Annotated in this window: 68 protein-coding genes, 1 tRNA gene and 2 pseudogenes (1 of these 71 running past the window's edge); 31 read left to right on the forward strand and 40 right to left on the reverse strand. The window is 63.0% G+C overall.

Annotation, left to right across the window (positions count from 1 at the left end):
• Window positions 1–99: 99 nt before the first annotated feature.
• Both ACF8C6_RS08675 and ACF8C6_RS08680 read right to left on the reverse strand, forming a co-directional pair.
• Complete coding sequence (locus tag ACF8C6_RS08675) at window positions 100–510, reverse strand: PA2817 family protein (protein ID WP_277691517.1); 411 nt, start codon at window positions 508–510, stop codon at window positions 100–102.
• Window positions 511–571: 61 nt separating this feature from the next.
• Window positions 572–3019: an acyl-CoA dehydrogenase gene (locus ACF8C6_RS08680; protein WP_392498912.1), complete on the reverse strand. Its 2448-nt coding sequence runs from the start codon at window positions 3017–3019 to the stop codon at window positions 572–574.
• A 310-nt stretch (window positions 3020–3329) separates the two neighbouring features.
• Here ACF8C6_RS08680 and ACF8C6_RS08685 point away from each other — a divergent pair, with 310 nt between their 5' ends.
• From ACF8C6_RS08685 to ACF8C6_RS08705, 5 genes are all read left to right on the forward strand, one after another.
• Complete coding sequence (locus ACF8C6_RS08685) at window positions 3330–4265, forward strand: ABC transporter ATP-binding protein (protein WP_392498913.1); 936 nt, start codon at window positions 3330–3332, stop codon at window positions 4263–4265.
• Complete coding sequence (locus ACF8C6_RS08690; protein ID WP_392498914.1) at window positions 4262–5041, forward strand: ABC transporter permease; 780 nt, start codon at window positions 4262–4264, stop codon at window positions 5039–5041. Before ACF8C6_RS08685 ends, ACF8C6_RS08690 begins: the two co-directional genes overlap by 4 nt.
• A gap of 81 nt (window positions 5042–5122) precedes the next feature.
• A complete protein-coding gene (locus ACF8C6_RS08695; RefSeq protein WP_392498915.1) occupies window positions 5123–6151 on the forward strand; it encodes an efflux RND transporter periplasmic adaptor subunit in 1029 nt (342 codons plus the stop codon).
• Window positions 6148–9216: an efflux RND transporter permease subunit gene (locus tag ACF8C6_RS08700; RefSeq protein WP_392498917.1), complete on the forward strand. Its 3069-nt coding sequence runs from the start codon at window positions 6148–6150 to the stop codon at window positions 9214–9216. The genes ACF8C6_RS08695 and ACF8C6_RS08700 overlap by 4 nt, the downstream gene beginning before the upstream one ends.
• An 83-nt stretch (window positions 9217–9299) precedes the next feature.
• Window positions 9300–10214, forward strand: a complete 915-nt coding sequence (locus tag ACF8C6_RS08705; RefSeq protein ID WP_392498918.1) for a hypothetical protein — start codon at window positions 9300–9302, stop codon at window positions 10212–10214.
• 132 nt (window positions 10215–10346) lie between these two features.
• Here the strand turns inward: ACF8C6_RS08705 and ACF8C6_RS08710 are convergent, their stop codons facing one another.
• From ACF8C6_RS08710 to ACF8C6_RS08720, 3 genes are all read right to left on the reverse strand, one after another.
• Window positions 10347–10679 (reverse strand): hypothetical protein, encoded by a 333-nt coding sequence (locus tag ACF8C6_RS08710; RefSeq protein ID WP_392498919.1) that lies wholly within the window; start codon window positions 10677–10679, stop codon window positions 10347–10349.
• 74 nt (window positions 10680–10753) lie between these two features.
• Window positions 10754–12088, reverse strand: coding sequence for a heavy metal sensor histidine kinase (locus ACF8C6_RS08715; protein ID WP_392498920.1), 1335 nt, complete (start codon window positions 12086–12088; stop codon window positions 10754–10756).
• Window positions 12088–12765, reverse strand: a complete 678-nt coding sequence (locus ACF8C6_RS08720; protein ID WP_392498921.1) for a heavy metal response regulator transcription factor — start codon at window positions 12763–12765, stop codon at window positions 12088–12090. Before ACF8C6_RS08720 ends, ACF8C6_RS08715 begins: the two co-directional genes overlap by 1 nt.
• A gap of 144 nt (window positions 12766–12909) precedes the next feature.
• Between ACF8C6_RS08720 and ACF8C6_RS08725 the strand changes: the two genes are divergently transcribed.
• The 4 genes from ACF8C6_RS08725 to queF all read left to right on the forward strand — a co-directional run bounded on the left by ACF8C6_RS08725 (window position 12910) and on the right by queF (window position 16865).
• Window positions 12910–13434 (forward strand): plastocyanin/azurin family copper-binding protein, encoded by a 525-nt coding sequence (locus ACF8C6_RS08725; RefSeq protein ID WP_392498923.1) that lies wholly within the window; start codon window positions 12910–12912, stop codon window positions 13432–13434.
• Window positions 13338–15143 (forward strand): copper resistance system multicopper oxidase, encoded by a 1806-nt coding sequence (locus tag ACF8C6_RS08730; protein ID WP_392499055.1) that lies wholly within the window; start codon window positions 13338–13340, stop codon window positions 15141–15143. The genes ACF8C6_RS08725 and ACF8C6_RS08730 overlap by 97 nt, the downstream gene beginning before the upstream one ends.
• Window positions 15130–15834: a copper resistance protein B gene (locus ACF8C6_RS08735; protein WP_392498924.1), complete on the forward strand. Its 705-nt coding sequence runs from the start codon at window positions 15130–15132 to the stop codon at window positions 15832–15834. The genes ACF8C6_RS08730 and ACF8C6_RS08735 overlap by 14 nt, the downstream gene beginning before the upstream one ends.
• Window positions 15835–16037: 203 nt before the next feature.
• Complete coding sequence (gene queF, locus ACF8C6_RS08740; RefSeq protein ID WP_392498925.1) at window positions 16038–16865, forward strand: NADPH-dependent 7-cyano-7-deazaguanine reductase QueF; 828 nt, start codon at window positions 16038–16040, stop codon at window positions 16863–16865.
• A 42-nt stretch (window positions 16866–16907) separates the two neighbouring features.
• Here queF and ACF8C6_RS08745 read toward each other — a convergent pair whose 3' ends face one another.
• From ACF8C6_RS08745 to ACF8C6_RS08755, 3 genes are all read right to left on the reverse strand, one after another.
• Window positions 16908–17171: a DUF4404 family protein gene (locus tag ACF8C6_RS08745; RefSeq protein ID WP_392498926.1), complete on the reverse strand. Its 264-nt coding sequence runs from the start codon at window positions 17169–17171 to the stop codon at window positions 16908–16910.
• A 121-nt stretch (window positions 17172–17292) separates the two neighbouring features.
• Complete coding sequence (locus tag ACF8C6_RS08750) at window positions 17293–17955, reverse strand: HAD family phosphatase (protein WP_277691535.1); 663 nt, start codon at window positions 17953–17955, stop codon at window positions 17293–17295.
• A 64-nt stretch (window positions 17956–18019) separates the two neighbouring features.
• Window positions 18020–18427, reverse strand: a complete 408-nt coding sequence (locus ACF8C6_RS08755) for an acyl-CoA thioesterase (RefSeq protein ID WP_392498927.1) — start codon at window positions 18425–18427, stop codon at window positions 18020–18022.
• 106 nt (window positions 18428–18533) lie between these two features.
• Between ACF8C6_RS08755 and ACF8C6_RS08760 the strand changes: the two genes are divergently transcribed.
• Window positions 18534–19232 (forward strand): VacJ family lipoprotein, encoded by a 699-nt coding sequence (locus ACF8C6_RS08760; RefSeq protein ID WP_392498928.1) that lies wholly within the window; start codon window positions 18534–18536, stop codon window positions 19230–19232.
• Window positions 19233–19280: 48 nt separating this feature from the next.
• Here the strand turns inward: ACF8C6_RS08760 and ACF8C6_RS08765 are convergent, their stop codons facing one another.
• Complete coding sequence (locus ACF8C6_RS08765; RefSeq protein ID WP_277691539.1) at window positions 19281–19580, reverse strand: PilZ domain-containing protein; 300 nt, start codon at window positions 19578–19580, stop codon at window positions 19281–19283.
• Window positions 19581–19794: 214 nt separating this feature from the next.
• Between ACF8C6_RS08765 and rssB the strand changes: the two genes are divergently transcribed.
• Complete coding sequence (gene rssB / locus ACF8C6_RS08770; RefSeq protein ID WP_392498929.1) at window positions 19795–20979, forward strand: two-component system response regulator RssB; 1185 nt, start codon at window positions 19795–19797, stop codon at window positions 20977–20979.
• Entirely contained in the window at window positions 20976–21470 is a 495-nt protein-coding gene (gene rssC / locus ACF8C6_RS08775) for an anti-sigma factor antagonist RssC (protein ID WP_277691540.1), read from the forward strand. The genes rssB and rssC overlap by 4 nt, the downstream gene beginning before the upstream one ends.
• A 66-nt stretch (window positions 21471–21536) precedes the next feature.
• Here the strand turns inward: rssC and tal are convergent, their stop codons facing one another.
• Together tal and dusA are read right to left on the reverse strand one after the other, a co-directional pair.
• Window positions 21537–22460 (reverse strand): transaldolase, encoded by a 924-nt coding sequence (gene tal / locus ACF8C6_RS08780; protein WP_392498931.1) that lies wholly within the window; start codon window positions 22458–22460, stop codon window positions 21537–21539.
• Between the two features lie 73 nt (window positions 22461–22533).
• Window positions 22534–23514: a tRNA dihydrouridine(20/20a) synthase DusA gene (gene dusA, locus ACF8C6_RS08785; protein WP_392498932.1), complete on the reverse strand. Its 981-nt coding sequence runs from the start codon at window positions 23512–23514 to the stop codon at window positions 22534–22536.
• 138 nt (window positions 23515–23652) lie between these two features.
• On the opposite strand from dusA, the gene ACF8C6_RS08790 reads away from it, so the two are divergent.
• Complete coding sequence (locus ACF8C6_RS08790) at window positions 23653–23958, forward strand: DUF2388 domain-containing protein (RefSeq protein WP_392498933.1); 306 nt, start codon at window positions 23653–23655, stop codon at window positions 23956–23958.
• A 56-nt stretch (window positions 23959–24014) separates the two neighbouring features.
• Here the strand turns inward: ACF8C6_RS08790 and ACF8C6_RS08795 are convergent, their stop codons facing one another.
• On the reverse strand, window positions 24015–25298 hold the full coding sequence (locus tag ACF8C6_RS08795; protein ID WP_392498934.1) for an NAD(P)/FAD-dependent oxidoreductase: 1284 nt from the start codon (window positions 25296–25298) through the stop codon (window positions 24015–24017).
• Between the two features lie 185 nt (window positions 25299–25483).
• Here ACF8C6_RS08795 and ACF8C6_RS08800 point away from each other — a divergent pair.
• Window positions 25484–25560: transfer RNA gene (locus ACF8C6_RS08800), tRNA-Val, on the forward strand.
• Window positions 25561–25663: 103 nt separating this feature from the next.
• On the opposite strand, the gene ACF8C6_RS08805 is transcribed toward ACF8C6_RS08800, so the two are convergent.
• The 28 genes and pseudogenes from ACF8C6_RS08805 to ACF8C6_RS08940 all read right to left on the reverse strand — a co-directional run bounded on the left by ACF8C6_RS08805 (window position 25664) and on the right by ACF8C6_RS08940 (window position 41172).
• Window positions 25664–26806 (reverse strand): tyrosine-type recombinase/integrase, encoded by a 1143-nt coding sequence (locus ACF8C6_RS08805; RefSeq protein WP_392498935.1) that lies wholly within the window; start codon window positions 26804–26806, stop codon window positions 25664–25666.
• Window position 26807: 1 nt separating this feature from the next.
• On the reverse strand, window positions 26808–27041 hold the full coding sequence (locus tag ACF8C6_RS08810; protein ID WP_392498936.1) for a hypothetical protein: 234 nt from the start codon (window positions 27039–27041) through the stop codon (window positions 26808–26810).
• Window positions 27042–27109: 68 nt separating this feature from the next.
• Window positions 27110–27490, reverse strand: a complete 381-nt coding sequence (locus ACF8C6_RS08815; protein WP_392498937.1) for a hypothetical protein — start codon at window positions 27488–27490, stop codon at window positions 27110–27112.
• A gap of 2 nt (window positions 27491–27492) precedes the next feature.
• The gene (locus tag ACF8C6_RS08820; protein ID WP_392498938.1) at window positions 27493–27882 is read right to left on the reverse strand and encodes a hypothetical protein; all 390 of its coding nucleotides are present in this window, start codon (window positions 27880–27882) and stop codon (window positions 27493–27495) included.
• Between the two features lie 54 nt (window positions 27883–27936).
• Entirely contained in the window at window positions 27937–28149 is a 213-nt protein-coding gene (locus ACF8C6_RS08825; RefSeq protein WP_392498939.1) for a hypothetical protein, read from the reverse strand.
• Window positions 28146–28475, reverse strand: a complete 330-nt coding sequence (locus tag ACF8C6_RS08830; RefSeq protein ID WP_392498940.1) for a hypothetical protein — start codon at window positions 28473–28475, stop codon at window positions 28146–28148. Before ACF8C6_RS08830 ends, ACF8C6_RS08825 begins: the two co-directional genes overlap by 4 nt.
• An 11-nt stretch (window positions 28476–28486) precedes the next feature.
• Entirely contained in the window at window positions 28487–28741 is a 255-nt protein-coding gene (locus tag ACF8C6_RS08835; RefSeq protein ID WP_392498941.1) for a hypothetical protein, read from the reverse strand.
• Complete coding sequence (locus ACF8C6_RS08840; RefSeq protein ID WP_392498942.1) at window positions 28738–29442, reverse strand: hypothetical protein; 705 nt, start codon at window positions 29440–29442, stop codon at window positions 28738–28740. Before ACF8C6_RS08840 ends, ACF8C6_RS08835 begins: the two co-directional genes overlap by 4 nt.
• On the reverse strand, window positions 29439–29690 hold the full coding sequence (locus ACF8C6_RS08845; protein ID WP_392498943.1) for a hypothetical protein: 252 nt from the start codon (window positions 29688–29690) through the stop codon (window positions 29439–29441). Before ACF8C6_RS08845 ends, ACF8C6_RS08840 begins: the two co-directional genes overlap by 4 nt.
• A 212-nt stretch (window positions 29691–29902) precedes the next feature.
• Window positions 29903–30880: a DUF551 domain-containing protein gene (locus ACF8C6_RS08850; protein WP_392498944.1), complete on the reverse strand. Its 978-nt coding sequence runs from the start codon at window positions 30878–30880 to the stop codon at window positions 29903–29905.
• Window positions 30881–31028: 148 nt separating this feature from the next.
• On the reverse strand, window positions 31029–31736 hold the full coding sequence (locus ACF8C6_RS08855) for a hypothetical protein (protein ID WP_392498945.1): 708 nt from the start codon (window positions 31734–31736) through the stop codon (window positions 31029–31031).
• Window positions 31736–31876 (reverse strand): hypothetical protein, encoded by a 141-nt coding sequence (locus ACF8C6_RS08860; RefSeq protein WP_392498946.1) that lies wholly within the window; start codon window positions 31874–31876, stop codon window positions 31736–31738. The genes ACF8C6_RS08855 and ACF8C6_RS08860 overlap by 1 nt, the downstream gene beginning before the upstream one ends.
• A gap of 42 nt (window positions 31877–31918) precedes the next feature.
• Entirely contained in the window at window positions 31919–32515 is a 597-nt protein-coding gene (locus ACF8C6_RS08865; protein ID WP_392498948.1) for a hypothetical protein, read from the reverse strand.
• Between the two features lie 97 nt (window positions 32516–32612).
• Window positions 32613–32795, reverse strand: a pseudogene (locus tag ACF8C6_RS08870) (DNA translocase FtsK); the annotation flags it as partial.
• A gap of 66 nt (window positions 32796–32861) precedes the next feature.
• Window positions 32862–33734: pseudogene (gene rdgC, locus ACF8C6_RS08875) on the reverse strand (recombination-associated protein RdgC); the annotation flags it as partial.
• A gap of 8 nt (window positions 33735–33742) precedes the next feature.
• The gene (locus ACF8C6_RS08880; protein ID WP_392498949.1) at window positions 33743–33940 is read right to left on the reverse strand and encodes a hypothetical protein; all 198 of its coding nucleotides are present in this window, start codon (window positions 33938–33940) and stop codon (window positions 33743–33745) included.
• Complete coding sequence (locus tag ACF8C6_RS08885; RefSeq protein WP_392498950.1) at window positions 33937–34131, reverse strand: hypothetical protein; 195 nt, start codon at window positions 34129–34131, stop codon at window positions 33937–33939. Before ACF8C6_RS08885 ends, ACF8C6_RS08880 begins: the two co-directional genes overlap by 4 nt.
• A 51-nt stretch (window positions 34132–34182) precedes the next feature.
• A complete protein-coding gene (gene ssb, locus ACF8C6_RS08890) occupies window positions 34183–34713 on the reverse strand; it encodes a single-stranded DNA-binding protein (RefSeq protein WP_392498951.1) in 531 nt (176 codons plus the stop codon).
• Window positions 34713–35336: a YqaJ viral recombinase family protein gene (locus ACF8C6_RS08895; RefSeq protein WP_392498952.1), complete on the reverse strand. Its 624-nt coding sequence runs from the start codon at window positions 35334–35336 to the stop codon at window positions 34713–34715. The genes ssb and ACF8C6_RS08895 overlap by 1 nt, the downstream gene beginning before the upstream one ends.
• Window positions 35337–35340: 4 nt before the next feature.
• The gene (locus tag ACF8C6_RS08900) at window positions 35341–36342 is read right to left on the reverse strand and encodes a hypothetical protein (protein ID WP_392498953.1); all 1002 of its coding nucleotides are present in this window, start codon (window positions 36340–36342) and stop codon (window positions 35341–35343) included.
• Window positions 36339–37133, reverse strand: a complete 795-nt coding sequence (locus ACF8C6_RS08905; protein WP_392498954.1) for an ERF family protein — start codon at window positions 37131–37133, stop codon at window positions 36339–36341. Before ACF8C6_RS08905 ends, ACF8C6_RS08900 begins: the two co-directional genes overlap by 4 nt.
• Window positions 37134–37186: 53 nt before the next feature.
• Window positions 37187–37483 (reverse strand): hypothetical protein, encoded by a 297-nt coding sequence (locus ACF8C6_RS08910; protein WP_392498955.1) that lies wholly within the window; start codon window positions 37481–37483, stop codon window positions 37187–37189.
• A 193-nt stretch (window positions 37484–37676) separates the two neighbouring features.
• A complete protein-coding gene (locus ACF8C6_RS08915) occupies window positions 37677–37805 on the reverse strand; it encodes a hypothetical protein (protein WP_392498956.1) in 129 nt (42 codons plus the stop codon).
• A 162-nt stretch (window positions 37806–37967) separates the two neighbouring features.
• On the reverse strand, window positions 37968–38276 hold the full coding sequence (locus ACF8C6_RS08920) for a hypothetical protein (RefSeq protein WP_392498958.1): 309 nt from the start codon (window positions 38274–38276) through the stop codon (window positions 37968–37970).
• Window positions 38273–38632, reverse strand: a complete 360-nt coding sequence (locus ACF8C6_RS08925) for a hypothetical protein (protein ID WP_392498959.1) — start codon at window positions 38630–38632, stop codon at window positions 38273–38275. The genes ACF8C6_RS08920 and ACF8C6_RS08925 overlap by 4 nt, the downstream gene beginning before the upstream one ends.
• Window positions 38633–39154: 522 nt before the next feature.
• Window positions 39155–39436, reverse strand: coding sequence for a hypothetical protein (locus ACF8C6_RS08930; RefSeq protein ID WP_392498960.1), 282 nt, complete (start codon window positions 39434–39436; stop codon window positions 39155–39157).
• Between the two features lie 225 nt (window positions 39437–39661).
• The gene (locus ACF8C6_RS08935) at window positions 39662–39868 is read right to left on the reverse strand and encodes a hypothetical protein (protein WP_392498961.1); all 207 of its coding nucleotides are present in this window, start codon (window positions 39866–39868) and stop codon (window positions 39662–39664) included.
• A gap of 596 nt (window positions 39869–40464) precedes the next feature.
• Complete coding sequence (locus ACF8C6_RS08940) at window positions 40465–41172, reverse strand: helix-turn-helix domain-containing protein (RefSeq protein ID WP_392498962.1); 708 nt, start codon at window positions 41170–41172, stop codon at window positions 40465–40467.
• A gap of 87 nt (window positions 41173–41259) precedes the next feature.
• Here ACF8C6_RS08940 and ACF8C6_RS08945 point away from each other — a divergent pair, with 87 nt between their 5' ends.
• From ACF8C6_RS08945 to ACF8C6_RS09025, 17 genes are all read left to right on the forward strand, one after another.
• Window positions 41260–41475, forward strand: coding sequence for a transcriptional regulator (locus ACF8C6_RS08945; RefSeq protein ID WP_392498963.1), 216 nt, complete (start codon window positions 41260–41262; stop codon window positions 41473–41475).
• 11 nt (window positions 41476–41486) lie between these two features.
• Complete coding sequence (locus tag ACF8C6_RS08950; RefSeq protein WP_392498965.1) at window positions 41487–41774, forward strand: CII family transcriptional regulator; 288 nt, start codon at window positions 41487–41489, stop codon at window positions 41772–41774.
• Window positions 41775–41838: 64 nt separating this feature from the next.
• Window positions 41839–42111, forward strand: coding sequence for a helix-turn-helix domain-containing protein (locus tag ACF8C6_RS08955; protein WP_392498966.1), 273 nt, complete (start codon window positions 41839–41841; stop codon window positions 42109–42111).
• Window positions 42108–43016 carry a helix-turn-helix domain-containing protein gene (locus tag ACF8C6_RS08960; RefSeq protein WP_392498967.1) on the forward strand — a complete coding sequence of 303 codons (909 nt, stop codon included), beginning with the start codon at window positions 42108–42110 and terminating at the stop codon, window positions 43014–43016. Before ACF8C6_RS08955 ends, ACF8C6_RS08960 begins: the two co-directional genes overlap by 4 nt.
• Window positions 43009–43785: a hypothetical protein gene (locus tag ACF8C6_RS08965; protein ID WP_392498968.1), complete on the forward strand. Its 777-nt coding sequence runs from the start codon at window positions 43009–43011 to the stop codon at window positions 43783–43785. The genes ACF8C6_RS08960 and ACF8C6_RS08965 overlap by 8 nt, the downstream gene beginning before the upstream one ends.
• Window positions 43782–43916 (forward strand): hypothetical protein, encoded by a 135-nt coding sequence (locus ACF8C6_RS08970; protein ID WP_392498969.1) that lies wholly within the window; start codon window positions 43782–43784, stop codon window positions 43914–43916. The genes ACF8C6_RS08965 and ACF8C6_RS08970 overlap by 4 nt, the downstream gene beginning before the upstream one ends.
• Window positions 43916–44386: a recombination protein NinB gene (locus ACF8C6_RS08975; RefSeq protein WP_392498970.1), complete on the forward strand. Its 471-nt coding sequence runs from the start codon at window positions 43916–43918 to the stop codon at window positions 44384–44386. The genes ACF8C6_RS08970 and ACF8C6_RS08975 overlap by 1 nt, the downstream gene beginning before the upstream one ends.
• On the forward strand, window positions 44383–44616 hold the full coding sequence (locus tag ACF8C6_RS08980) for a hypothetical protein (protein WP_392498971.1): 234 nt from the start codon (window positions 44383–44385) through the stop codon (window positions 44614–44616). Before ACF8C6_RS08975 ends, ACF8C6_RS08980 begins: the two co-directional genes overlap by 4 nt.
• Window positions 44613–44831, forward strand: a complete 219-nt coding sequence (locus ACF8C6_RS08985; RefSeq protein ID WP_392498972.1) for a hypothetical protein — start codon at window positions 44613–44615, stop codon at window positions 44829–44831. The genes ACF8C6_RS08980 and ACF8C6_RS08985 overlap by 4 nt, the downstream gene beginning before the upstream one ends.
• Window positions 44828–45439 carry a recombination protein NinG gene (locus tag ACF8C6_RS08990; RefSeq protein ID WP_392498973.1) on the forward strand — a complete coding sequence of 204 codons (612 nt, stop codon included), beginning with the start codon at window positions 44828–44830 and terminating at the stop codon, window positions 45437–45439. Before ACF8C6_RS08985 ends, ACF8C6_RS08990 begins: the two co-directional genes overlap by 4 nt.
• A gap of 83 nt (window positions 45440–45522) precedes the next feature.
• The gene (locus ACF8C6_RS08995; protein ID WP_392498974.1) at window positions 45523–46023 is read left to right on the forward strand and encodes a hypothetical protein; all 501 of its coding nucleotides are present in this window, start codon (window positions 45523–45525) and stop codon (window positions 46021–46023) included.
• 26 nt (window positions 46024–46049) lie between these two features.
• Window positions 46050–46259 (forward strand): hypothetical protein, encoded by a 210-nt coding sequence (locus ACF8C6_RS09000; RefSeq protein ID WP_392498975.1) that lies wholly within the window; start codon window positions 46050–46052, stop codon window positions 46257–46259.
• A 56-nt stretch (window positions 46260–46315) separates the two neighbouring features.
• The gene (locus tag ACF8C6_RS09005) at window positions 46316–46675 is read left to right on the forward strand and encodes a hypothetical protein (protein WP_392498976.1); all 360 of its coding nucleotides are present in this window, start codon (window positions 46316–46318) and stop codon (window positions 46673–46675) included.
• Window positions 46676–46713: 38 nt separating this feature from the next.
• A complete protein-coding gene (locus tag ACF8C6_RS09010; RefSeq protein ID WP_392498977.1) occupies window positions 46714–47592 on the forward strand; it encodes a terminase small subunit in 879 nt (292 codons plus the stop codon).
• Entirely contained in the window at window positions 47589–49223 is a 1635-nt protein-coding gene (locus tag ACF8C6_RS09015) for a terminase (RefSeq protein ID WP_392498978.1), read from the forward strand. The genes ACF8C6_RS09010 and ACF8C6_RS09015 overlap by 4 nt, the downstream gene beginning before the upstream one ends.
• Window positions 49224–49234: 11 nt before the next feature.
• Window positions 49235–51514 (forward strand): hypothetical protein, encoded by a 2280-nt coding sequence (locus ACF8C6_RS09020; protein ID WP_392498979.1) that lies wholly within the window; start codon window positions 49235–49237, stop codon window positions 51512–51514.
• 230 nt (window positions 51515–51744) lie between these two features.
• Window positions 51745–51776 carry the 5' portion of a hypothetical protein gene (locus tag ACF8C6_RS09025; RefSeq protein WP_392498980.1) on the forward strand. 1003 nt of this gene lie beyond the right edge of the window, so the window shows 32 of its 1035 coding nt (coding positions 1–32); the start codon lies at window positions 51745–51747; its stop codon lies beyond the right edge, outside the window.

A 51776-nucleotide genomic window follows, 5' to 3' on the forward strand; every position in this document is an offset into this window, starting at 1 on the left:
CGAAACGCCACCCACTCGGGTGGCGTTTTCGTTTGTGCGCAACTAGTTCAGAAAAAGGCCCGCTCGGCATTGCCAGCGGGCCTTTTGTGTAGGCGGCGATCAGTGCTTGGCGCTGTCGCTGGGCAGGGTCAGCAGTTGCTTCTCGCGGTTCCAGTCGAAGGGCTCGTCGTTCTCTTCGGCTTCGAAGCGACGTTCGTCAAGGCGCTGGAACAGTTCGATCTCTTCGTCCGGCATAAAGTGCAGGCAATCGCCGCCGAAGAACCACAGCAGGTCACGAGGCACCAGGTGGGCCACTTGCGGGTAACGGTGGAACACCTGGCTGATGATGTCCTGGCCCAGGTACTGGCTACTCTCCGGATCGACTGGCAGTTGCGCCAGCAGCTCGTCGAAACGCTCCAGGAACAGGGCGTGAGTATCGTCTTCCACCAGTTCAGCTTCGCCCAGGGCGACCAGAATGCCGCGCAGGTGGGCGAGCAGGGCGAGGTGGTGGTCGAGGTAGGCAGTGGCCATGGTGGGTGTCCTTTAACGCGAAAACGGGCGCGGAGTATAAGTCCCCGCGCCCGCGCTGTCGTCAGCGCACCTTTGCGCGGCTGAGTTTCAGATCCTCCTTGGCGAAGTCATCAACGTCGATCACCTTGCGGCGGGCGTCCTCTGCCGCTTGCAGTTGCGCAGCGTCTTCGGCGCTGAGCACCTCATGGCGCACGGCTGCGTCTATCAGGCTCTCCCCGGGGGCGGGCTGCAGCTGGCCGTCACGTTCGGCCTTGTCCACCTTGCGACGCAGGGCTTTGCTGCTCTCCAAAAGCTCGATGGCCTGGCTGAGAGCGGCTACCGGATCATCCTGCTGGCTGGGACGGAAACAGCCATCCAGCAGGTTTTCCAGTGCCGTATCGCCGGGATTTCGACCGAGGATGGCCGCAATTTCGGCGTCCAGGGCGTCGTCCGGACCGCGATGCCGGTGGCCAAGGGGGAAGACCAGTACATGTAGCAGGCAGCCCAGCCAGCGGTTGGGGAAGTTCTCCAAGACGCCTTGCAGGGCGTGTTCCGCTTTCTCCAGGTTTTCCTCCAGAGCCCAGCGAACCAGAGGTTGAAGTGCTTCGGGGTTGCCCTGGTCGTGGTAGCGCTTGAGGGCAGCGCTGGCCAGATAGAGGTGGCTGAGTACGTCGCCCAGGCGGGCGGAGAGTCGCTCGCGGCGTTTCAGTTCGCCGCCGAGCAGCATCATGCTGCAGTCGGCGAGCAGGGCGAAGGCCGCGGCCAGGCGATTGAGGCTGCGGAAATAGGGGCGACTGAGGTTGTCACCTGGCACATCGCCAAAGCGGCTGAGCGTCAGACCCAGCAGCAGGGTGCCGGCGGCATTGCTCACGGCAAAACCGACGTGACGCAGCAGCAGATCGTCGAACTCGACCAGCGCCTGCGCCTTGTCCTCGCGGTTTGCCAGGGCCATTTCATCGAGCACGAAGGGGTGGCAGCGAATAGCCCCCTGACCAAAGATCATCAGGTTGCGCGAGAGGATGTTGGCGCCCTCCACGGTGATGGAGATTGGCGCGCCCTGCCAGGAGCGTCCCAGGTAGTTGCTCGGGCCCATGATGATGCCCTTGCCGCCGTGGATATCCATGGCGTGGCCGATGCATTCGCGCCCGCGCTCGGTCAGGTGGTACTTGAGGATGGCCGAGAGCACCGAGGGCTTCTCGCCCAGGTCGACGGCGCTGGCCGTCAGGCGACGAGCGGCGTCCATCATCCAGGCATTGCCGCCAATGCGTGCCAGGGCTTCCTGGATGCCTTCGAAGGCGGCCAGTGGTACGCCGAACTGCTCGCGTACCCGGCTGTACTGGCCACTGACCAGGCTGGAAAACTTGGCGGCTCCAGTACCGCCGGCCGGCAGGGAGATGGAGCGGCCGACCGACAGGCAGTTCATCAGCATCATCCAGCCCTTGCCGAGGTATTGCGGCCCGCCGATCAGGTAGTCCAGCGGCACGAACACGTCTTTGCCGGCGTTGGGGCCGTTCATGAAGGCTGCGCCCAGCGGGAGGTGGCGACGGCCGATTTCCACGCCGGGGGTGTCGGTAGGAATCAGCGCGAGGCTGATGCCCAGGTCTTCCTCCTCACCGAGCAGGTGATCCGGGTCGTACGCTTTGAAAGCCAAGCCCAGCAGGGTGGCGATGGGGCCAAGGGTGATGTAGCGCTTTTCCCAGGTCAGGCGCAGGCCGATGACTTCTTCACCGTTCCACTGGCCCTTGCAGACGATGCCTGTGTCCGGCATGGCACCGGCGTCGGAGCCTGCCAGCGGGCCGGTCAGCGCGAAGCAGGGGATCTCTTCACCGCTCGCCAGGCGCGGCAGGTAGTGCTGGCGCTGCTCATCGGTGCCGTAGTGCAACAGCAGCTCGGCCGGGCCCAGGGAGTTGGGCACCATCACGGTGGAGGCCAGGTCGCCGGAGCGGGTGGCGAGTTTCATCACCACCTGCGAGTGGGCGAACGCGGTGAAACCCTTGCCACCATATTCCTTGGGAATGATCAGGCCGAAGAAGCCATGCTGTTTGATGTGTTTCCAGGCCTTGTCGGGCAGGTCGAGGTGCTGGCCGATATCCCAGTCGCTGACCATGGCGCACAGCTCTTCCACTGGGCCGTCGATAAAGGCCTGCTCCTCCTCCGTGAGTCGGGTGGTGGGGTAATCGAGCAGTACCTGCCAATCCGGTTTGCCACTGAACAACTGGCCATCCCACCACACGGTGCCGGCCTCGATGGCTTCACGCTCGGTATTCGACATCGGCGGCAGGACTTTCTGGAACCAGGTGAACAAGGGGCCGGTGATGGTCTTGCGGCGCAGTTCGGGAAGGAACAGCGGCACGGCGACGCCGAGCCAGAGCAGCCACAGGATCAACAACGCCCAACCCGGCGCATCGCCAGAGAGGGCGAGCAGGCTCAGGAAAACGGCGACCAGGGTGAGCGAGATGGGCACAGAAACGCGCCGATAGGCCAGCGCGGCCACACCGATGACAAGCAGCAACAACCAGACAGCCAGCATGCGTAATCCTCCATGAGTCCGGCCCCATGAGTGGGGCCAGCGGGTGCGGCAGGCACGCGCAGTGAGTGTGGGTGCGCTCGCCGCTTGGTGGTAGTGACAACCCTCAGGGTAGACCGTTCAGTTAGCCTTGCTGGTGTGTGGCGAATAATCGAGCCTGTTGATAATCAAGATTGGTGATTGCGACTTCATGATTGGCCCCGGCCTTGATAGGGTGCCGGGCAGTGATCGGGCTCTCGCCGAAACATCTGGTTGCATTGGCGGCGGTAGCGGCGTATCAAACCTTTCTCTTTTCGCAAGGCTTGTATTGTTCATGAGTAGCGCACTGTCCATCCGGCAGCTCACCAAGACCTACGCCAACGGCTTTCAGGCCCTCAAGGGCATCGACCTTGAGGTCGCTGAGGGCGACTTTTTTGCCTTGCTTGGTCCCAACGGGGCGGGCAAGTCCACGACCATCGGCATCCTCTCTACCTTGGTCAACAAGAGCGGCGGCACGGTCAGCGTCTTTGGTCACGACCTGGATCGCGACCCCTCCGGCCTCAAGCGCTGCCTGGGTGTGGTGCCGCAGGAGTTCAACTTCAGCCAGTTCGAGAAGGTCTTCGACATTGTCGTGACCCAGGCGGGTTACTACGGTATCCCGCAGGGCGTGGCCAAGCAGCGTGCCGAGCAGTACCTGACCCAGCTCGGCCTGTGGGACAAGCGCAACGAAGCTGCGCGCATGCTCTCTGGCGGCATGAAGCGGCGCCTGATGATCGCCCGCGCGCTGGTGCACGAGCCGCGCCTGCTGATCCTCGACGAGCCCACCGCCGGTGTGGATATCGAGCTGCGTCGCTCGATGTGGAGCTTCCTCACCGAGCTGAACCAGAAGGGCATCACCATCATTCTCACCACGCACTATCTGGAGGAGGCGGAACAGCTGTGCCGCCACATCGGCATCATCGACCACGGCCAGATCGTCGAAAACACCAGCATGAAGGCGCTGCTCAAGACCCTGCATGTGGAAACCTTCCTGCTCGATCTCAAGGAGTCACTGCTGGTGCCGCCGCAGCTGGTGGGCTACCCGGCCAGTCTGGTCGACCACCACACCCTGGAGGTGCAGGTGGAGAAGAGCCTGGGCGTCACCGAGCTGTTCCGCCAGCTGGCGGCGCAGAACATCGAAGTGCTGAGCATGCGCAACAAGAGTAATCGTCTCGAGGAGCTGTTCGTGTCCCTGGTCGAGAAGAACCTGGCGAAGAAGGTGGCGCAATGAGTCCGGAACTCAGCTCCAACTGGATTGCCCTGCAAACCATCGTGCGCCGCGAAGTGCGCCGTTTCATGCGCATCTGGGCGCAGACCCTGCTGCCCCCGGCCATCACCATGGCCCTGTACTTCGTGATCTTCGGCCGCCTGATCGGCAGTCAGGTCGGCGGCGTGGGGCAGTACTCCTACATGGAGTTCATCGTGCCCGGCCTGATCATGATGTCGGTGATCACCAACTCCTACAGCAACGTGGTGTCGAGCTTCTTCTCCAGCAAGTTCCAGCGCAACGTCGAGGAGTTGCTGGTATCGCCGGTATCGCCGCATACCATCCTCATTGGCTACACCATCGGCGGCGCCCTGCGCGGTCTGGCGGTGGCCTTTATCGTCACACTGTTGTCGCTGTTCTTCACCCACCTGCAGGTACACCACCTGGGCGTGACGGTGCTGGTGATCCTGCTCACCGCGATCACCTTCTCGCTGGGCGGCTTTATCAATGCGGTGTTCGCGCGCAACTTCGACGATATCTCGATCATTCCGACCTTCGTGCTGACGCCGCTGACCTACCTCGGCGGGGTGTTCTACTCGATCAGCCTGTTGCCTGAGTTCTGGCAGCACGTGTCGCTGGCCAATCCCATCCTGCACATGGTCAACGCCTTCCGCTACGGCATCCTCGGCGTGTCCGACATCAATATCGGCATCGCCATCGGCATGATGCTGCTGGCCAGCACGGTGCTCTATATCGTCTGCATCCGCCTGCTGCAGAGCGGTCGCGGCATGCGCCAGTAAGCATTGGGTAACATTTAAGACGCTCGGCAAGCCCGGGAGGCATCGCTAAACTCGACCGCTTGGACAACAAGAGGTCGCTCGATGACAACCCGCTGCCGCCATGCCCTGTTCATCGCCTCCCTGCTCGTCATTACCGCGCCTGCGGCCCTGGCCGAGCGACCTCCGCGGGTGGAAGTGGTGCAGCCCGAGCGGGCGCTGGTGCGTGACGAACTGGTGACCTTCGGCTCGCTGCGTTCGGACGAGTCGACCATGATTCGCCCGGAAGTCGACGGCCGTGTCGCCAGCCTGCAGTTCCGCGAAGGCCAGGCGGTCAAGGCCGGTGAGTTGCTGGTCAGCCTGGATGATTCCATTGCCCGCGCCGAACTGGCCCAGGCCCGCGCCAACCTGGACCTGGCCGATAAGAGCTTCGAACGCACGCAGATGCTGTTCAAGCGCGGCGCCAGCAATGCACAGACTCTCGACGAAGCGCAGTCGCAGCTGCAGGCGGCACGCGCCAGTCTGGCCCTGGCCCAGGCGCGGCTGGACAAGACGCAGATCCGCGCGCCCTACGACGGCGTGCTCGGCCTGCGCCTGGTCAGCGTGGGCGACTACCTCAGCGCCGGCGACGATATCGTCAACCTGGAAGTGCTCGACCCGCTCAAGGTGGACTTCCGCATCCCGCAGAAGGCGGTCAGCCAGGTGCGCCTGGGGCAGGCCATCGAGCTGAGCCTGGACGCCTATCCCGGCGAGCGTTTCCGTGGCGAAATCATCGCCCTCAACCCGCGTCTGGACGAAGTCGGCCGCAGCCAGGCGCTGCGCGCGCAGGTGGCCAATGCCGACCAGCGCCTCAAGCCCGGGCAGTTCGTCAAGGTCTCGGTGATCCTCGCCGAGCGCCCGCAGGCTTTGCTGATTCCGGAAGAGGCGGTGATGCCGCTGGGCCAGTTGCTGTTCGTCAACCTGGTCGTGGACGGCAAGGTCGAGCGCCGGCAGATCCGCCTGGGCCAGCGCCAGCGCGGCAAGGCCGAGGTGGTCGAGGGGCTGGACGGTAGCGAAACGCTGATCAGCGCCGGCTGGCAGAAGGTCGCGCCGGGCCGTGAGGTGCGCAGCGAGCCGCGGAGTGAGGCGCCATGACCCTCTCCGACATCTGCATTCGCCGGCCGGTGTTCGCCACCGTGCTGTCGTTGATCATCGTGCTGCTCGGCCTGCTGGCCTACGAGCGCCTGGCGGTGCGCGAATACCCCAACATCGACGTGCCGATCGTCACGGTCAACGTCATGTACCCCGGCGCCAGCCCGGAGATCATGGAATCGCAGGTCGCCCAGCCGGTTGAGGACGTGCTCTCGGGCATCGAGGGGCTGGATTTCGTCAGCTCCATCAGTCGCTCGGAGAGCACCCAGATCACCGCGCAGTTCCGCCTTGGCACCGACTCCGACGAGGCGGCCAACGACGTGCGCGACCGCCTGGGCCGGGTGCGCAGCCTGCTGCCGGACGAGATCGACGAGCCCATGGTGCAGAAGGTCGAGGCCGACGCCCAGCCGGTGATCTGGCTGGCCTTCTACAGCGAACGCTTCTCCGCCATGGAGATCACCGACGTGATCGAACGTGTGGTGCAGGATCGCCTGCAGACCATTCCCGGCGTGTCCGAGGTGCTGATCCGCGGCGCGCGCACCTATGCCATGCGCATCTGGCTGGACCCGGAGAAGCTGGCCGCGCATGACCTCACCGTGCAGGACGTGGAGGACGCCCTGCGCCGGCAGAACGTGGAGATTCCCGCCGGGCGCATCGAGTCGGTGCAGCGCGAGTTCTCCGTACTGGCGGAAACCGACCTGCAGACCCCCGAGCAATTCAACCAGCTGATCCTCGACGACTCGCGCGGCTACCTGCTGCGCCTGTCCGATGTCGGTCATGCCGAAATCGGCGCCGCCGACGAGCGCACCCTGGCGCGTTTCAACGGCCGTTCGGCGTTGGCGGTGGGCCTGGTCAAGCAGGCCACGGCCAACCCACTGGATATCTCAGATGGCCTGGAGCAGGCGCTGCCCAGCCTGCGCAAGCTGCTGCCCGAAGGCATGCAGATGCAGGTGTCGAACGACAACTCGCAGTTCATCCGCGAGTCGATCAGCAACGTCTACACCACCATCTGGGAAGCGGTGCTGCTGGTCATCCTGATCATCTTCCTGTTCCTGCGCTCGCTGCGCGCCACGCTGATCCCGCTGGTGACCATTCCGGTGTCGCTGATCGGTGCCTGCGCGCTGATGGCGCTGATGGGTTTTTCCATCAACACCCTGACCCTGCTGGCCATGGTGCTGGCCATCGGCCTGGTGGTGGACGACGCCATCGTCGTGCTGGAGAACATTCACCGGCACATCGAGCAGGGCATGAGCCCCATGCGGGCAGCCTTCATCGGTAGCCGCGAGATCGCCTTCCCGGTGATCGCCATGACCCTGACCCTGGCCGCGGTGTACGCGCCGATCGGCTTTATGCAGGGCACCACCGGCAAGCTGTTCACCGAATTCGCCTGGACCCTGGCCGGCGCCGTGCTGGTGTCCGGCTTCGTTGCCCTGACCCTGTCGCCGATGATGTGCGCCCACCTGCTCAAGGCGCATTCGCCGCAGCAACACCACAGCCGCCTGTACAACCTCATCGAGCGCGGCCTGGAGCGGCTTAATCATAGCTATGGGCGCCTGCTGCAGCGGGTGCTGCGCGCCTGGTGGCTGGTGCTGGTGGTGCTGGCGGCGATGCTCGCCCTGTGCGCCTGGCTGTTCCTCGGCCTGCGCAGTGAGCTGGCACCGACCGAGGACACCGGCACCATCGTCGGCTCGATCAACGGCCCGGACGGCGCCACCCTGGGCTACACCAGTCGCTACGCCAGGCAGTTGGAGGAGGCCTATGCCTCCATCCCCGAGACCAACCGCTACATGGTCATCGTCGGTTTCCCCACGGTGGCCCAGGGCCTGTCGTTCATGAAACTGGAGGACTGGGACGCGCGTGAGCGCAGCCAGTTCGAGATTCGTGACGAGCTGCTGCCCAAGCTGCAGGACATTCCCGGCGTGCGCGCCTTCCCGATCAACCGGCCGCCGCTGGGCCAGAGCGCGCGCAACCAGCCGGTCAACTTCGTGATCCGCTCCTCGCTGGAATACGCCGAGCTGCAACCCTACGTCGAGCAGCTGCTGGCCGAGGTGCGCGACTACCCGGGCCTGGAGAGCCTGGACAGCGACCTCAAGCTCAACACGCCGCAGCTCAAGGTCACGGTCAACCGCGAACAGGCGGTGGCGGTGGGTACTGACGTGGCCACCATCGGCCGCAGCCTGGAGAGCCTGTTCGGCAGCCGCCAAGTGACCCGCTTCAAGCAGAACGGCGAGCAGTACGACGTGCTGGTGCAGCTGCAGGACGTCGACCGCAGCAACCCGGACGACCTCAACCGCGTCTACGTGCGCGGCCGCGACGGCAGCATGGTGCAGCTGTCCAACCTGATCGAGGTGCGCGAGACGGTGGCGCCGCGCGAGCTCAACCACTTCAACCAGCTGCGCGCGGTCACGGTCACTGCCAACGTCGGCTCCGGCTACACCCTGGGCCAGGCGCTGGATCACCTGGAGGCGCGCGCGCGGGCGATCTTCCCGGCCGATACCCAGTTCGACTACACCGGCACTTCGCGTGACTTCAAGGAGTCCGAGAGCGGGGTGGCGCTGATCTTCGTGCTGGCCCTGGTGTTCATCTTCCTGGTGCTGGCGGCGCAGTTCGAGAGCTTCCTCGACCCGCTGATCATCCTGTTCAGTGTGCCGCTGTCGATGGCCGGCGCGCTGCTGGCGCTGACCCTGTTCGGCGGCACCCTGAACATCTATTCGCAGGTCGGCCTGGTGACCCTGATCGGGCTGATCACCAAGCACGGCATCCTCATCGTCGAGTTCGCCAATCACCGGCTGCGCGAAGGCCGCGAACTGGGCGAGGCGGTGCTGGAGGCGGCGCTGCAGCGCCTGCGGCCGATCCTGATGACGACAGGGGCGATGGTCCTCGGCGCGGTGCCCCTGGCCATCGCCAGCGGCGCCGGCGCCGAGAGCCGCCAGCAGATCGGCATGGTCATCGTCGGTGGCCTGCTGGTGGGCACCTTCTTCACCCTGTTCGTGGTGCCGACGCTGTATATGCTGCTGCGCCGCTGGCGGCCAATCGCCCAGCTCAGCGCGGAACTGCCGCAACACTAGTGGGGCCGTTGGTCGCGGCAGCTTGCGGGTGAGCCCCCAGCGGCTATGCCTGTAACAGGCATCGTTCGCAGGGAGGCTGATCCATGAAAACCCATCTCTTGCTGCTGGCACTGCTGCTGCCGCTGGCCGGCTGCACCCTCGACCGTTCCGGACTGGCGGGCATGCCGCCGGGCGAGTTCAACGCCACACCGGCACTGGCTTGCCCCGGCGACACGGTGACCATTACCTGGGACACCGAAAGACCGAGGCATCCCGATTTCTGCCGTTATCCCGATGGCAACCTGCCCACCCTGGAGCGTTGTAGCTCCAGTGGGAGTTGCAGCGTGGGTGGCAGCACCTGCCTGGATGGCCACTGCAACCTGTGCTCGGCCATCAGCGATACACAGGAGCGTTTGAGTGAATGCGCTTCGCCCAGCGACGCGGGCTGCCAGCCGGATATCAATGCGCGTTTGCGCCTGGACCCCGAACCGACGCCGCCGCTGGCCGCTGCGGAGGATATTCGCCAGCACCGTGGCGAGAGAACGTTCGTGGTGGCGCAAACCACCGATATTGCCTTCCTCAGCGAAGTGGCCGACCCCGAGGGCAACCGCGCGGGCAATCCGCAGTGGCTGGGGCGGCTCGACATGAATGCGCGGGTCGAGGTGGTCGACCCCGATCTGGTGCGCACGGCGCCGAACGCTTACGAGTGCCGCGGCGGCGCCAGCTGGCCCGGAACCCGGCTCGAGGAGCTGTTCCCTGACGCATCGCCGCGCCTGCGCCTGCTCTCGGTGCGCAATCCCAATCGCTTCGTCGTGGTGGGTAATCTCGATGGCGTGCCGCTGCGCCTGGAGCCTGGCGAGACCATCATGCCGGGGTCTTTGCTCGCAGGGCCGCTGCAGGCTCAGCCGGACCCTGCGTTTCTGCGTACCCTGCCGCCGGTGCAATGCAGCGCAGTCACCAGCATCGGCAGCTACCCGAGCGCGCCTTTGCAGCTGACCGTGGGCTGCACTGCCCCCTAGGAGCCTGGAAAGGCCAAAAATGCCGGTCGTCTCCGGTGAATGCGCGGCGTTGAGCCCGGAGGATGTGGGTGTGTGCCCATTGCCATTTCCGGCAGGGCGGCGCCGGCCTGACGTCCGCCCCGTTGGCAACCTTTAGCTGACGCTCTGGCGGGCCACGCCGCGTGGCAGGCGATTGCGGCCCGGCAGCTGCTCCAGGCGCTGCGCCCATTCGCTGCGTACAGACTTGCGCGGCGCCGGCGCAGTCAGTGTGGCGGCAGCGGTGACCGGCTCGACCTTGGCGGCTTTGGCCGCCGCACGCAGCTCGGCCAGGCTGGGGGTCTTGTTGACGGGTGCCTGGGCTTTCTTCTCGCCTGCACGCAGGCACAGCTTGCAGGAAACCTGGGCTTGTTCTGTGGTGGTGTTGAGGCTCGACCCGGTGCGCCCGCAGGCGACGCTGTCTGGCGCGGTGGAGTAGTGAATAACCAAGGTGTTGTCTCCTGCATTTTTCGGGGCGCGGGATGGTACACGCAGGAGCGCTGGATGCAACCTTGACGTGATGCTCAGCCTTGTGGGGCGGGCGGAAGATCCAGGATGAAACGCGTCCAGCCTTCGGCAGACCGACACGCCAGGACGCCGCCGTGTGACTGAGCAATGGAACGGGCAATGGCCAGGCCAAGCCCGGCATGTTCGGTGCCCCCTTCACGGCGTGCCGGGTCTGCCCGGTAGAAGCGATCGAACAGGCGCTCGCATTGTTCGGGTGGAATCTGTGGCCCCTGGTTGGCCACTTCGATGCGGGTCGGGGTGGCACTCAGGCGCAATTCTCCGCCAGACGGGGTAAAGCGCAGGGCATTGTCGATCAGATTGGACAGCATCCGGCGCAGTAGCACGCGATCGGCGTCGAGCTGACCGCAGGCTTCGACCGTCAACCGCACGCCGGTCTCTTCGGCCAGTGGTGCGAAGTAGTCGGCCAGGGCCGATAACTCGGCCTCCAGCATCAAGGGTTCACGGCGGGTTTGCAGCAGACCGTTGTCGGCCTTGGCCAGCAGGAGCATGTCGCCGACCATCTGCGCCAGGTGCTGCAGCTCTTCGAGGTTCGAATGCAGGGCTTCGCGATAGTCCTCCAGTGCCCGTGGCTGGCTAAGAATCACCTGGGTCTGGGTCAGCAGGTTGGACAGCGGCGTGCGCAGCTCGTGGGCGATGTCGGCGGAGAAGGCCGAGAGGCGCGCGAAGGCGTCTTCCAGGCGCGCCAGCATGGCGTTGAAGGCCTCGGTCAGCTCCTGCAGCTCGGCCGGGATGCCGTCCAGCGGCAGGCGGGTGGTCAGCGACTGCGCCGACACCTGCTGTGCCACGCCGGTCATCCGGCGCAGTGGGCGTAGGCCGCGGCGCGCCACCCACGCGCCGAGCAGCGCGGTGGCCAGCGCCGAGAGACCGACGCAAAGCCAGATCAGTCGCTGCATCTGGGCCAGAAAGTGCTGATGGTGGGTGATGTCCAGCAGCAGGCTGAGTTGCAGCCCGCTGTCCAGTCGCTCCTCGATCACGCGAAAGTCGCTGCCCTGGTGCTGCCAGCGGCTGATGTGTTGCTTATTCGGCGGCAGGTGACTGAGCACGGCGTGGCTGGTGAACCATAGCTGGCCGTCTGTGCCCTGGATACGCAGGGCCAGTTCGGGGTGGCGTTGCAGTTCCTGCTCCAGTTGTGGGCGCCTTGCAGCCAGGTTTTCTCGGCTGGTTACGCCCTGCAGCTGCTCGGCCAATACCGTCAGTTTGCCCTGCAGCTGTTGCTGATCCAGCTCGACGAAGTGCGCTTCACTGGCCCGTGTGAACAGCGCGCCGGCCACCAGGGCCACCGCGGCAGCGCAGGCGGCGAACAGTAGCGCCAATCGGTTGGCCAGTGACATCAGGCGCGCACCTCCAGCACATAGCCCATCCCACGCACCGTGTGGATCAGTGGTGCGGCGAAGCCGTCGTCAACCTTGCTGCGCAAGCGGCGAATGGCGACCTCGATGACGTTGGTGTCGCTGTCGAAATTCATATCCCACACCTGCGAGGCAATCAGCGACTTGGGCAGCACCTCGCCCTGGCGGCGCAGCAGCAGTTCCAGCAGGGCGAACTCCTTGGCGGTCAGCTCGATGCGCTGGCCGGCGCGCTCGGCGCGACGGCGCAGCAGGTCGAGGGACAGGTCGGCGGCTTGCAGCAGGTGCTCCTGTGGTGCGCCGTTGCCGCGCCGTAACAGGCTACGCACCCGCGCTAGCAGCTCGGTAAAGGCGAAGGGCTTGACCAGATAGTCGTCGGCGCCGCCTTCCAGCCCGCGTACGCGGTCTTCAACGGCATCGCGGGCGGTGAGGAATAGTACCGGGGTGGCCAGGCCGGCGGCGCGTACGCTGGCGAGAATCTGCCAGCCGTCGCGGCCGGGCAGCATCACGTCGAGAATCAACAGGTCATGGTCGCCGGACAGCGCCAGGTGCTCGCCGCCAAGACCGTCCTGGGCCAGTTCGACGGCGAAACCAGCCTCGCTCAGGCCCTGGCGCAGGTACTGGCCGGTCTTGGGTTCGTCTTCGACAATCAACAATTTCATGGCGCAACTCAGGGCAATGACAGTCGGCTTTATACGCCAGCCAAGGGCTAGGCAGGGCCAAGCTGACAAAGATGTAATCTTCGCGTCAGCTTAGCGCCAGCTGCGGCTGCCTAGAGTGGCGAAAACGATTGAAGGAGTTTCGCCATGTCCGTACGCCTGTTCCTGCCACTGCTCTGCGCCGTCAGCCTGCCCGCCCTGGCCGATGCGGGGCACTACGCCTTTGGCCAGCCGGCACCTGCGGCCAAGGCCGAGCGCACCGTCGAGATCACCCTGGGCGACATGTACTACGAGCCGGCTTCGGTGCAGGTCAAGGCTGGCGAGACGGTGCGCTTCGTGCTGAAGAACGAAGGCAGCCTGCTGCATGAGTTCAGCCTGGGCGACGCCGCCATGCATGCCGAGCATCAGCAGCACATGTTGATGATGCAGCAGATGGGCATGATTGGTGAGAACGGCATCGTGCCCATGGACCACTCGAAGATGGGCCATGACATGGCTGGGATGGACCACGGCAAGATGGCCCACGACGATCCCAACACCGTCATGATTGCCCCAGGCAAAAGTGCCGAGCTGACCTGGACCTTCAGCAAGGCTACCGGTCTGGAGTTCGCCTGCAACCTGCCGGGCCACTACCAGGCGGGTATGGTCGGCAACCTGGAGGTGCAACCGTGAGGAAATGGCTGATCTGCCTATTGCTGGGTACGAGTTTCAGCGCCCAGGCCGGCCGCTACGAACTGGTGATCGACGAGGGCCAGGTGCGCTTTTCCGACGGCGTGCGCCCGGCGCTGACCGTCAACGGCCAGAGCCCGGCGCCGGAGCTGCGCTTTCAGGAGGGTGAGGAGGTCGAGATCGCCGTTACCAACAGGCTGGACCGCATGACCGCCCTGCACTGGCACGGCATCATCCTGCCCTACACCCAGGATGGCGTGCCGGGCATCAGCTTCCCCGGAATCCAGCCTGGCGAGACCTTTACCTACCGCTTCACCCTCAACCAGTCCGGCACCTATTGGTACCACGCCCATGCCGACTTCCAGGAGCAGGAAGGTATCTACGGCCCGCTGATCGTCGAGCCGAAGAAGCGCGAGCCGTACCGCTACGACCGTGAGTACACCGTACTGCTGTTCGACTGGCAGGACGAGAAGCCGGAGCGCACCCTGGCCAACCTGAAGAAGCAGGCCGACTACTACAACGACCAGCAGCCGACCCTTGGCGACCTGTTCCGCGATGCCAAGCGCGATGGCTGGGGCGCGGCGCTCAAGGACCGCTGGGACTGGGGCAACATGCGCATGGCCAAGACCGATATTGCCGATGTCAGTGGCTTCCGTTTCCTGGTCAACGGCCGCGACAGCGAGCAGAACTGGACCGCGCTGTTCAAGCCGGGTGAGCGGGTGCGCCTGCGCATCATCAACGGCTCAGGCATGAGCTACTTCGACCTGCGCATCCCCGGCCTGGCCATGACCGTGGTGCAGGCCGACGGCAACGATGTGCAGCCGGTGGTGGTGGATCAGCTGCGCATCGCCGTGGCCGAGACCTACGACGTGATCGTCCAGCCGCGCGAGGACAAGGCCTATACCCTGTTCGCCGAGTCCATGGACCGGCGTGGCTATGCCCGCGCCACTCTGGCGCCGCGCCCTGGCATGCAGGGCGAAGTGCCGGCGCTGCGCGAGCCGCGCCTGCTGACCATGGCCGACATGGGCATGGCCCATGCCGGTATGGATCACGGCGGTATGGATCACTCGGATATGGCGGGCATGGATCACTCGGCGATGGCCGGGATGGACCATTCGCAGATGGCCGGCATGGATCATGGCGCGATGAATCACGCGGCCATGGCTCAGGCGAACAATCCGGACTACGCCGCAGGCAGCGGTATCGCCCCCGAGCCTGTGGACGGTGGGCGCGTGCTGGTCTACGGCGACCTCAAGGCCATGCGCCCGGCCGCCGGCTACCGGGCGCCGGACCGTACCATCGAACTGCAGCTGACCGGCAACATGGAGCGCTACTTCTGGTCGTTCAACGGCGTGAAGTACTCCGAGGCCGAGCCGATCCGCCTCAAGTTTGGCGAGCGGGTGCGTTTTCGCTTCGTCAACCAGACCATGATGAACCACCCCATGCACCTCCACGGCATGTGGATGCAGCTGGACAAGGGCAACGGCCGGTTCAATCCGCTCAAACATATCGTCAACGTGGCGCCCGGCCAGACCGTTGAAGTGGACGTGCCGGTCGACGCCATGGGCGAGTGGGCTTTCCACTGCCACCTGATCTACCACATGGCCAGTGGCATGTTCCGCAAGATCGTGGTGGAGGATGCCACGGGCGCGACCCAGCCCTTCTACAGTGAGCAGCCGGCCGCCAAGGAGAGTGAACATGCGCACCATTAATCTGCTGCCGGCGCTGCTGCTGGCCACCCCGGTGCTGGCCATGGAGCAACACATGGATGCCATGCCGGTGGCCAAGCTCAGCGTTGATCATCTGGAGCAGCGCTTCGATGGTGACGACCAGGGCCTGAGCTGGGAGGTCGAAGGCACCTACGGCAATGACCTGCACAAGCTGGTGCTGAAAAGCAGCGGCGAGCGTTCCGATGGCGGGCCGACCGAGTCGAGCGAGACCCAGTTGCTCTACCGGCGTATGGCCACGGAGTTCTTTGACTGGCAGGCCGGTGTGCGCCATGACGATCAGCCGGGCCCGGCGCGCAGTTATGCGGTGCTGGGGCTCAAGGGCCTGGCGCCGCAGTGGATCGAGCTGGATGCCAACCTGTTCGTCAGCGAGCGTGGCGATCCGTCGCTGCGCGTTGAGGCCGAGTACGAACTGCTGCTGACCCAGCGCTGGGTACTGGAGCCCAAGCTGGAGTACGACCTGGCCCTGGCCGACGACCGCGATCTGGGCATCGGCGCCGGTGGCAGCACGCTGGAGGCCGGCTTGCGCCTGAACTACCGGGTCAGCCCGCAGTTCTCGCCCTATGTCGGCTACGTCTGGGAGAAGACCTACGGCCGCACGGGCGACTGGCTGCGCGAGGAGGGCGAGCACGACGAGGAGGGCGCCTGGGTGGTGGGCCTGAAGTTCTGGTTGTGAGGCACACCTCTCCCACTTTGGGGAGAGGGGCAATGGGCCATTTACCCTCTCCCCAGCCCTCTCCCGTGAACGGGAGAGGGGGGTAAGCCAGCCTTTAGCCCGAATTTAGTCTGCTTCCCAGGTTGCATCCGGGCTACGGGTGACGAGAGGGCGGTGGGCATGGGGTACAATGCCCGCCGTTTTTCGTTTCTCAGGCCACCGCCATGCAGCATCCCGCCGAACACTCGCCGCTGGGCAAATCCAGCGAGTACGTCTCCCAGTACGCCCCCGAACTGCTGTTCCCCATTTCTCGCACCACCAAGTGGGCCGAGCTGGGGCTGGCGGCCGGCAAGCTGCCGTACCAGGGCGTGGACTACTGGAACTGTTATGAGCTCTCCTGGCTGACACCTTCCGGCAAGCCGATGGTGGCTATCGGTGAATTCGCCATTCCGGCCGACTCGCCGAACATCATCGAATCCAAGTCGTTCAAGCTCTACCTCAATTCGCTGAACCAGAGCGCCTACGCCAGCCCGGCGGACGTCGAGGCTGTGCTGATCCGCGACCTGTCCGCCTGCGCCGGTGCGCCGGTAGCAGTGCGCGTGCGTGGCCTGGACGAAGTGGCCGCCGAGGGCGTGGCAGCCTTGCCGGGGCGTTGCATCGACGACCTGGAGATCGCGGTCAGCGACTACGCCCATCCTCGGCCGGAGCTGCTGTGCTGCGGCGATCAGGTGGTGGAAGAGGTGCTCTACAGCCACCTGCTGAAATCCAACTGCCCGGTCACCGGTCAGCCGGACTGGGGCACGCTGGTCGTCGACTACCGTGGCCCGCGCCTGGATGCGGTGAGCCTGCTGGCCTACGTGGTGAGCTTCCGTCAGCACCAGGATTTCCACGAGCAGTGTGTGGAGCGGGTGTTCCTCGACCTGCAGCGCCTGCTCAAGCCGCAGAAGCTGACCGTTTATGCGCGCTACGTGCGCCGTGGTGGGTTGGACATCAATCCCTATCGCAGCACCGAGGCGATCGCGCCGGACAACCGCCGGATGGTGCGCCAGTAACGAAAAAGCCCGCAGATGCGGGCTTTTTGTTGGGCGCTGGGGCTAGATGCCCATGTTGGCCAGGCTCTGCAGGATATTGCGCAGGGTGCCGGTGAGGGTCGGGTGCTGGCTCTCGAAGCGCTCCACCGCCAGGTTGACGCCGTCGACCAGGGTGGCGTCGGGGTCGCTGGCCAGTTCCTTGGCCAGTTTCAGGTCGATTTCCTGCATCAGCTCAAGCAGTGCGGCGCGATCCTCGATATCCAGTGGCAGGTCGTTGGCGAGCTCCTCGCGTAGTCGCTGGAAATGTTGCTGCAGGCGTGCGGACATAATCGTCTCCTTCTGGGCTACTGCAGAGTTGACCCGTTTATAGCGTCTCGGGTTCGCTCTCTTTACCTGAAGGTTAATCCAGGCTGTTGCGGCCTGCCTGATCCAGAGCAAGTTTTGCGTGTCAGGGCTTTTCGCCTTTGTGCCGGCGGATGGCCAGGTCGCTCAGGCAGGCCGGTAGCTCGCCGGGGTGGTCGATGACCGAGTGAGCACCGAGTCTGTACAGCTCCAGGGTGGCCTGGGCGCGCAGTTTCTCGCGCTCGGCGGCGGCAAGCGCTTGCCAGTCCCCCAGGGCCAGGCCGCACAGGGGGCCGCAGGTAGCCAGGCCGATGCACCACAGTCCGGCATTCAGGCCGGCTTGTAGCAGGCGCGGATCACTGGCGATCAATACGCAGCCTTGCAGGCTGTCGACCTGCAACTCGCTTAATGTGTGCCAAACGGCGTCCGGTGCCGGCCAGGGACGCGAGCCGTTCAGGCGACTGCCATGCAATCCGCTCGGCAGTACGGCGGCAAGGCGCTGGGTCGCAGCGTCCGGCAGTTCATCCAGCCAGGCACATGGCATGCCTTGTCGTTGCAGATCGTCAAGCAGGTCGCAGACGCTGGGCAGAGGTTCGGCGCATTCGTCGGCGCTGGCCAGCAGGTTTGGCAGTAGGTCGGGGTGGTTCAGATCCGAGGGGCGCTCAGGCAGGCCGCTGTGTTGCTGGGCGATTGGCAGGGTGCGCGCGCCATGGTCGACCAGGCAGCCGGTCAGGCCGAATAGCAGGGCGTTGAAGGTTGGCGCGGTCATGGCAAGCTCGCTTCCCTGAGTGAGGCGGGCAGGGTAGCGAGCAGGTATGACGATTACATGACGCTCAGGCGCCCATTACCCGGCGCAGAGGCTCGGGCACCGGCACTGACTGGTTGCCGGCATGGTCAATCCATACCAGTTTGCAATGGCCTTCACCGTAACAGGCGTCAGGTTCTTCCAGCGTGCTCAAGCGGTGTTCGACCACCAGGCTGCTGCGCCCGACCGCGCCAGCGTACAGCTCAATGACCACTGTGGCCGGATGCACCACGGGTTTCAGGTAGGTATGCAGGGTTTGCAGCACAACGGGACCCTGCGGGGCGTGATCAATCTCGATACCGATACTGGCGAACCACTCGACGCGGGCTTCCTGAACGTATTCCAGGTAGATGGTGTTGTTGACATGGCCATAGTTGTCCATGTCGCTCCAACGCACCGGGATATGAGCCGTATGCAGTAGGCGTTTTTCCGACATGTTCAACTCCGCTAGGCTGCTGCTTATTGGGAACGGTGGCGTTTATACTGCGCAACCTGGGTTGGCCGCGGGCCGCCACACTACTGATGCCAAGGAGAGACTGCAAATGCCAATGACCGGTGCGAGCTGGATCGACCGTCTGACCCGCCTGTGCGCCTGCGCGCTGCTGGCGTCCCTGCCGCTGGCCGCCAATGCCGAGGACGACCCCTGGGAGTCTTTCAATCGGCCGGTATTCACCTTCAACGATACACTCGATACCTATGCCCTAAAGCCGATCGCCAAGGGTTACCAGGCGGTTACCCCGCAGTTCGTCGAAGATGGTGTGCACAACGTCTTCAACAACATCGGCGATGTCGGCAATCTGGCCAACAACCTGCTGCAGGGCAAACTGCACGACGCGGGGGTGGATACCGGGCGCCTGGTCTTCAATACCACCTTCGGCCTGCTGGGCTTCTTCGATGTGGCCAGCGAAATGGGCCTGCAGCGCAATGACGAAGATTTCGGTCAGACGCTCGGCGCCTGGGGCGTGGGTAGCGGCCCCTATGTGGTGATCCCGTTCCTCGGCCCAAGCACCTTGCGTGATGCCCCAGCCAAAATTCCGGACGGTTTCCTGGAGCCCTATCCCTACATCGACCACGTGCCGACCCGCAACGTGACCCGTGCGGTCGATGTGGTCGACACCCGCGCCAGCCTGCTGTCGGCGGAGAAGATGATCACCGGCGACAAGTACATCTTCATTCGTAACGCCTACCTGCAGAATCGCGAGTTCCGCGTCAAGGATGGCGAAGTGGTCGACGACTTCTGAGGCTTTCGTCCGGTGTGAAAAAAGGCGGCCTCGGCCGCCTTTTTTGTTTCAAGTCATGGTCAGTATGGCGAGCCCGATGGAGCTTCGTCCGTCGTCCAGGGTGCTGATTCGCACCACTTCGGCTTCGGCTTCCAGGCCTTTTAATTCACTGTGTTCGGAAGGGATCAACACACTCACCCGGTCGCCCATGGCGACTTGGCAGCGAGCTTCCAGTTGCATGCCGGTGCTGGACAAGTCCAGGCAATGGGCCTGAATTTCCTGGCCTGCATGCTTCAACGTGACTGGGGCTTCCAGTCGCATGCGGATGAAATCGCGTTTCTCGCTATAGGCATGGTCGTTCTGGCTCATTAACCCTTCCTCTTGTTTTTTGGGCGCTCCCCGAAGGTCTTATAACCCCCGCCGATTTGAGGTGTAAAGGCGGCTGACGACAATCGGCAGCGGCTTGAATCGCCCTGCGGATGGGAGTACCGTCTGCGCCTTGAATCGATCGAGCACAGATGTTTTCTTTGGCTCGGTGCACTATTTGTCAATCTCTCTCCGGCGTCGTTTGCCTGGATGGCCCATGCACAATCCCAGCGCCAAGCTGCTGATAATCGATGATGATGAGGTCGTGCGGGCGAGTCTCGCGGCTTACCTCGAAGACAGCGGTTTCCAGGTTTTGCAGGCCGAAAACGGGTTGCAGGGACTGGAAGTTTTCGAGCGTGATCAGCCTGACCTGGTCATTTGCGACCTGCGCATGCCGCAGGTCGATGGGTTGGAACTGATCCGCCGCATCAACAAGCTGACCAGCGATATGCCGGTAATCGTGGTGTCCGGCGCAGGTGTGATGAGTGATGCGGTCGAAGCGCTGCGGCTAGGCGCTGCTGATTATCTGATCAAGCCCCTTGAAGACCTCGCCGTACTTGAACACTCGGTACGCCGCGCGCTTGATCGTTATCAGCTGCGCCTGGAGAACCAGCGTTATCGCGACAAGCTGGAGGCCGCGAACCGTGAGTTGCAGGCCAGCTTGCACCTACTGCAAGAGGACCAGAACGCCGGACGCCAGGTACAGATGAATATGCTGCCGGTCACGCCCTGGCAGGCAGATGATCTGCAGTTCACCCATCAGATCATCCCTTCTCTTTACCTCTCTGGGGATTTCGTCGACTACTTCCGCGTAGACGAGCATCGGGTGGCGTTCTATCTGGCGGATGTCTCCGGGCACGGAGCGTCTTCGGCTTTTGTCACCGTGCTGCTCAAGTTCATGACCACGCGTCTTCTCTATGAGTGGAAGCGCAATGGTGTGCTGCCCGAGTTCAAACCATCCGATGTGCTCGGTCACATTAACCGCGGCTTGATCAACTGTAAGCTGGGCAAGCATGTCACCATGCTCGGTGGGGTGATCGACGAGCAGAGTGGGCAATTGACCTACAGCATTGGTGGGCATTTGCCATTGCCTGTGCTGTTTAGTGAAGGCAAGGCCAGCTACCTGGACGGTCGCGGGTTGCCAGTAGGGCTGTTTGCCGAGGCAACCTATAACGACTTGGTGATGGAGCTGCCAAAGTCATTCAGCCTGACGCTGATGTCCGACGGCATCCTGGATCTTCTGCCTGGTGACACGCTCAAAGAGAAAGAGGCTAAGTTGCCTGAGCTGGTAGCGCAGGCGGGGGGCTTGCTCGACGGCCTGCGTCAGGTGCTCGGGCTGGCCAATCTGCATGATATGCCGGATGATATCGCCTTGCTGGTGTTGAGCAGGAACCTTGCATGAATCCTGGGAATAGCCCCGGTAGAATCCAGTTTGCGGAGCAGGACGGTACCTTCGTTCTGAAGTTCGTCGGCGAAGTTCGTTTAACGCTGTGTTCAGCGCTGGATTCGACAATCGAGAAGATTTTTGCGGCGCTGAACTTTTCGGCGATCGTCATCGACCTGACGGAAACCCGCAGCATCGATAGCACCACGCTTGGTCTGCTGGCCAAGCTTTCCATCCTCTCTCGACAGAAGATCGGCCTGCTGCCCACCGTGGTTACTACCCATGAGGACATCACGCGTCTGTTGCAGTCCATGGGGTTCGATCAGGTATTCAATATCGTCGACCGCCCCGTGCCCTGTCCGGAGTGCCTGAGCGATTTGCCCTCGCAGGACCAGTCCGAAGAGGTGGTCAAGGCCAAAGTGCTGGAGGCGCACCGTATCCTGATGGGGCTCAACGATTCCAATCGCGAGGCCTTTCATGATCTGGTGAGTGCGCTGGAACGTAGTTGAGTTAAGTCCAGGCATGAAAGAGGGGCGATATCCTCGCGGATATCGCCCCTTCTTATTGGGCTGTGATCAGCTGCGTTTGGCGAGCAATACTTCCAGTTTTTCCTGGTCGCGGGCAAACAGGCGAATACCTTCGGCCAGCTTCTCGGTGGCCATGGCGTCCTCGTTCAGGGCCCAGCGGAAGGTCGATTCATTTAGCGACTGGCGAGGCTCGCCAGCCTCGGGGGTGAGGATGCGTGGCAGTGTGCCTTCGGCATCTGCCAGTTGTTGCAGTAGATCGGGGCTGATTGTCAGTCGGTCGCAGCCGGCCAATTGCTCTATCTGACCCAGGTTGCGGAAGCTGGCTCCCATCACCACGGTGTCGTAGCCATTGGCCTTGTAGTATTGGTAAATGCGCGAAACGGATTGCACGCCTGGGTCTTCGGCGCCTGCGAAGTCGCGCCCTTCGGCTTTTTTGTACCAGTCGTAAATGCGCCCGACGAAGGGCGAAATGAGGAATACGCCGGCGTCGGCGCAGGCCACGGCCTGGGCAAAGGAGAACAGCAGGGTCAGGTTGGTCTGGATGCCGGCTTTTTCCAGTTGCTCGGCGGCGCGAATGCCTTCCCAGGTCGATGCGATCTTGATCAGTACGCGCTCCCGGCCGATGCCGGCTTGGTCATACAGGTCGATGATGCGTTCGGCACGGCGCAGGGTGGCCTGGGTATCGAAGGAGAGTCGAGCATCGACTTCCGTTGAGATACGCCCCGGAATGGCTTTCAGAATCTCCTGGCCCACGGCTACGCCGAAATGATCGCAGGCCAGGCCCAGGTCACCCTTGCCGGCATCGACCGCCTGATTCAGCAACTCGGCATAACGGGGCAGGGCGGCCGCCTTGAGCAGCAGCGACGGGTTGGTGGTGGCATCGACCGGTTTCAAGCGGGTGATGGCATCGAGGTCACCCGTATCGGCGACGACCGTGGTGTACTGCTTGAGTTGTTCCAGTTTGCTGGTCATGACGGAGCCCTGTCGTTGAATGCCCCTGACCTTACCCGAGCGTCGCCGGGGGCTCAACGTCTAGCGCGGGCTTTCAGCGTCCGTTGAGCAGCGCAATGGCCTGGTCGAATACCTGCAACGGTTCGGCCGTCTTGTGCACATCCACCGAGAGCAGTTGACGGAAGCGTCGTGCCCCCGGAAAGCCTTGCGCCAAGCCGAGTACATGACGGGTTACATGGTGCATGGCGCCGCCCTCGGCTATGTGGCGTTCGATATAGGGGCGCATCCGGCTCAGGGCTTCGGATCGGGTAATCGCCGGCTGGTTCAGGCCGAACAGTTGTTGGTCGACCTCGGCCAGGAGATAAGGGTTATGGTAGGCCTCACGCCCTAGCATCACGCCGTCGAAGCTCTGCAGGTGCTCGCGACATTCGTCCAGGGTTTTTATGCCGCCGTTGAGGATAATCTCCAGTTGCGGGAAATCCCGCTTGAGCTGCGCGGCTACTTCGTAGCGAAGTGGCGGGATCTCGCGGTTTTCTTTGGGCGAAAGGCCTTCGAGAATGGCGATGCGCGCGTGTACGGTAAAGCTGGTGCAGCCGGCCTGATGAACGGTTCCGACGAAGTCGCACAGCTCGGCGTAGCTGTCGCGGCCGTTGATGCCGATACGGTGTTTCACCGTCACCGGGATACTGACGGCATCCTGCATCGCCTTGACGCAATCTGCCACCAGCTGTGGATGGGCCATCAGGCAGGCGCCGATCATGTTGTTCTGTACCCGGTCACTTGGGCAGCCAACGTTCAGATTGACCTCGTCGTAACCCTGCTCCTCGGCGAGCCGGGCGCAGGCCGCCAGGTCAGCTGGGTTGCTGCCGCCCAGCTGTAAGGCCAGCGGGTGTTCGGATTCGTCATAGCGCAGAAAACGCTGCCTATCGCCATGTAAAATGGCGCCGGTGGTGACCATTTCGGTGTAGAGCAAAGCATGGCTAGACAGCTGGCGCAGGAAGTAGCGGCAGTGGCGGTCGGTCCAATCCATCATCGGGGCGACGGAAAAGCGACGGGAGAGGGGGGCGGTTTGCATAAGGGGCCGGTAGGACTGGAAGGCAGGCGGCATTTTACCTTAGCTTTCGTCAGGGGCGGCGTTTGGCTGCTATACCTTGATTGAGACGCTGGATAGTCTGTTGCCAGGGTTTCATCTTCGTTTACAGGAGTTCGCACTATGCAAAGCAAGTACTGGTTGGCGGCAATGGTTCTGGGTTGCAGTCTGCAGGTGGGGGCGACCAGCTTTGTGGTCACTACCGATGCGCTGGTCAATACAGTTGAGGGGACTACCGATTTCACGTCGTCGAGCTTCGGTGACGATAAGGTGGTGCGGGAGGCCAAGGATGACGCTGCAAGCTTCGTTGCCAGTGAGGGTGTAATTCGAGGTGCCCACCTGGAGGCTGCGCTGACGCACATACGCGGCAAGCTTCCGGGGTTGCAGGCAGATGATATGCAGCTGGCCCAGGCAATTCTGGCGATCTGACCTTTGCTCTGAAATTAAAAACGGCGCCATTGGCGCCGTTTTTATTTTCGCGTGGGTTATACGCCGAGCTTGTCGCGCAGGCTGTAATACCAGGCGCCGATGGCGCTGAACGGTACCTGGAACAAGCGGCCACCCGGGAACGGATAGTGTGGCAGGCTGGCGAAGGCGTCGAAACGTTCGGCCTGGCCGCGCAGGGTTTCCGCCAGCAGCTTGCCGGCCAGGTGGGTGTAGGTCACGCCGTGACCGCTGCAGCCCTGGGAGTAATAAATGTTGTCGCCGAGGCGGCCGACCTGGGGCAGGCGCGACAGGGTCAGCAAGAAGTTTCCGGTCCAGGCGTAGTCGATTTTCACGTCCTTGAGCTGCGGGAAGGTCTTGAGCATCTTCGGGCGGATGATCGCCTCGATGTTGGCCGGATCGCGGGCGCCGTAGACGACGCCGCCGCCAAAGATCAGACGCTTGTCGCCGGACAGGCGATAGTAGTCGAGCAGGTAGTTGCAATCCTCGACGCAGTAGTCCTGCGGCAGCAGGCTCTTGGCCAGCTCGTCGGACAGTGGTTCGGTGGTGATTACCTGGGTACCGCAGGGCATGGACTTGCTGGCCAGTTCCGGCAGCAGGTTGCCCAGATAGGCGTTACCGGCGACGACCACGAACTTGGCTTTTACACGGCCTTCCGGCGTGTGCACCACCGGGTTGGCGCCGCGCTCGACGCGAATCGCCGGGCTCTGCTCATGGATGATGCCGCCCAGGGACTCCACTGCAGCCGCTTCGCCCAGCGCCAGGTTCAATGGGTGGATATGGCCACCGCTCATGTCCAGCATGCCGCCAACATAGGTGTCGGTATCCACGATTTCGCGGATGCGCTTCTCATCCAGCAGTTCAAGCTGGGTATGGCCGTAGCGTTCCCATAGTTTCTTCTGCGACTCCAGGTGTTTCATGTGCTTCGGGGTGTTGGCTGCGAACACACCGCCGTCCTTCAGGTCGCACTTGATATCGTACTTGGCAATGCGCTCACGAATGATGCGGCCACCTTCGAAGGCCATGTCGCCGAGCAGCTTGGCGTGCTTGGGGCCGACGGTGCGCTCGATCACATCGATGTCGCGGCTGTAGCTGTTGACGATCTGGCCGCCGTTACGGCCCGAGGCACCGAAGCCCACCTTGGCGGCTTCGACGATGGTGACCTTGAAACCGTTCTCCAGCAGGAACAGGGCAGTGGAGAGGCCGGTGTAGCCGGCGCCGATGATGCAGACATCGGTCTCGGTCTCACCCTGCAGGGCCGGACGCTGCGGAACCGGGTTGGCCGAGGCTGCGTAGTAGGACTGGGGGTAGGGAGTGTGCGCCATATTTGAACCTATGTTCTTTATTTTTTACGAAGTGGGCCCATGCTACCCGAGGCAAAATGCGCCGGCTAGCCTGTGTGCAAAATTTTTAACGTCCCGCTGTGCAGCAAAAAATCCACTTTTTCAGTGGCTTAGCGAAAAAAGTGGTTGACACTCAGGCGAATCTCCCTAAAATGCGCCTCCATTGCAGGCACATAGCTCAGTTGGTTAGAGCACCACCTTGACATGGTGGGGGTCGTTGGTTCGAGTCCAATTGTGCCTACCAAACGCAACCCGCGTACTGCGGGGCTTAGAAGGCGATCCGAGAGGGTCGCCTTTTTTGTTTTGGGAAAACTTTGGGAAAACTTTGGGAAAACCCACCACCCAACTCAAAGTTTCAGACCTGCCTGGACGTGCTGGTAAATCACCTCTTTCTGCTCATGCCCTTCCTGATAATAGGCGGTCATGTCCGGGGTCGCATGGCCCATCAGCACCTGCACATACTCCGTCGAGAAACCCTGCTGCTCGTACAGCCAGGAGCCCAGCGCGCGTAATTCGTGCATGGTGGGCCGGGCCTTGGGGTTCTCGATGTGATCGTAAGCCTTGGCCAGGTCGCGGGCCTTGCGGAACTCCTTGGTCAGGTAGTCATCCGTCACCGCCGACCAATGCAGCTTGGCCTCGATCTGCTCACGCTTGCGGGCCTTCGGCCGGTAGCAGATCAGGTAAGGGCTGGCGATGGGCTCTTTCAGGCACTCCTGCACCACCGCGCGCAGGTCGGCGCCCATTTCGATTTCCAGATGAATGGGCGTGTCGTAATTCTCGGTCTTGCCGGGGCTGACGCGGATCACGTTGCGGCTCATGTCTACGTCGGCGCGCTCCCAGGTGACTAGATCCTCGCGGCGCTGCAAGCTCAGCAGCGCCAGGCGAATGGCGCGCTTGAGCCAGGTCGGCGTCGTGTCGGCGTCGAGAATCTTCTGCACACCTTCTACCGTGTGACGCTGGCGCACCTTGTCGGCCTCCTGCTTCTGCAGGGTCAACTCGGCGCAGTTACGCTCAGCCAAGCCCTTGGCCACGGCGAAGGCGTAAATCTGTATCCACAGGCCGCGATGCTTGGTGTAGGCGTTGTTGCTGAACTGATCCAGATACTCGGCCATTGCCAGCACGTCGAGTTGGCCAATCATGCGGGCGCCCAGGTCGGCCCGGTAGCGCTCCAGCTTGATGCGGATTTCCTTGAGCGTGGAGTCGGCCAGCTTGCGCCCCGGCAGCCATTCCGACTCGAAGCGCTCCAGCAGGCGCTTGATGGTCGGCGCCTGCTCACCGGTCAGCAGTTGCAGCAGCGCGCCGTCGTCGCTCATCAGTGGGGCCAGCTTGGCATTGGCCAGCTTGGCGAGCTTGATCGCCTCTGCCATCGGCTTGTTGATACTGGTCTTCTTCCCGGTGATTGGGTTGCGGTACTGCCAATACTTCCCGTTGGGGTACAGGTTTTCAGGCAGGTTGCGGTTCTTGCCGGTACGCGGGCGCGGTGGGTTCATATCAGCTTACCGCCATCATCTTGTGCAGGAGGGGGTCGGTCGAGCCGGTCAGCTCGGCATTGAGGTCTACGAAGTACATTTCGCCCTTCACCTCGCCGACGATCACGCCTTCGTCGATCCAGCGTTTCAGTTGCTGCAGGCTGGGCTTTCCACCAGCAAAGCGCAGCGCGCGGTATTCGCTGGCTTCCATCAGTCGCGGGACTTGCGCCGTGATCTGAGTCACTACTTTGGCCATAGGTATACCTCACTCGCCCGGCAAGGCCGGGCAAGATCAATGGTTCAAGGTTGCGGGGAGTTGCAGGGCTAGGCGCAGCGGGAAACGGCGTCAGCCACGATGCGGTGCGGATGCTTTGCCGTTGCCGACAAGGCGAGGATTTGCCGGAGGGCAGGGGAGGCGGCGCGCGTGCTGAGCCGCTGCAAGACGGCGCGCAGTGCGCTCGGAGTCGGGTGGAGCCTGGAGGCCAGGCCCATTGCCGTGAGTACAGTCAGCTCGCACAGCGGGCGGTGCGTTGCGCGCCACCACAAGTGCTCCTTGCCGATAGGCGCACGTTCGCGCCATGCCTTGCCTTCCTGCTCCAGGGCGCGCAGCTCTGCGCGTACCTGCTCCGTATTCATGCCTGTGGCCGTGACCAGCAGGCTGACGGTCATCCCGTCGGGGTGGGTGATGTGGCGCCAGACGCTCATGGCTAAGCTCCGAACTTGATCTTGACGCCGCTGCCAAGGCTGACAACGCCAGGCTCTTCACCCAAGACCTCTTTCATCAGGGCGTAGGTTTTCGGCGCCGACTTGGCCTTGCTCCAGTTCAGGCCCACCTCATCGAGGAAGCAGGCTTCGATCTCCGCCCACCGGCCGATAAGGCGCCCCCAAACCACGCCGAGCGCCGCAATCTTGTCGAAGTGCTCGCGCACCTCTGGCACTGCCTCCAATAGCAGAAGGCAGCGGTTCAGGTCGTCAGGATCGCTCGGGTAAGAGCGGTCACTTGGCAGGCTGCATGCGGTCATGGCCATTGCCTTGGAAGAGGCGCCAACGCGCCCGGTTGCGATCCATCGAAGGACTTTTGATTGAATTTCAGACACAGCAAATCCTCCCGCCCTATGTGGGCAGATAGAAAAGGGGATGGGGTTGGGTGGCTAGGCGGCGGGTTCGGCTGGAATCTTCATCCCGCAATCCGGCCAGCCCATCGTCACGCTGATGCGCTGGTAGTCGGTAACGTCTGCGTTGCGATCCAGCTTGCTCCACGCCAGATAGCGCTGGCAGGTGTCGCGCTCGGGGCACCATTCGCCGTCTGTCCGCAGATCGAAGCGCCCTGAGCAGCGCGATACGTCATAGGGGAGAGTGGTCATTTGGACTGATCCTGCTGGCCGGCGCGCTCCCACTCGATCACAGACTGGACGCGCCGGATGAAGCGCTCCTTCGACTCGTGCGGCGTCGTGCAGAGCTGGCCGATGCGGTCGATCACGCGGCGGGTTATTGCCAGTTCGTCCGCAAGCCGCTGGCAGCGGGCGATGTGGTCGCCAGTGATGGCCGACTGGCGGTCTAGCGCATCTGCCAGTCTCTCGCGCTCAGACTCAAGGGCAATATTCCTTTGCGCCCACTGGTCGGCCAGGTTGTTGGCGTCACGCAGTTGAGCCTCCAGCAGCTTTTTCTCTCGCATCAGTCGGTTAATCATCGCCGCTGCCCTCAGTAGTCGTAGTCGTATTCATCGAAGCACACTGCGCACAGCGGACGAGCGCCATGCTGCGCATGGGTCGAATCGCGCGGCACCCACCTGGATTTATCGGCGAACCGACCGCAGTCCCGGCAGGCGGTGAAGTGGTCGGCGGCCTTTCGCTGGCTGATACTGATCGCCACTTGGCGCATGGCCTCGTCATAGTCAGCCATTACCTGCATGTAGCGAGCTTTATCTTCTGGCGTTACAAGCACTTCACTGCTCACGGCTTGCCCTCCTGCGCTTGTCGCCAGGTGGAGAGGGCGGTGCGTAGCGCTTCTTCATCCTCGGATTCCAAGATGATCCTGCCTGACGTGCCGCGCCCAAGTTTCAGCGTTGCCTCCAGCGCCTTAACCAGCCCCTCAACATCGGGCGAGGCGGGCGGGTATGCGTAGAGCGGGACTTGCTCTTTGCTAAATTGCTGATGGCTGGCGTAAATCAGAAGATCGTTGCTGCTGAGAAACTTCGGATTAACCCAGGCAACTGCCTCCCGCCCCTTCACCTCGGCCAGCTCGGCGCGCAGGGCGTCGCGTTGTTTCTGCATGTCAATGGCGTTCTGCCCGTAAGCGTCGCGCGCCGACTTCGCATCGGCCAGCTCTGCCGCCATAGCTGCGGTGATGCGCTGGTGCTGGGCGACGGTCATGAGTGGATTGACCGAGTAGCCCGACTGCCCTTGCCAATGGCGCATGATGAAATCAACTGTCGATAGGTCTAGAACCGCCCCGTCATCAGCTATGGCTGCGCAGCCAACCACCTCGACCACCTCCCCGCCAGCCGCTCGGATTGCGGCGAGCTGGGCGGATAGGGCGTCGCGTTCTGCTGCTGCATCTTGCAGCAGGTCAATGGTCTGCCTGATCTTTGCTAGCAGCCCATCGCCTAGCGTCTGGATATGGAGCTGTCTGGCAATTTCTTGGATTGGGTCACTCATCGCTCACTCCTAGCGGGCTGGGGTTGGCGGTCGGCGTCTTTAGCTGTCCATGGCAGGTACTCCAGGCACCATGTTGGGTGAAACGGCATCGTGTGCTTCATGCCGTCCAGCTGGATATTCAGTCGGCAGTCTTTGGCGCTGCGGATGGTTCCGAGTTCGCGCTTACCGTCGCCGAAATACACGACTCGGCCGCCGCGCTTTGCCGGCACGCCATACCATTTGCGGGTTCGCTCCATGTTTCCGGCCATCCCTCACTCCTCCCTCTGCATCTGGTCGCCTCCTTCGCTCTGGCGGGGTTGCTGGGATGGCGGCCAGCAGTCTATCTCCCCAACAGCGTTCATCTTCCCGGCCATTCCAGCCGCCTGGCATGTCGCATAATCCTTGGCCTGTTGCTCTGGGCTGCCACGGTACCCGTCACACCCTGACAGCAGCACAACCGCTGCAATGATGGATGCTCGCCTCACGCCGCACCCCCATCCGCCTGCTGGGAAAGGGCGGGCGGAGCGGGTAGTGGCATCCAGTGCGTGACGGCGCACTGCTCGCCGTCTTCCTCGGCCGCCTGGAACAAGTCGCGCACGCTGCGCGTCGCCTTCGTGGTGACCACGCCGCACACGAAAGCAGTGACCATCGCTCCGTCCTGTTTCACAGTCGGCAACCGCTCGTTGCACGCTATCCACTCTCCCGCCTGCTCGTTACGTGGTGCTGGGTGAGCGGGGGCGGCACCAGTGCCGGCGCATTCGGGGCATGGCTCGTTCCAGAAGTCGTAAGTCTCTGGCGTTTGTCCGACCTGCCGCGTCACCTCGCCGTGCCCCTGGCAGTAGCTGCACTCGGTTCCAGCCGGCGCAGATTGCGCACGCTGCCAGGCGAGACACTCGACCCATCCAGTCCGATAATCCTGCACTCGGTCGTTCGCATATCCAGGGCCGTTGTCGGTCGGCCAGCGCTTTGCGGCCCCTTCTCCGGCCTCGCGCTCGATCCACGCCTCAAACGCCTCGCGCTCATCAGGCGCAGATTGCGCGGCGCTGGGTTGGGGTTGCGGATACTTCGCTTCCTGCGCATCAAATGCCCGCTCGGCTATCTGCTGGCCGTTTTCGCGCAGGCACTGGATTAGCGGGGGGAGGTGGTCGGGGCTGGCTTGCTCGGCCCTGCATCGGAAGCAGCCGCTGATGCATCCTGAGCATGCGAGCGGGTCGCTGGAGTAGATGCCGCTGGGTTGCTCGCTATGGTCGGCAGGCTGGGCGGTTCGGCGATTCCATGCAGCGATGGCCGTCTCTGACTTTTCTTCGACAAAGAACGTCGTCAGTCCTGTTCCTTTGCATTCGGTGCCTGGGCCGCAGACTATGAATCGCAAGTCACCATCGTTCTTGATGGAAGCCGAGCCCCCGCAGAACGGACACGGCAGCAACTCCACCGGCACCGCTATGGTTGGGTTGGTCATGGTCGGTTCCTCTTGTTCCGTGCTTTCTCGCCCTTGCTACGTGGGCGCGGCTTGTGTGGGTCGCCGCCCTCACGGCTAGCGATGGTTGGCGCAGTCCAGGCGTGGCTACATGCAATGGCCAAAGCAAGGGCGCTGAGCTTGATTCGGCTCACGACTCCACCTCCCCGGCTGGCTTGGCGTTGAGGCGGGCTACCTCGCCGACATAGCGGATGCTGATGCAGCTGCCTTCCTCGTCGAACTCGATGCTGTCGAACTCGCGCTCAGGTAGTTCAATGGCACATCGCAGGGTCGTTGAGCTGAACGCCTCGCCGGTCATGCCGTACTGCATTTCCGCCCATTCTTCCGGGCTTTCGACTGCGCCGTTTTCGTCGTCGCCCCAGTAGTAGGACGGGGTGGCCAGCTTGGCCTCCAGCTCAGCCACGCGGGCGCGGAGCTGGGCGTCCTCTGCGATCAGTAGCTGCGCAGAGTCATGGAGCAACCGCCCGACGACTCGAAGACTCTCAATCTCCGCATCCCGCTCAGCCAGCAGGCGCTGGGCGTCGGAGAGGCGGCAGAGGGGTTCGTGATGTAGAGTCTGAGGCTCTTCCTCTGCACCTTCCTCTAGCCAAGTGCCAAGCTCGGGTTCGTCCGGCAGGCTCACTCGGAACGCCACCACCTCCAGCCCCTCGCCGCACTCGGGCTGCGGGTGGCGGGCGAGGGTGGCGCGGGCTTTCCATCCCTGCCACCAAAGCTCCATCGCTGAACTGGCATAAGAGCCATCCGGGTGCTTTGAGGGATTGCTGTGCCCTCCCAATCGCATGTGAGCTTCAAATTGCTCGCGCTCCATCTCTTCCGCGCTCAGTTTCTTGTCTTCCATCACACACTCCAGTAGATAACCAGGCCCAGCAGCATCAGGCCGGCAATGCCCATCAGGGCGTAGAAGCCTTGCGCGGCTTCGATCAAATCAGGCTCAGGCTCAGGCTCGCTGTCGAGCTGGCGCTTGGGGTCGTAGGTCATGGCTGTGGCTCCTTGTCCGTGAGGCATGCAAGGTAGGGGTGTTCATGTTGCCCCTTGGTGTCTCATCGCCCGGCGGTGGCCGGCGCAGGCTTTGGTTGGCTGGCCTTCCTTGTCCAGGCGTAGATGGCAGTTGAACTGCATCAGCTCGCGCTGGCAGTGGCTGGCTTCGCTGGTGGTGATGGGTGAAGTGTTGGCCGGCGTGCCGAGCCGGTAGGCGCAGCCGGCACAGGTGCCTTTCTGTGAAACACCATCTGCCAGCAGAACACCCTGCAGGGCGCCGTACATCGTGGGCAGGTTGGCCTTCTCGGCGGTGTGCGGGTGCATGCCTTCCTCTGTCAGGATCAGCTCTGTCATGATCCGGCAGTTCTCGACCACGGCGTTGGCCATGCCCAGCACCTGGGCGAACAGGTCGAGCATTGCGCCCTGGTCGCGCTGGGCTGCCATGCGCGCCAGCACTTTGCGGCGCAGATCGAAGGGCAGCAGGGTGGCTCCTGACAGCTCCAGGGCATCCGCCGGCGCGATCAAGTAGTCGGTGGCAGATTGGTTCATGGCCTTTTCACCTTCCGCACGGGGCGCGCCTTCGGCTTGTCGCGCCAGGTTGTTCAGCAGGCCACGAAGATTGGGGGTTGTGTTGGGCATGAGTAGTCCTCGCCATTGGCGTGAAAGGTGGTTGCTGGATAGGCTCATCACGCCCGCCGGCCGCGCATCGGGCAAGGATGGCGGCCGGACTGGGTGGTCAGATCACGGAGCGGCTGCCGTCAGATGCCATCGGCGTGACGATGCCCTGGCGCTCCATTTCCTCGATCATGCGAGCGGCGCGGTTGTAGCCGATCTTGAGCTTGCGCTGGACGGCGCTGATGCTGGCGCGCCCTGACTCGCGCACGAAGGCGACGCCATCCTCATACAGCGAATCAGCCTCTTCTTCGGCGGCAGGCCCAGCGGTATCAGTCGCAGGCAGCGGCTTTTCCTGATAGCCGAACAGATCGCACAGCGCTTGCACGACGGCGGCCAGCATCAGGACATGCACGCCTGCCGTGTGCTCCCACAGCTCGGCGACGGTATCGAAGTCTGGTTCTTCCTCGTCTTCTTTGGCGTGGAAGTCGATGCCGCGAAGCTGGAAGTCCTTGGTCAGCTTGAAGGTCACGGCGTCGGCGTGACACAGTTCCAGGCGCTCGGCCTGCATTTCGCCGTCCAGGGCTTCGACGACGCCGCGGCGGGCATTGTCCAAGTTGTCTAGGTCGAAGCTGGCGCGGCCGTGCTTGCCCTTCATCACCACGGAATCGCCCAGGCTGAACCCGGTGAAAGCCTCGCGGTCATCGTTGACGAAGTATTGGGTCAGGCGTGTCGTCAGCCCTCCTTTCACGTCACTGACGTGGATGGTGCTGGTTTCCACCGCGCCGCAGGCTTCGATCAACTGGTAGAGCATGGCGTTGGCCATGTCCTTGTTGGTGGTGGCGAGCATGAGCGTGCGGCTTTCGATGTGGTAGAAGGCATCGACCTCGGCGCGCTCTGGGAGAGTGGTTTTCAGCGCTTCCTCGTAAATCTCCGTTTGAAGCGTATCAACCTCTTCCTTGGTCAAGTCGCGGCCCATGTCGGTCTGCTGGGCGGCCACAGTTTCGGCCAGGGCCAGGCGAACAGCGCTCTTCGAGACAGGCTTGAAGTCGCGGCGCAGGCGGAAGGCCAGGCCGCCAGGGAAGAGGCTTACCAGCTTCTCGGTGGTTGGGTGCGGGATAAACCCCGACGACGAGGCGTGCGATTCCGGCACCGGAACAAAGGGCTTCTCTGCCAGGTGTTCCGCCAGGACAGCGGCTTCTGGCAGGCTGGCGCGGTAGATCAGTGCGTTCTTGATCAGTCTCATGTTTCCCCCTAGCGGCCTTTGGCCATTTTCAGTTCTGCTTCGATTGCGGTGATGCGGGCGCGCACCTGGCTGATGCTGCGCAGGCCACGCGGGCGGTCGGCGCGGCGCCAAGTTGGTTCGGCATCCTGCAGGCGGTTCAGGCTGTCGCGGTCAGCGCGGAGCTGCGCCTGCAGTTCCTCTGTGGTCATGAATGCGATGGCGCTCATGCAAACTGCCCTCTGCTGTTCGTGGTGCGGCGGTTGCCGTATGGGCGGGTCTTCTCGCCGCTGACGCCAGGGGCAATGGAATGAACGTGCCCGCCGGCCGAGATAAAGGCCGACACGCGATCCGCTACGCTGCAGCGGTCACGCTCTTTGCTGGCCAATGTGTTGATGCGGTCGTACTTCTGGTCGTGCATGGGAAAATCCAGGCGAAGAAAAGGGCGCTTAAAGCGCCCTGGTTGAAGTGGTTACTGGATCAGGCAGCGAGTGCCCCGGTAGGGGTTATCGAAGGGGATGTCGTCGTCGTAGCTGTCGTAGTCGGGCGGCGGTTGTTGCGGCGCTTGCTGGGGTTGCGGGCGCTGCGCTTGCTGGCGAGGCTGCTGGCGGGCGGCGTTGCCCTGCGGGTGCGCCTGGCGCTGCTGGGGCTGGCCGTTGCTGGCGCCTCCCGTCAGCAGCAGCTTTCCGTTCATATCCACGATGATTTCCGTGGTGTAGCGTTTGATGCCGTCCTTCTCCCACTCGCGGGTCTGCAGCCTTCCCTCGATGTAGCACTGGCTACCCTTGCGCAGGTATTCGCCGGCAATCTCGGCGAGCTTTCCAAAGAACACGACACGGTGCCATTCGGTGCGCTCTTGGATTTGGCCGGTCTGCTTGTCCTTCCAGCTATCGCCGGTCGCCAGGGTGATGTTGGTCACAGCGTTGCCGTTGGGCATGTAGCGGGTTTCCGGGTCGTTGCCCAGATTTCCTACCAGCGTGACTTTGTTGATGCCCTTGGCCATTAAACGCCTCCCATAACCCGCTCCATGCGGGCCTCAAGTAGTTCGTGAAAGTCTTTGGTGCGCTGCGCCAGCTTGCGAATGTAGGCTTCGTCTCGGTGTGCGCGGATCACTGCCATCGGCATGCCTTTCCAGTAGCCGATGAAGTCGATCCACTCCCGCTCGGACACCCACAGGCCGCACTGGCACTGCGCGACGTGATCCTTGGGCACCGTGTCACCCAGGATCACGCTGACCAGCTTCTCGGGCACTTTTGTTTTCACCTCGATCAGACCATCACCTCCGATCATGCCGTCGGGCGAATAGCCAATACCGTGGTTCAGGATGATGGCGACGTGCTCAATGGTGCTGGAGGGGATGTCTCGGCGAATGGCGTACAGCTTGCGCACCTCGGGCTCCAGAATGTGCCCGCGCTCGCTGCTGGCATTGCCGCGCCACGGCTCGGCCTCGGCTCCGGTGATCCGCTCGCCGATGAGGCGATCCATGTAGGTGAAGGCGCCCACACCAAAACCGGCCTCGCCCTTGCCGTCAATCATCAGCACGTCGATTTCCGATGCAGTCACAATGCCTAGGCGCAGGTTTTTCCAAGCCACGCTGCCTTGTTCGATGTTGTCGATAACTTGCATTGGCTTATGCCTCGTAGGAGAGAGTTACCGCCGGCACCTTGCCCTGGCGGATCAGGTTGACGACGGCGCGGGCCTGCTCTTCGGTAAGCCCTGCGTTGTAGATCAGCGCCTGCTTGGCGGCGCCCAGCACTTCCAGCACTCTGTTCATGTCGGTGCTGCCGGTGATGCGCGCAGGCTGAGCGGCTGACACTGCTGGCGCAGGTTGGCGCGCTGGCGCCGAGTAGAGGCCGCCAAGCGCCTCCAGATCGCCGCTTTCGTCGAACTCGTCAGCGCCAAGGTGCTGCGGGGGCACTTCGTTGGTGGCTGGCTGTAGTACCTGGGCGACCTCCAGCTCTTGGGCCTGGGCCTGGGCTTGCTCTGCCTCGGCAGCCTTGCGGCGCTCTTCGTCCTGCGCTTTCAGGCGGCGCAGCTCGGCCAGTTCAGCCTGGTCGCGGTCGAACTGCTCGCGCGATGCCAGCTTCTCGCGCAGCAGCTCGATGGATGCAGCCTTGGTGCGGTGCGCCTCGGCTTCGTACTCCTGCCAGCTCTCGTCGATCACCACGGCTTCAACGGCCTGCAGCTTGGCGCGGATCGCGTCAGCCGGCATGCCCTCGGTGCTGGTGTTTTTCAGGCTGCGTAGGTCGGCCTCGATCTTCTCCTTGCGACGCTTCTCTGCATCCTCCCACTCGGTCACGGGGCGGCGGATTTCCTCGGCCAGCGCCTCCAGCTCTTCGCGCATCGACTTGCGGTTGGCGTCGATCTGCTTGGGCAGCTCTTTGAGCTTGGCGACCACCTGCTTGCCCAGGTCATCCAGCGCGGTTTTGCTGCGGGTGACGGAGTAGGCGAGGCTGGCGCACTCGGTACGGCCTTTGTTCGTGCTCACATCGAACACGCGGCCTTCCGTTTCGGCGCGAATGGCCGCTATGAACGGGGCCAGTCCATTGTCCTGGGTGAATACAGCCTGGGCGGCGGCAGCCTCGGGCAGAGTGATGAGCAGCTTGTTGGCGGTAGCGGCGGCAGCAGTCATTGCTGTTCTCCTTGCTGGGCGTTCAGATGGTCTTGGTAGCGTTGGGCGTTGCGCTCGATGCTGGCCATCATCGGGTCGAAGTCATCGGCGGGAATGGCCTGCGGGTCGGGCCAGTCAGCAAGCAGTCGCTCGCGCAGCTTGGGGCCGCACTGGTCGCGCAGGCGGACGAAGCGCGCAGCCTGTACGGGCGTGATGGTGCGGACTGCAGGCTGTTGGCAGGCGCTTTGCCCGTCGTCGTCCTCGCCGGTGGTGGTGATGTTGACCAGGGCGAAGGCCGTGTAACGCTTGCCGTAGGCAACGGAGCTGGCGACGGCCTGCACAGCGTTCTTGCTGCCGGTTGTGTCAGCGGGCAGGAGAATGCTTGTGCGCTCGCTGTGCCCGTAGCGGTGCGAAAGCACGGCCTCGACCTCGATACCTTTTTCGTTGCGCGGGATGCGGAAGGAAAGGGAAAATCCGTGGCGAGCGAGTACCGGCTTGATGGCCTCGTTCACGTCCTCCCACAGGGCGTAGGTGGACTGCACGTCGCCGTTTTTGTTTGTGATGGCGCCGCGTTCGCGGATCACCGGCAGCTCTTGCTGCAGGTTGGCCAGGGCATCGGTGTACGCCTGCTGGGCCTGGCCGGCTTTAAGGCGCTCGTACAGCGCGCCAAGGCGCTCCATCTTGTCGATGTCGCAGTTGGGGTCGGTGGCTGCTCGGCCGATGACCGCCAGAATAGTGCTGGCTTCCTGGGTATCGGCCAGGACGGGTGCCTGCGCAGCGCTGTCCTGGGTCAGGATGGGGGCGTTTTGCATGACTCTCTCCCTGCCGCGCTGCGCGCAGCATGTGAGGTTGGAATAGGGTGGGGTTAGTGGCGGGATTTGCGGGTGTGAATGCTGGCTTTCTCGGCCAAGATGGCGATCACTTCGCGCATCGCTTCGGCTGATTTGCTGCCCTGGTTCCGCACTCGCAACCACTGCAAGCGACTGCTCGGGCCGCGATGCGGGTAGAACACCAGCGAAACACCGGGCTCTCGGTATGTGAAGCACTGCCAGTCGTGGGTAGACCACTGCAGTTCGCCACCACGACCAGAAAGCGCCTTGGCTGCAGCTTTAAACTCAGACGCGAACCGCTTGTGATATTTGCCGGCGTCAGGATCGTTCATGGCTGACTCCAGATAGGAATAGGGTGGGGATGGCCGGTCGCTAGCCGGCATGGTGAGAAAGCTGCGTACTGAGGCAGGTGTGACCAGCTTCAGCTGCCCGGATCGCTAGATCCCCTGCATCCCCATAGAAGCCGCTTACGGCGGCGAGTCGCCCCGTTTCCATGCCGGGGCCGCTGTCGTTGGGGTCAGCGGTTTACTGGAAGCGGATCACGCAGAGCGCGCCGCTGATGTAGGTGAAGCCGCCAGCGGTGTAGCCGTAGCGGGCGGCCAGGGCGCGGGCTTCGGCAATGGTCTTGCCGGCGAACTCTTGGGGCTTGTTCATGCGTCTGTCTCCAGTGACAGCAGGCGCTCACCCAGCTTGATGCGGGCGGGCACCTGATCCTTGTGAATGCCGACCAGATCGGCGATTGCTTGCAGCGACATGCCTTCTTTCCGCAGTCGCGCGCAGCGCTTGGCGAGAGCGTGCGCGCGCTTTTCGGAGCCGTTACCCGGCATGGCTCGGCTCGGGCCGGTACTCCAGGCACTGCAGCTTGCTGATCTGTTCGAGCAGATAGCCGACCTTGCGCTCGCTGGCTTCTCGCGTGGCTGCAATCTCGCGCTCCAGCGTTTCCACCATTGCAGCGGTCGGATCAACGTCGGGCAGAGGCAGGGTTACTTCGACCTGGCCCAGGCAGGCGTAGCCGCTGCTGCCGCCGCCCATGTCGAAGGGGAATAGCGCGTAGATCATTTCGCCCGCTTTCGCTCCCGGCTTGGCGTGCAGGTACGGGGTGAGGGTGATTTGCTTATCGCTCATGCTCTGTTCTCCAGTTGGGTTTCAACCATCGCCTCGGCCAGCTTGGCGAGGGGGTCATGGAAGCGGTCGGCCAGCTCGATGGCCTTGTCGGTGTCACGGGCCAGCAGGGCGACGACGATCTGCGCCACCAGATGCTCGCTGTCCTTGTCGGCAATCAGTTCATCCGCGCGGCTGGCGAAGTCCGTCATGCCTCGGTGAGGCAGAAAGCTGATCCCGTCAGCGTCCCAGCCGATCAGGAGCTGTCCGGCCTGCTCGTCGATGTATTCGGAACGCCCGTCATCTTCCGGCGGCAGGGCGTTGTCCCAAGCGGCTTGGCCAGCCGCGAAGGCTCGGGCATTGCGTAGTGCAAGACTCATAGTTGTGATCCTCGCTATTCGCGTGCATAGGTCGCCGCCCTGACCGGAAGCAGACACTTCCGCAAGGTCAGCCGAACAAGGCGGCGACGTATGAAGGCGGGGAGAAAAAGAGCCCCGGTGTGAGCGGGGCAAATGCCGATGAAGGAGTCGATGCGGGGAACGCATCGGGGAGTGATCTGGCCGGCGCTGATCCCCGGCTTCGCGGCGTGCGAACCGCCTCCATGCACCTGTGGTTGGGCACATCAGCCTGTGCGTTCAGATCACTCTCCGATCCGCCCTCGCGGGTGGTCGGCCTGCATTCGGCGCCGTGCAGGTCGGCATGTGGCGTTAGCGCGCCAGCCTGGTCGCTTGCTAGCCGGGCCACCTTGGGTAAGAAGGAACTCCCGGCATCGCTCTTTCGGCCAGCGTGCCTCGACCGCCTCTCGTTCACCGGGCTACCGGCGTCCCGCGAGAGGGCGGGGTGTCAGGCGAACATGCATGCGCACTGTGATGGAGAATGCCCCGGCGAACCGGGGCGGGTGGTTAGTGGCCGTGCGGGCTGTTAGCCCGGTCGGTGTAATACTCGGTGACGGCATCAGTTTTTGCGCAGCGATGGCGGTCGCGCATATCTAAGCCTCCATCAGAAATAATGTCGCTGTACTGCGCAGCACCTAGCTTGCGATGCCCTGCAATAACTTCGCGGGCAGCTTCCTCCAGCCATTCACGCGCGTCCCGCATCGCGCCAGTTTCAATTCCGTTCGGGGCTGCCCTTGCCGCGTCCAGAAACTCCAAGGCGCGAGCCAGTTTCTCGATTGAAGCGCTCATTTCGAGCGCTTCGCAAAAAGAGATTCAGCGGCGTCACGAGTCATTCCGCGCTCGACGTATCGCCACACCCTCCTGATTCCGCCTCGAGTGTGGCGGCAGTAGTTCTCGCACAGCTTCCAGACGCCGAAGGTTTCGCCCTCCTGCTGGATCGAGTAGGTGACGCCTTTGCTGTTCTGTTTGCGAGCTAGGATTCCCATCGTCTGACCCTCCGGGCGTTGTTGGGTGTCAGGCAAACATGCGCACCGTGATGTAACCGTTGCTGGCCACCGTGCGATTCCAGTGGTTGAAGTACACCGCCTTGCCGAACTTCTGCATGGCGGCCTGGCGTACCTTCGCCTCAACGTCCAGCGGGTGCTCGCCAATGTCCGGCAGGGCCAGCCACTGCAGGCTTTTGCCGTCGCTCATGTGTGCGTCGATGTTGAACTGGGCCATCGTCATTCCTCCCGTTTGATTCCAGAACACCCTGTCTCCAAGGTGCTCCAGTAATTCGTCGGTGCTGCTGGGCTCCGTTAAGCCACGGTGGCCTTGGCTGCCTTTCGGCGTTCTAGCTGCACGTCTGCCGGGTTTCCCCACCACTGCCCGTTGCCGCAACTGGCGTCGCATCGGGTGGCTGCACAGCATTGCGACCCTCGATATGGAGGGGCGGCCAGTTCCAGAGCTGGCATGGCGGGCTTTTTAGCTTGATCACCACCGGGTCATGGGCCGGTAAGTCCGCAGGTTCACGTCGGATTGTGTAAAGAGCGGTGCCGGCTTTCGCTGGCTGCCGATTTTGGTCGGCGTGGGAGTGAATATAAATCGGCTTATATATGAGGTCAATAAGCCGCCTTATGTTTTTTTGGGCGTGACTGCTATCGGGACAGAAACGAGAAAGCCCGGCGCGTGCCAGGCTTTAGTGGGGAGGGCGGAGAGTTGTTGTGGCTATATCGAACTCATCGGAGCAAGCCAATGAGTAGCGGTAGCGCGAAGAAGCCAATAAAGGAATAACGCAACATGAAGTCCCTTCGTAGCGTTGCGAACGTAAAGCGCGCTCAGAAGATGGGCGGCAGCTTGGCCTCGATGACCTGGCCAATGAGCCGCACATTGTCTGTGATCGGAATGATGGGGAATGCTTGGTTGAGGGGCTGCAGCAGCTCGACCCCGGCATCACGCACAAACTGTTTGAACGTGGTTTCCCCCGTGTCCAATAGCTTGGCGATGTAATACTTGCCGCTGACCAGATCGAAGCCCTCGGGGCGCACCAGAATGCGCATGCCTGGGGTGAAGGTCGGTAGCATGGAGTTGCCCTTGACCTCCAGCCAATAGCCATGTGGCCCAGCGTTTTCAGTAGATAGCAGCCACTCATCGGCGCTGCCTGGTGCAAAGTTGTCACATGATTCTTGCCAGCTTCCCGCTGCCACCCAACTAATCAATGGGTACTCCTTGGCTAAGCGATGGGGTTGTTGAATTTCCACGACATTGGCGTGGCTCTCGTTTAAATCGTCCCACGGCTTCTGCAGGTTCATAGAACCGTCGCCCTTGATATGGCTTGGCACCATCACACCTTCCCCGGTAGCAAGCCATAAGGCGCTGACCCTGCACGCCTTGGCGATGTGGGCCAGGTAAGCAGTCTTGAGCGTCTTTCCGGTTTCTAACTGGGAAATGAGCGGCTGCTCAACTTTGGCAGCATCGGCGAGCTGCTTCTGAGTGAGCGTTGCGTATTTTCTGGCCGCCTTGATGCGGTGAGCGAGAGTATCCATGGGGCGAATGTATTAGCGCACTTATGCGCTTGCAAAAAAGTCTCCTTATTCTGTACTGTATAAACCTGCTTATAGAGGGCTTTCACCATGAGCACCACCGTACAGGGTTTGATCAGTCACTTCGGCGATCAGGTCAAGACCGCAAAGGCGCTTGGCGTTACGCAGTCAGCTGTCTCGCAATGGCTTTCTGGCTCATCGCGGATGAGTGCGCTGGTTGCTGTCCGAGCGGAGGCCGTAACTGAGGGCGCATTCAAAGCCGCTGATCTGTGCCCGGCTATCAGCCAGCCGACCACGGCGGCTTGAGGCCATTCCAGATGAGTCAGCGCGAATTAGCCAGCAAGAACGAAGCGGCCATCTTGCGCGCACTTGCTGGCGTTGGGCAGAAGCGCGTGGCGGAAGGGCTGGGCATCAGCGAAAGCGCAGTGAGCCGCATGAAGTCGGGTGGTGAACTGGCGAAGACCGCTGAGCTGCTGGCTGCGCTCGGGCTGGAACTGCACGAGGTCGGCAGCCTGCACATGCGCAAAGAAGTAGCCGAGTCGCTGCGCGTGCTGGCAGCGCTCGGTCTGGAGCTGTCACCAGAGCTGATGACGGAAAAGAAGTAGGCAAGAAAAAGCCCGGATCTGCTGGGGAGCGGCCGGGCTTTCACTTACATAGTCGGAGGGGAGTATGCCGAACGAAAATCCCAATCTCAAGACCAGTAACACCCAGCGGGCCATGATCCGTCGCCACTTGGAGGCGGGCAACTCTCTCACTGCTCTGCAGGCGCTCAATCACTACGGTTGCGCCAGGCTGGCTTCGCGCATCGACGAGCTGCGCCAGGCTGGCATGAATATCGAAACCCACTGGCTGCAGGTGCAGAACCGCCAGGGCAAGTTGGTGCGCGTGGCCGAGTACCGACTGGCCGCCAACGATGCCGCTCAGGCCGGGGTGGTGGCGTGAGCACAGTCATCATGTCGCAGTGCTGGCCGTTGCAGGGCATGACCGCTGCACAGAAGGCCGTACTGATTTCCCTGGCCGATCAAGCCAATGACGAGGGCGTGTGCTGGCCAAGCGTCGGCAGCATCGCCAAGCGCACCTGTTTGTCGAGCCGTGCCGTGCAGGAGGCGATTGCCTGGCTGCATGAGGCGCGCATTGTGCAGCGCGAATACCGCACCAATTCCAGCACCTACTACACCGTCGTGCCGGAGCGTTACGAGCCGCAGGCTGCCGCACCGAAGCGCCGTCGCCGCAAGCACCCGACAGAGGAAGGGGCGAACGGGGCGCAGGGGGTGAACCAGGCGCACCCCCTGAACCAGGCGCAGGAGGGGGGTGAACCAGGCGCAGGGGGGGGGGTGAACCAGGCGCAGGGGAGGGGTGAACCAGGCGCACCCAGAACCGTAATAGAACCATCAGTTGAACCGTCAGGAGAACCGCCATCTTGTTTGCCGGCCGTCCCGGCCAGCCCGGCAAAGGGCAGGTCGAAGGATGAAGCTGAGCAGGCAAGGCAGGAAGCCTGCCGAGAAATCTGGTCGGCCTATTCAGCCGCCTACGAAGCCCGCTATCAAACCCTGCCGATCCGCAACGCCAAGGTGAACCGCAACGTCAACGACCTACTGAAACGCCTGGGCGGTGAAGCGGCCGCGGTGGCGGCGTTCTACGTCGGGATCGAGGACAGCTATCTGATCCGCACCTGCCACGACTTCGGCAACCTGCTGAGCAAGGCCGAGGCATACCGGACGCAGTGGGCCACGAACCTGCAGATGACTGGCAGCAAAGCCCGGCAGATGGAAAAGACCAAGGCGAATGTCAGCGCCCTAGAGCAAGCCCTTGCTGAGCAACGGGCAAGGAGGGAGTCGAATGCTTAACGCCATGCAACAGGACAATCTGCTGGTGGCGCTGTTCGCTACCGCCGAGCTGATTGGCCAGGAGCTGAGTGCCCCGGCCGCGCAGATGATGGTGCAGGACTTGAGCGACTACAGCGAGGACGTGGTAACGCGCGCCCTGCAGGCGTGTCGTCGAGAGTTGACGGGCAAGCTGACACTGGCGGCCATCCTGCAGCGCGTTCATGTCGAAGACGGCCGCCCAGGTCGTGACGAAGCATGGGCAATCGCGCTGCAGGCTGGTGATGAGTGCGACACCGTGGTGCTGACCAGCGAAATCATGGCAGCTCTGCAGGTTGCCCGGCCAATTCTGGCGGCCCGCGACAAGGTGGGCGCCCGTATGGCCTTCCTGAACGCCTACGACCGCCTGACCGATCAGGCTCGCCAGGAGGCGCAGCCGGTCAAGTGGGAGGTATCGCTGGGCTTCGACCCTGATCTGCGCATCCGCGCCATCGAGCAAGCGCGCAATCTAGGTCGCCTGCCGGCAGCGGAGGCCAGTCGCCTGTTGCTGCAGTACGCCCAGGAAGCACCGAGCCCGAACGGCCTGGCTATCGCCGGCCTCCTGACCGGTAACAGCTCGAAGCCTGATCCGCAAACCCGCGAGAAGCTGCGCGCTATCCGTGATGGGCTGCAAGGCCGTCGTCGGCGCAAGGACATTCAAGCGCGCTGGGATGCGCGCAAGGAGCGCAGGGCTCTAGCCAAGCTAAAGGCGGAGGCTGTCGCGGCCATAGCTGAGCAGGAGGCGCACACATGAGCGAGGTCGTGAAGTCCTGCTGGCTGGTGATCCTGCCCTGGAAGTCGTTTTACATGGTCGGCGAGCAATGCACCCAGGACGAGGCGCTGGCGCATGTGCGCGGCATTTGGCACCACGCGGAGGTCGAGTGATGGGCGAGGTCATCAAACTCAAGAGCCGGCACTTCTTCGCGCCTGGCGTCAATCGCATCCGCGATGTGTGCCGACTGGCATACCTGTTCGCCACCGAGCTGGCGCCACACGGCGCCGTCGAAGTCATCGTGCGACCAGTGAAGAGCCGCCGCACCCTGGAGCAGAACGCCAAGCTGTGGGCGATGCTCGGCGACATCGCCCGGCAAGTGCCGTGGGCGGTAAATGGAGTGATGCAGCACCTTGATGCCGAGGACTGGAAAAACATCATGACCGCCACCGTGCGCCAGGAGGTGCGTATGGCGGCCGGGATCAATGGCGGCTTTGTCCTGCTGGGCGTGAGCACCAAGCGCATGAGCGTGGCCGAACTGGGGGAGCTGATCGAGTTCATGTATGCGTTCGGCGCCGACCAGGGCGTCAAGTGGGGCGAACCCAAAGGCGCAATGCCCGAGCAGTGGGAGGTGGCAGCGTGAGCAATTTTCTGTTCTGCATCTTGAAAGCGGTTGCACTGGCCGCGGTGCTGGGTGTCAGCCATGCGCCGGCGATCCTGCCAACACGTCGCCGTGCCTTCGAGACGAGCTACGACTTGAACCGCGGCCTGCCCGATCCCGGCAAATGCCAGGAGCGCGCACTGCGCAAGCTGGCACGCAAACAGCGGTTGCGCTGCCTGCAGGCCCAGGCCGCGAAAGGTGGCCGCACATGACTCAGGCAATCAAGTGGCGCCCAAAGCGCGACGCCGATGGCAACATCAAGCCAGGCTGCTGGGAAACCAGCGCCGGCTACACGGTGGCCGAGTTCCGCACGCCAGAAGTTACCTACGGGATCACGCGCCCAGGCGGTAAGGCGCCGAGCCTCTACACGCCCGACCGCCTGCAGGTGGCCAAGCTGATCGACGCGGACGAGAGGGCGAGAGCATGACCCTGGCCACCCGTAAGCCCCTGAAAGCCCTGAGCGGCAAGTCGAAGAAGTGCGCCGTGCGTGCCTGCCGCAAGCCGTTCGTACCGGCGCAGCCCTTCCAGTCGTGGTGCAGCCCGGAGTGTGGCGTGCAGATCGCCCGCGACAAGCAGCAGAAGGAGCGCACCGCCCTTGCCAAGATTGAGCGCAAAGCCATCAAGGCCCGCAAGGAACAGCTCAAGGGCCGCGCCGAGTACATGAAGGAGGCGCAGCAGGCTTTCAACGCCTGGGTGCGCGAGCGTGACTACGGACAGCCGTGCATCAGTTGCGGCACTACCGCGAACGTGCAGTACGCGGCCGGGCATTACCGAACCACCCAGGCATGCCCCGAATTGCGCTTCGAGCCACTGAACGTGCATGTGCAGTGCAACCGAAACTGCAACATGGGCAAGTCCGGCAACCTCATCGAGTACCGCATCGGCCTGATAGCCAAGATCGGCGCCGACGCTGTGGCCTGGCTGGAAGCCCCGCACGCGCCCAAGCGTTACAGCATCGACGACCTGAAACAGATCAAGGAGAAGTACAGCGCCCTGGCGCGGGAGCTGAAAAAGGCGCGAGAGCAGCATGGGTGACGAGGTTTTCCGTCGCTGGCTGGAAGAGCAGTGGCAGCAGTTGCAAGAGGCAGGGCTTATCATTGGCGAAAGGGGAGCGAACAATGGCTGACGGCAAATCATCGACGCAGATCGTGCTGGACGCGGTGCGCGAACTCCAGGGGCTTGGTCAGGTCGCCACGCGCGAGACGGTACAGTGCATGACCGGGCTGAAAATGGGCATCGTTGACGACCGCCTCAAGCATCTGGTCGGCGAGGACTTCATCCGTCGCGCCGGCCGCGGCCTATACGTCGTGGCGCTCAAGCCGGACAACGCCCGCCCGATCAGCCAGACCAGGCTGCCCGATGGTACTGTCGTGCTGGACATTGGCGACGAGGTGCTACACCTGACCCCGACCGAGGCCCGCGCACTGGGCGGCATGCTGGCCGGTGCTGCGGTGCAGGCCGCGCAGATCGAGCTGGGCCACCAGGCCACCGTCGTCAACGCCGAACTGGCCCTGAAAGTGCGCCGCCTCGAAAGCACCGTAGACGCCATGCGCCGAGAGCTGCGCATGACCGACACCCCCCAGCTCACCCTGCTGGACGTATGCCAGGCGAATGCGTGAGACTTGATAACCCACAGGAGAAGCAGATGAAGCCCATCACGTTCGCCGATCTGCAGGAGGCCAAAGAGGCAATTGCCAAGCATCAGGCAGCGCTAGAGGAACTGGACGCCTGCCGTCGCCTGCTGATCGCTGTGTACGACAAGCTGCATACGGGCGACCTGCCCAGCGACCTGCACAACACGATGGAAGAGTACGTCGAGGCCATTAGGTCCATGTATTCGGAACGGCCCAAGTAGACCCCTGTTGTTAATTGGCTATCCGGCATGGATGCCGGCCTTGTGAGGGAAATGCGGTGGAAGATCGTGAATTGCTGGAGCTGGCGGCGAAGGCTGCAGGTGAGGTCGGTGAGTACCGAACCGAAGAGATACATACCTCTATCGGCTGGGAAAAGATCAGCGCGATACACCGGCCAGATGGTGATGGTTGGTGGAACCCACTCACCGACGACGGCGACGCGCTGCGGCTGGCGGTGGCACTCAACCTGCAGGTTACTCCAGGCACATATCGCGGCGACGAGGCGTCTGCCTTTCGCGCGGGATATGGCGAGGCTCATGAGTACGTCCATTACCAACAAGACCTTGCCGCAGCACTTCGCCGCGCTATCGTCCGCGTTGCCGCCGAGATAGGTAAGCGGTCAGCCGACCCCCTATAGAGTTAGACCCTTGACCCTGTGCCGGCGACCCTGCCGGCATGGACAAGACCGCCAAGGGCGCAAAGCCCACCCCCACCAAGCGCAAGCCGGCTGCCAAGACCAAGGCGGCCGGTACTGCTGCGCGCACGATAAAGCCCAAGGTCAAGGTCAAAGAGGCCGAGGTCGAGCTAACCCCGCTGCAGGCTCGCTTTGTCGATGAGTACCTCACAGACCTGAATGCCACCCAGGCAGCCATAAGGGCTGGTTACAGCGAGAAAACCGCGGCTGAAATCGGGTATGAAAACCTGAGAAAACCTCAGATTGTTGCGGCCATTGCAGAAGCGCGCGCTCGCCAGCAGGAACGCACGGAAATTACCGCAGACCGCGTGCTGCGCGAGGCGTGGCACCAGCTCACCGCCGACGCCCGCGAGTTGAGTGCCGTGCATTACAACTGCTGCCGGTATTGCCATGGCCTTGGCGGCAAGTATCAGTGGCGCGACCCGGAGGAATTTGCCGACGCCACGCTGCGCATCGAGGCACTGAACGAAGAGCGACGCGCCGAACACCGGCCGCAGGTGGCGCTACCAACTGACGATGGCGGCTTTGGCTTTGATCGACGCGCTCGACCCAACCCGGAGTGCGCGAACTGTTACGGCGATGGGCAGATTGACGTGCGCATCGGAGATACCCGCAGCCTGAGCCCGGCTGCTCTGGCGCTTTATGCAGGCGTGAAGCAAACCAAGTTCGGTATCGAGGTGCTGACGCACAGCAAAGATGCGGCGATGGAAAAGCTGTTCAAGCACCTGGGCCTGTACGAGAAGGACAACCAGCAGCGCATTGATCCGCTGGCCAGCCTGCTGGAGCGCGTGAGCGGAGGCACGGGTAACGGCTTTGTGCCCGTGGCGCGCGACCCTGAGCACGGCGAGGCGGAAGAATGATCGAGGTGCGCATGCCGCCGACCGCGCTTGTGCCGGCTGCTGAGCAGCGCATTGGCCTGAATCTGCCGCTGCTACCCCTGCCCAGCAACGCCGAGGAACTGGAGCGCTGCCTGAAAGACCCGGAATGGCGGCTATTCAGCGGCTGCCTCTACAAGATCATGGTCAAGGGCGACGATGACGCCGAATCTGACGCGATGGTGCTGCCGTTCAGGCCCAATGCCGCGCAGAAGCGCTTTATCCGTCGCCTCTGGCACCGCAACCTGATCCTGAAAGCACGCCAGCTCGGCTTTACCACGCTGATCGCTGTCATGTGGCTGGATCAAGCCCTGTTCAACAGCGACCAGCGCTGCGGAATCATCGCCCAGGATCGAGAGGCGGCCGAGGCCATCTTTCGGGACAAGGTGCGGTTTGCCTACAACAACCTGCCGCCCGAGATTCGAGAGCGCTTCCCGCTGGCCCGCGACAGCGCCGTCGAGCTGCTGTTTGCCCACAACAACAGCTCTGTGCGCGTGGCCACGTCCATGCGTTCGGGCACTATCCACCGCCTGCACGTCTCCGAGTTTGGGAAAATCTGCGCGAAGTTCCCCGACAAGGCGAAGGAGGTGATGACGGGCTCGATCCCAGCCGTGCCTACCAATGGCGTGCTGGTGATCGAGAGTACGGCCGAGGGCACTGACGGCGATTTCTACAAGCTGTGCGAGCGCGCCGAGAAGCTGCACACCGACAAAGCCATCCTGACCGCGCGCGACTACCGCTTTCACTTCTACGCCTGGTGGCAAGAGCCCAAGTACCGGATGCCAGGCGCCGGCATCGACATTACGGACGCTGAGCACAAGTATTTCGACAAGATCGAGCAGGCCATGGACTGCCGCATCCACATCGAGCAGCGGGCATGGTACGTCGCCACCAAGCGCGCCGACTTTGCCGGCGCCGAAGAACGCATGTGGCAGGAGTACCCGAGTACGCCGAGCGAGGCATTCCAGCAGAGTACCGAGGGCAACTACTACGGCGACGACATGCTTGCGCTGCGCCAGCGTGGCGGTATCACCCGCGTGCCGCGACTCGACCTGCCGGTTAATACCTTCTGGGACATAGGCAACAGCGACGGCTGCGCGATCTGGTTCCACCAAGAGCTGCGCGGCGAAGATCGGTTCATCGGCTACTACGAAGAACACGGCAAAGACCTCAATCACTACGCCACGGAGCTGCAGAAGCTCGGCTTTTTGTTTGGCGCCCACTACCTACCGCACGACGCAGCGCACAAGCGCCTGAGTGACTACAACCGCAGCACCAAGGAAATGCTGGAAGGGCTCATGCCCGGCCAGCGGTTTTTCGTGGTGCCTCGCATCAGCGCTTTGATGACCGGCATTCAGCAGACCCGCAAGCACATGAAGGGCGCCTTCATCGACGAGCAAGGGTGCGCGACCGGCATTAAACGGCTGGATGGGTACAAAAAGAAATTCAACCGCGCCGAAAGCCGCTACCTCGACGATGAGCCGAACAAGGCCAACGGCTGTAGCGAAGGCGCCGATGCTTTCCGGCAGTGGGCGCAAGCCAAAGAACTGGGAATGATCGGGAACAACAGCGCGCAAACCTACACCGAATCCCCGCCGCCTGACTGGCGCACATGAGGACGCCGTTTATGTACGACACAGACCTGATCGACGATGACCTGGCCGAGGGCGAAGGTGAAGCAGCGGTAGAGCGTGATCCTCTGGCGCTGACCGAGGCCGAGTACCGCGAAATCATCGAGGAAATCGAGAACCAGCCCGCGTGGCGAGCTACGGCCGACAAGGAAATGGACTACGCCGACGGCAACCAGCTCGACAGCGAGCTACTGGCCCGGCAAAAGGCGCTCGGCATCCCGCCCGCCGTCGAGGATCTGATCGGCCCGGCTCTGCTCAGCATCCAGGGCTACGAGAGCACCACGCGCACCGACTGGCGCGTGACACCGGACGGTGACGTAGGCGGGCAAGACGTGGCCGATGCGCTCAACTACCGGCTCAACCAGGCCGAGCGTCACTCCAAGGCTGACCGCGCCTGTAGCGAGGCGTTCCGCCCGCAGATCGCCGTCGGCCTGGGCTGGGCCGAGGTTAAGCGCGAGTCTGACCCGACCAAGTATGCGTATCGTTGCCAGGCAGTGCATCGCAACGAAATCCATTGGGACATGACGTGCGAGGAAGCAGACCTTTCAGATGCTCGCTGGCTGCGCCGGCAGCGCTGGGTGCGGCCGAATGTGCTGGCTATGATGTTTCCGGCGCACCGCGAGCTTATCGAGCGCATCAGCACGCATGGCCCGACGTGGTATGACAACTACCTGGGCGGATTGGATGGCGGCACTTCCACTGGCTTGCGCAACGCCTGGGCGACGGCCCGCGCAAGCACCATCGCCGAGGATCGCTGGTTCAATCCGACCTCGAAAAAGGTGTGCATTGCCGAGTTGTGGTATCGCCGCTGGGTGCAGGTTGGCTTTATCACGGCGCCGAATGGCCGCGTAGTCGAGTACGACGAAAGCAACCTGGCTCATCAGCTGGCGCTGGCATCAGGCGCAGGTAAGTATCGTGTTGCAGTGGTCAGTCGTGTGCGCCGCAGTTACTGGCTTGGCCCTTACTGTCTGGATGACGCCCCGACGCCCTACACCCATAGCCACTATCCGTATGTCCCGTTCTGGGGCTTCCGCGAAGACTCCACTAAGGTGCCGTTTGGCTATGTGCGGTCGATGATCTACCCGCAGGACAGCCTCAACAGCGGCATCAGCAAGCTGCGCTGGGGCATGAGCGCCGTGCGCACCGAGCGCACCAAGGGTGCGGTGGCCATGACTGACGCGCAGTTCCGTCAGCAGGTATCGCGCATCGACGCCGACATTGTGCTCGACCCGCAGGCCATGGCGCAGCAGGGCGCGCGCTTCGAGGTAAAGCGTGACTTCACCCTGAACAACCAGCAATTCCAGATGATGCAGGACAACCGCGCAGCGATTCAGCGCGTGTCGTCCGTCACCAGCGGGTTTATGGGCAAGGAGGGCACGGCCACGTCAGGCCGGCAGGAGCAAATCCAGGTCGAGCAGAGCAATCAGAGCCTGGGCGTCATCATGGACAACTTCCGCGCCGCCCGTGCGCAGATGGGAGAGCTGCTGCTGGCGATGATCGTCGAGGACATGGGTAGCGAGCCGCATACCATCGTGATCGAAGGCGATGCGGTGCGCGATGATCGCACCGTGCAGATCAACAAGCCTGAGCAGAGTGAGGACGGCATTGACTACCTGAGCAATGACCTGCAGCGCACGCGCCTCAAGGTGGCCCTGGAGGACGTACCGAGCACCAACAGCTACCGCGGCCAGCAGCTCAGCGCGCTGTCGGAGGCGGTCAAGTCGCTGCCGCCGCAGTACCAGGCCGCCGTGCTGCCTTACATGGTCAGTCTCATGGACGTACCGTTCAAACGCGATATTGTCGAGGCCATCCGCAACGCCAGCGCACAGGACACGCCCGAACAGGTCGAGGCCAAGGTCAAGCAGGCCGTGGCTGACGCCCTGGCGCAGTCCGGCAACGACCTCAAGGCGCGTGAGCTGGACATCAAAGAGCGCGTGGCCGGCAGTCAGATGCGAGAGAGCGATGCGCGCGCGGTGCAGATCGGCGTTCAGGCAGCATTCTCGGCCATGCAGGCCGGCGCCCAGGTGGCGCAGATGCCGATGATCGCACCCATCGCCGACGAGGTGATGCAGGGCGCTGGCTGGCAACGACCCAATCCAGCCGGCGACGACCCGAACTTCCCGACTCCGCAGGCCGCACCTTTGGCGGTAGATCCTGCTGTGGGTGTGCAGGCAAACACCAGTCCGACCTATCCGCCAGTACCGCAGCAGGCGGGATCGCCGATGCAGGGCATCGAGACGCCCAACCCTGGCGACAACCTACCCCCTGGCGCGTGATGCGCCCCTGAGCCCGCCGCGAGCGGGCTTTTTTTCGCCCGCAGCAAAGTGAGCCCGAGTCACTTTGCCCGGCCATGGCCTGCTGGTGACCCCCTGTAGGGTTCGATCAAAACCCATTGCCTTTCGACACTGCACGCCAAGTCGGGCACGCGCCCGACGATGCGCAGGGCGGTAACGCCCGGCCCCTCGCTGAAACCCTTGCGGCCACGGCGATATGTGGCGGGACAGGCATGGACAAGATCGACCAGTTTTTTGAGCAGGA

This window comes from Pseudomonas sp. zbq_18 (assembly GCF_043102245.1).
In the GTDB taxonomy this organism is placed as follows: domain Bacteria; phylum Pseudomonadota; class Gammaproteobacteria; order Pseudomonadales; family Pseudomonadaceae; genus Aquipseudomonas.

Bases quoted from the DNA above. Each gene is read 5' to 3' on its own strand.
- ACF8C6_RS08675 (WP_277691517.1), bottom strand. From the start codon at position 510: ATGGCCACTGCCTACCTCGACCACCACCTCGCCCTGCTCGCCCACCTG.
- ACF8C6_RS08680 (WP_392498912.1), bottom strand. From the start codon at position 3,019: ATGCTGGCTGTCTGGTTGTTGCTGCTTGTCATCGGTGTGGCCGCGCTG.
- ACF8C6_RS08685 (WP_392498913.1), top strand. From the start codon at position 3,330: ATGAGTAGCGCACTGTCCATCCGGCAGCTCACCAAGACCTACGCCAAC.
- ACF8C6_RS08690 (WP_392498914.1), top strand. From the start codon at position 4,262: ATGAGTCCGGAACTCAGCTCCAACTGGATTGCCCTGCAAACCATCGTG.
- ACF8C6_RS08695 (WP_392498915.1), top strand. From the start codon at position 5,123: ATGACAACCCGCTGCCGCCATGCCCTGTTCATCGCCTCCCTGCTCGTC.
- ACF8C6_RS08700 (WP_392498917.1), top strand. From the start codon at position 6,148: ATGACCCTCTCCGACATCTGCATTCGCCGGCCGGTGTTCGCCACCGTG.
- ACF8C6_RS08705 (WP_392498918.1), top strand. From the start codon at position 9,300: ATGAAAACCCATCTCTTGCTGCTGGCACTGCTGCTGCCGCTGGCCGGC.
- ACF8C6_RS08715 (WP_392498920.1), bottom strand. From the start codon at position 12,088: ATGTCACTGGCCAACCGATTGGCGCTACTGTTCGCCGCCTGCGCTGCC.
- ACF8C6_RS08720 (WP_392498921.1), bottom strand. From the start codon at position 12,765: ATGAAATTGTTGATTGTCGAAGACGAACCCAAGACCGGCCAGTACCTG.
- ACF8C6_RS08725 (WP_392498923.1), top strand. From the start codon at position 12,910: ATGTCCGTACGCCTGTTCCTGCCACTGCTCTGCGCCGTCAGCCTGCCC.
- ACF8C6_RS08735 (WP_392498924.1), top strand. From the start codon at position 15,130: ATGCGCACCATTAATCTGCTGCCGGCGCTGCTGCTGGCCACCCCGGTG.
- queF (WP_392498925.1), top strand. From the start codon at position 16,038: ATGCAGCATCCCGCCGAACACTCGCCGCTGGGCAAATCCAGCGAGTAC.
- ACF8C6_RS08745 (WP_392498926.1), bottom strand. From the start codon at position 17,171: ATGTCCGCACGCCTGCAGCAACATTTCCAGCGACTACGCGAGGAGCTC.
- ACF8C6_RS08750 (WP_277691535.1), bottom strand. From the start codon at position 17,955: ATGACCGCGCCAACCTTCAACGCCCTGCTATTCGGCCTGACCGGCTGC.
- ACF8C6_RS08755 (WP_392498927.1), bottom strand. From the start codon at position 18,427: ATGTCGGAAAAACGCCTACTGCATACGGCTCATATCCCGGTGCGTTGG.
- ACF8C6_RS08760 (WP_392498928.1), top strand. From the start codon at position 18,534: ATGCCAATGACCGGTGCGAGCTGGATCGACCGTCTGACCCGCCTGTGC.
- ACF8C6_RS08765 (WP_277691539.1), bottom strand. From the start codon at position 19,580: ATGAGCCAGAACGACCATGCCTATAGCGAGAAACGCGATTTCATCCGC.
- rssB (WP_392498929.1), top strand. From the start codon at position 19,795: ATGCACAATCCCAGCGCCAAGCTGCTGATAATCGATGATGATGAGGTC.
- rssC (WP_277691540.1), top strand. From the start codon at position 20,976: ATGAATCCTGGGAATAGCCCCGGTAGAATCCAGTTTGCGGAGCAGGAC.
- tal (WP_392498931.1), bottom strand. From the start codon at position 22,460: ATGACCAGCAAACTGGAACAACTCAAGCAGTACACCACGGTCGTCGCC.
- dusA (WP_392498932.1), bottom strand. From the start codon at position 23,514: ATGCAAACCGCCCCCCTCTCCCGTCGCTTTTCCGTCGCCCCGATGATG.
- ACF8C6_RS08790 (WP_392498933.1), top strand. From the start codon at position 23,653: ATGCAAAGCAAGTACTGGTTGGCGGCAATGGTTCTGGGTTGCAGTCTG.
- ACF8C6_RS08795 (WP_392498934.1), bottom strand. From the start codon at position 25,298: ATGGCGCACACTCCCTACCCCCAGTCCTACTACGCAGCCTCGGCCAAC.
- ACF8C6_RS08805 (WP_392498935.1), bottom strand. From the start codon at position 26,806: ATGAACCCACCGCGCCCGCGTACCGGCAAGAACCGCAACCTGCCTGAA.
- ACF8C6_RS08810 (WP_392498936.1), bottom strand. From the start codon at position 27,041: ATGGCCAAAGTAGTGACTCAGATCACGGCGCAAGTCCCGCGACTGATG.
- ACF8C6_RS08815 (WP_392498937.1), bottom strand. From the start codon at position 27,490: ATGAGCGTCTGGCGCCACATCACCCACCCCGACGGGATGACCGTCAGC.
- ACF8C6_RS08825 (WP_392498939.1), bottom strand. From the start codon at position 28,149: ATGACCACTCTCCCCTATGACGTATCGCGCTGCTCAGGGCGCTTCGAT.
- ACF8C6_RS08830 (WP_392498940.1), bottom strand. From the start codon at position 28,475: ATGATTAACCGACTGATGCGAGAGAAAAAGCTGCTGGAGGCTCAACTG.
- ACF8C6_RS08840 (WP_392498942.1), bottom strand. From the start codon at position 29,442: ATGAGTGACCCAATCCAAGAAATTGCCAGACAGCTCCATATCCAGACG.
- ACF8C6_RS08845 (WP_392498943.1), bottom strand. From the start codon at position 29,690: ATGGCCGGAAACATGGAGCGAACCCGCAAATGGTATGGCGTGCCGGCA.
- ACF8C6_RS08850 (WP_392498944.1), bottom strand. From the start codon at position 30,880: ATGACCAACCCAACCATAGCGGTGCCGGTGGAGTTGCTGCCGTGTCCG.
- ACF8C6_RS08855 (WP_392498945.1), bottom strand. From the start codon at position 31,736: ATGGAAGACAAGAAACTGAGCGCGGAAGAGATGGAGCGCGAGCAATTT.
- ACF8C6_RS08860 (WP_392498946.1), bottom strand. From the start codon at position 31,876: ATGACCTACGACCCCAAGCGCCAGCTCGACAGCGAGCCTGAGCCTGAG.
- ACF8C6_RS08865 (WP_392498948.1), bottom strand. From the start codon at position 32,515: ATGCCCAACACAACCCCCAATCTTCGTGGCCTGCTGAACAACCTGGCG.
- ACF8C6_RS08880 (WP_392498949.1), bottom strand. From the start codon at position 33,940: ATGAGCGCCATCGCATTCATGACCACAGAGGAACTGCAGGCGCAGCTC.
- ACF8C6_RS08885 (WP_392498950.1), bottom strand. From the start codon at position 34,131: ATGCACGACCAGAAGTACGACCGCATCAACACATTGGCCAGCAAAGAG.
- ssb (WP_392498951.1), bottom strand. From the start codon at position 34,713: ATGGCCAAGGGCATCAACAAAGTCACGCTGGTAGGAAATCTGGGCAAC.
- ACF8C6_RS08895 (WP_392498952.1), bottom strand. From the start codon at position 35,336: ATGCAAGTTATCGACAACATCGAACAAGGCAGCGTGGCTTGGAAAAAC.
- ACF8C6_RS08900 (WP_392498953.1), bottom strand. From the start codon at position 36,342: ATGACTGCTGCCGCCGCTACCGCCAACAAGCTGCTCATCACTCTGCCC.
- ACF8C6_RS08905 (WP_392498954.1), bottom strand. From the start codon at position 37,133: ATGCAAAACGCCCCCATCCTGACCCAGGACAGCGCTGCGCAGGCACCC.
- ACF8C6_RS08910 (WP_392498955.1), bottom strand. From the start codon at position 37,483: ATGAACGATCCTGACGCCGGCAAATATCACAAGCGGTTCGCGTCTGAG.
- ACF8C6_RS08915 (WP_392498956.1), bottom strand. From the start codon at position 37,805: ATGAACAAGCCCCAAGAGTTCGCCGGCAAGACCATTGCCGAAGCCCGC.
- ACF8C6_RS08920 (WP_392498958.1), bottom strand. From the start codon at position 38,276: ATGAGCGATAAGCAAATCACCCTCACCCCGTACCTGCACGCCAAGCCG.
- ACF8C6_RS08925 (WP_392498959.1), bottom strand. From the start codon at position 38,632: ATGAGTCTTGCACTACGCAATGCCCGAGCCTTCGCGGCTGGCCAAGCC.
- ACF8C6_RS08930 (WP_392498960.1), bottom strand. From the start codon at position 39,436: ATGAGCGCTTCAATCGAGAAACTGGCTCGCGCCTTGGAGTTTCTGGAC.
- ACF8C6_RS08935 (WP_392498961.1), bottom strand. From the start codon at position 39,868: ATGGCCCAGTTCAACATCGACGCACACATGAGCGACGGCAAAAGCCTG.
- ACF8C6_RS08940 (WP_392498962.1), bottom strand. From the start codon at position 41,172: ATGGATACTCTCGCTCACCGCATCAAGGCGGCCAGAAAATACGCAACG.
- ACF8C6_RS08945 (WP_392498963.1), top strand. From the start codon at position 41,260: ATGAGCACCACCGTACAGGGTTTGATCAGTCACTTCGGCGATCAGGTC.
- ACF8C6_RS08950 (WP_392498965.1), top strand. From the start codon at position 41,487: ATGAGTCAGCGCGAATTAGCCAGCAAGAACGAAGCGGCCATCTTGCGC.
- ACF8C6_RS08955 (WP_392498966.1), top strand. From the start codon at position 41,839: ATGCCGAACGAAAATCCCAATCTCAAGACCAGTAACACCCAGCGGGCC.
- ACF8C6_RS08965 (WP_392498968.1), top strand. From the start codon at position 43,009: ATGCTTAACGCCATGCAACAGGACAATCTGCTGGTGGCGCTGTTCGCT.
- ACF8C6_RS08970 (WP_392498969.1), top strand. From the start codon at position 43,782: ATGAGCGAGGTCGTGAAGTCCTGCTGGCTGGTGATCCTGCCCTGGAAG.
- ACF8C6_RS08975 (WP_392498970.1), top strand. From the start codon at position 43,916: ATGGGCGAGGTCATCAAACTCAAGAGCCGGCACTTCTTCGCGCCTGGC.
- ACF8C6_RS08985 (WP_392498972.1), top strand. From the start codon at position 44,613: ATGACTCAGGCAATCAAGTGGCGCCCAAAGCGCGACGCCGATGGCAAC.
- ACF8C6_RS08990 (WP_392498973.1), top strand. From the start codon at position 44,828: ATGACCCTGGCCACCCGTAAGCCCCTGAAAGCCCTGAGCGGCAAGTCG.
- ACF8C6_RS08995 (WP_392498974.1), top strand. From the start codon at position 45,523: ATGGCTGACGGCAAATCATCGACGCAGATCGTGCTGGACGCGGTGCGC.
- ACF8C6_RS09000 (WP_392498975.1), top strand. From the start codon at position 46,050: ATGAAGCCCATCACGTTCGCCGATCTGCAGGAGGCCAAAGAGGCAATT.
- ACF8C6_RS09010 (WP_392498977.1), top strand. From the start codon at position 46,714: ATGGACAAGACCGCCAAGGGCGCAAAGCCCACCCCCACCAAGCGCAAG.
- ACF8C6_RS09015 (WP_392498978.1), top strand. From the start codon at position 47,589: ATGATCGAGGTGCGCATGCCGCCGACCGCGCTTGTGCCGGCTGCTGAG.
- ACF8C6_RS09020 (WP_392498979.1), top strand. From the start codon at position 49,235: ATGTACGACACAGACCTGATCGACGATGACCTGGCCGAGGGCGAAGGT.